General features: G+C 34.3%; 55 protein-coding genes, 1 tRNA gene, 2 pseudogenes and 1 riboswitch (1 of these 59 running past the window's edge). Of the genes and pseudogenes, 39 read left to right on the forward strand and 19 right to left on the reverse strand.

Annotated features, from left to right (window positions below):
- Positions 1 to 90: 90 nt before the first annotated feature.
- Positions 91 to 1,053, forward strand: coding sequence for a hypothetical protein (locus tag AC23MB_RS11905; RefSeq protein ID WP_487787364.1), 963 nt, complete (start codon positions 91 to 93; stop codon positions 1,051 to 1,053).
- A gap of 113 nt (positions 1,054 to 1,166) precedes the next feature.
- Here the strand turns inward: AC23MB_RS11905 and AC23MB_RS11910 are convergent.
- Positions 1,167 to 1,523: pseudogene (locus AC23MB_RS11910) on the reverse strand (thermonuclease family protein); the annotation flags it as partial.
- Positions 1,524 to 2,031: 508 nt separating this feature from the next.
- Positions 2,032 to 2,811, reverse strand: coding sequence for a LexA family transcriptional regulator (locus tag AC23MB_RS11915; RefSeq protein ID WP_487787365.1), 780 nt, complete (start codon positions 2,809 to 2,811; stop codon positions 2,032 to 2,034).
- A 282-nt stretch (positions 2,812 to 3,093) separates the two neighbouring features.
- Between AC23MB_RS11915 and AC23MB_RS11920 the strand changes: the two genes are divergently transcribed.
- From AC23MB_RS11920 to AC23MB_RS12000, 17 genes are all read left to right on the forward strand, one after another.
- Positions 3,094 to 3,246: a hypothetical protein gene (locus tag AC23MB_RS11920; RefSeq protein ID WP_487787366.1), complete on the forward strand. Its 153-nt coding sequence runs from the start codon at positions 3,094 to 3,096 to the stop codon at positions 3,244 to 3,246.
- 1 nt (position 3,247) lies between these two features.
- Positions 3,248 to 3,562: a hypothetical protein gene (locus AC23MB_RS11925; protein ID WP_487787367.1), complete on the forward strand. Its 315-nt coding sequence runs from the start codon at positions 3,248 to 3,250 to the stop codon at positions 3,560 to 3,562.
- Positions 3,563 to 3,701: 139 nt separating this feature from the next.
- Positions 3,702 to 5,726 (forward strand): hypothetical protein, encoded by a 2,025-nt coding sequence (locus AC23MB_RS11930; RefSeq protein WP_487787368.1) that lies wholly within the window; start codon positions 3,702 to 3,704, stop codon positions 5,724 to 5,726.
- A 4-nt stretch (positions 5,727 to 5,730) separates the two neighbouring features.
- Positions 5,731 to 6,651: an AAA family ATPase gene (locus AC23MB_RS11935; protein ID WP_487787369.1), complete on the forward strand. Its 921-nt coding sequence runs from the start codon at positions 5,731 to 5,733 to the stop codon at positions 6,649 to 6,651.
- A 5-nt stretch (positions 6,652 to 6,656) separates the two neighbouring features.
- The gene (locus tag AC23MB_RS11940) at positions 6,657 to 7,283 is read left to right on the forward strand and encodes a hypothetical protein (protein ID WP_487787370.1); all 627 of its coding nucleotides are present in this window, start codon (positions 6,657 to 6,659) and stop codon (positions 7,281 to 7,283) included.
- A 5-nt stretch (positions 7,284 to 7,288) separates the two neighbouring features.
- Positions 7,289 to 7,573, forward strand: a complete 285-nt coding sequence (locus AC23MB_RS11945) for a hypothetical protein (protein ID WP_487787371.1) — start codon at positions 7,289 to 7,291, stop codon at positions 7,571 to 7,573.
- Positions 7,566 to 7,739, forward strand: a complete 174-nt coding sequence (locus AC23MB_RS11950) for a hypothetical protein (RefSeq protein ID WP_487787372.1) — start codon at positions 7,566 to 7,568, stop codon at positions 7,737 to 7,739. The genes AC23MB_RS11945 and AC23MB_RS11950 overlap by 8 nt, the downstream gene beginning before the upstream one ends.
- Position 7,740: 1 nt before the next feature.
- Entirely contained in the window at positions 7,741 to 8,406 is a 666-nt protein-coding gene (locus tag AC23MB_RS11955) for a hypothetical protein (protein WP_487787373.1), read from the forward strand.
- Between the two features lie 149 nt (positions 8,407 to 8,555).
- A tRNA-Thr gene (locus tag AC23MB_RS11960) sits at positions 8,556 to 8,627 on the forward strand.
- Between the two features lie 17 nt (positions 8,628 to 8,644).
- On the forward strand, positions 8,645 to 9,100 hold the full coding sequence (locus AC23MB_RS11965) for a hypothetical protein (RefSeq protein ID WP_487787374.1): 456 nt from the start codon (positions 8,645 to 8,647) through the stop codon (positions 9,098 to 9,100).
- 133 nt (positions 9,101 to 9,233) lie between these two features.
- On the forward strand, positions 9,234 to 9,446 hold the full coding sequence (locus AC23MB_RS11970) for a hypothetical protein (RefSeq protein WP_487787375.1): 213 nt from the start codon (positions 9,234 to 9,236) through the stop codon (positions 9,444 to 9,446).
- Positions 9,446 to 9,811 (forward strand): hypothetical protein, encoded by a 366-nt coding sequence (locus tag AC23MB_RS11975; protein ID WP_487787376.1) that lies wholly within the window; start codon positions 9,446 to 9,448, stop codon positions 9,809 to 9,811. The genes AC23MB_RS11970 and AC23MB_RS11975 overlap by 1 nt, the downstream gene beginning before the upstream one ends.
- Complete coding sequence (locus tag AC23MB_RS11980; RefSeq protein WP_487787377.1) at positions 9,808 to 10,224, forward strand: hypothetical protein; 417 nt, start codon at positions 9,808 to 9,810, stop codon at positions 10,222 to 10,224. Before AC23MB_RS11975 ends, AC23MB_RS11980 begins: the two co-directional genes overlap by 4 nt.
- Positions 10,224 to 10,505, forward strand: coding sequence for a hypothetical protein (locus tag AC23MB_RS11985; RefSeq protein ID WP_487787378.1), 282 nt, complete (start codon positions 10,224 to 10,226; stop codon positions 10,503 to 10,505). The genes AC23MB_RS11980 and AC23MB_RS11985 overlap by 1 nt, the downstream gene beginning before the upstream one ends.
- Positions 10,506 to 10,545: 40 nt before the next feature.
- Entirely contained in the window at positions 10,546 to 11,892 is a 1,347-nt protein-coding gene (locus AC23MB_RS11990; protein ID WP_487787379.1) for an AbiH family protein, read from the forward strand.
- 888 nt (positions 11,893 to 12,780) lie between these two features.
- Entirely contained in the window at positions 12,781 to 13,359 is a 579-nt protein-coding gene (locus tag AC23MB_RS11995) for a hypothetical protein (protein ID WP_487787380.1), read from the forward strand.
- A 69-nt stretch (positions 13,360 to 13,428) separates the two neighbouring features.
- The gene (locus tag AC23MB_RS12000; RefSeq protein ID WP_487787381.1) at positions 13,429 to 13,755 is read left to right on the forward strand and encodes a hypothetical protein; all 327 of its coding nucleotides are present in this window, start codon (positions 13,429 to 13,431) and stop codon (positions 13,753 to 13,755) included.
- On the opposite strand, the gene AC23MB_RS12005 is transcribed toward AC23MB_RS12000, so the two are convergent.
- The 7 genes from AC23MB_RS12005 to AC23MB_RS12035 all read right to left on the reverse strand — a co-directional run bounded on the left by AC23MB_RS12005 (position 13,682) and on the right by AC23MB_RS12035 (position 19,703).
- On the reverse strand, positions 13,682 to 14,116 hold the full coding sequence (locus AC23MB_RS12005) for a hypothetical protein (protein WP_487787382.1): 435 nt from the start codon (positions 14,114 to 14,116) through the stop codon (positions 13,682 to 13,684). The genes AC23MB_RS12000 and AC23MB_RS12005 overlap by 74 nt on opposite strands.
- 2 nt (positions 14,117 to 14,118) lie before the next feature.
- Positions 14,119 to 14,658: a phage virion morphogenesis family protein gene (locus tag AC23MB_RS12010; RefSeq protein WP_487787383.1), complete on the reverse strand. Its 540-nt coding sequence runs from the start codon at positions 14,656 to 14,658 to the stop codon at positions 14,119 to 14,121.
- A 78-nt stretch (positions 14,659 to 14,736) separates the two neighbouring features.
- Positions 14,737 to 15,888 (reverse strand): minor capsid protein, encoded by a 1,152-nt coding sequence (locus AC23MB_RS12015; protein ID WP_487787384.1) that lies wholly within the window; start codon positions 15,886 to 15,888, stop codon positions 14,737 to 14,739.
- 128 nt (positions 15,889 to 16,016) lie between these two features.
- On the reverse strand, positions 16,017 to 17,300 hold the full coding sequence (locus tag AC23MB_RS12020; protein WP_487787385.1) for a phage portal protein family protein: 1,284 nt from the start codon (positions 17,298 to 17,300) through the stop codon (positions 16,017 to 16,019).
- The gene (locus AC23MB_RS12025; protein WP_487787386.1) at positions 17,300 to 17,716 is read right to left on the reverse strand and encodes a hypothetical protein; all 417 of its coding nucleotides are present in this window, start codon (positions 17,714 to 17,716) and stop codon (positions 17,300 to 17,302) included. Before AC23MB_RS12025 ends, AC23MB_RS12020 begins: the two co-directional genes overlap by 1 nt.
- 2 nt (positions 17,717 to 17,718) lie before the next feature.
- Positions 17,719 to 19,236, reverse strand: a complete 1,518-nt coding sequence (locus AC23MB_RS12030) for a hypothetical protein (RefSeq protein WP_487787387.1) — start codon at positions 19,234 to 19,236, stop codon at positions 17,719 to 17,721.
- Positions 19,236 to 19,703: a transcriptional regulator gene (locus AC23MB_RS12035; protein ID WP_487787388.1), complete on the reverse strand. Its 468-nt coding sequence runs from the start codon at positions 19,701 to 19,703 to the stop codon at positions 19,236 to 19,238. The genes AC23MB_RS12030 and AC23MB_RS12035 overlap by 1 nt, the downstream gene beginning before the upstream one ends.
- A 186-nt stretch (positions 19,704 to 19,889) precedes the next feature.
- Here AC23MB_RS12035 and AC23MB_RS12040 point away from each other — a divergent pair, with 186 nt between their 5' ends.
- The 14 genes from AC23MB_RS12040 to AC23MB_RS12105 all read left to right on the forward strand — a co-directional run bounded on the left by AC23MB_RS12040 (position 19,890) and on the right by AC23MB_RS12105 (position 36,331).
- Entirely contained in the window at positions 19,890 to 20,855 is a 966-nt protein-coding gene (locus AC23MB_RS12040) for an HK97 family phage prohead protease (protein ID WP_487787389.1), read from the forward strand.
- 64 nt (positions 20,856 to 20,919) lie between these two features.
- Positions 20,920 to 21,870 carry a hypothetical protein gene (locus AC23MB_RS12045; RefSeq protein ID WP_487787390.1) on the forward strand — a complete coding sequence of 317 codons (951 nt, stop codon included), beginning with the start codon at positions 20,920 to 20,922 and terminating at the stop codon, positions 21,868 to 21,870.
- 72 nt (positions 21,871 to 21,942) lie between these two features.
- On the forward strand, positions 21,943 to 22,365 hold the full coding sequence (locus AC23MB_RS12050; protein ID WP_487787391.1) for an N-acetylmuramoyl-L-alanine amidase: 423 nt from the start codon (positions 21,943 to 21,945) through the stop codon (positions 22,363 to 22,365).
- 3 nt (positions 22,366 to 22,368) lie between these two features.
- Positions 22,369 to 22,668, forward strand: a complete 300-nt coding sequence (locus tag AC23MB_RS12055; protein WP_487787392.1) for a hypothetical protein — start codon at positions 22,369 to 22,371, stop codon at positions 22,666 to 22,668.
- Positions 22,665 to 23,366 (forward strand): DUF6808 domain-containing protein, encoded by a 702-nt coding sequence (locus AC23MB_RS12060; RefSeq protein ID WP_487787393.1) that lies wholly within the window; start codon positions 22,665 to 22,667, stop codon positions 23,364 to 23,366. Before AC23MB_RS12055 ends, AC23MB_RS12060 begins: the two co-directional genes overlap by 4 nt.
- Before the next feature lie 10 nt (positions 23,367 to 23,376).
- Positions 23,377 to 23,757, forward strand: coding sequence for a hypothetical protein (locus tag AC23MB_RS12065; RefSeq protein WP_487787394.1), 381 nt, complete (start codon positions 23,377 to 23,379; stop codon positions 23,755 to 23,757).
- Positions 23,758 to 23,798: 41 nt separating this feature from the next.
- On the forward strand, positions 23,799 to 24,269 hold the full coding sequence (locus tag AC23MB_RS12070; protein WP_487787395.1) for a hypothetical protein: 471 nt from the start codon (positions 23,799 to 23,801) through the stop codon (positions 24,267 to 24,269).
- A gap of 2 nt (positions 24,270 to 24,271) precedes the next feature.
- Positions 24,272 to 24,748 carry a hypothetical protein gene (locus AC23MB_RS12075; RefSeq protein ID WP_487787396.1) on the forward strand — a complete coding sequence of 159 codons (477 nt, stop codon included), beginning with the start codon at positions 24,272 to 24,274 and terminating at the stop codon, positions 24,746 to 24,748.
- 38 nt (positions 24,749 to 24,786) lie between these two features.
- On the forward strand, positions 24,787 to 24,963 hold the full coding sequence (locus tag AC23MB_RS12080) for a hypothetical protein (protein ID WP_487787397.1): 177 nt from the start codon (positions 24,787 to 24,789) through the stop codon (positions 24,961 to 24,963).
- Between the two features lie 3 nt (positions 24,964 to 24,966).
- Positions 24,967 to 29,352 carry a hypothetical protein gene (locus tag AC23MB_RS12085; protein ID WP_487787398.1) on the forward strand — a complete coding sequence of 1,462 codons (4,386 nt, stop codon included), beginning with the start codon at positions 24,967 to 24,969 and terminating at the stop codon, positions 29,350 to 29,352.
- Between the two features lie 7 nt (positions 29,353 to 29,359).
- On the forward strand, positions 29,360 to 29,776 hold the full coding sequence (locus AC23MB_RS12090) for a hypothetical protein (RefSeq protein WP_487787399.1): 417 nt from the start codon (positions 29,360 to 29,362) through the stop codon (positions 29,774 to 29,776).
- A gap of 1 nt (position 29,777) precedes the next feature.
- Entirely contained in the window at positions 29,778 to 35,027 is a 5,250-nt protein-coding gene (locus tag AC23MB_RS12095; protein WP_487787400.1) for a phage tail family protein, read from the forward strand.
- A gap of 12 nt (positions 35,028 to 35,039) precedes the next feature.
- Positions 35,040 to 35,351, forward strand: coding sequence for a hypothetical protein (locus AC23MB_RS12100; protein WP_487787401.1), 312 nt, complete (start codon positions 35,040 to 35,042; stop codon positions 35,349 to 35,351).
- A gap of 152 nt (positions 35,352 to 35,503) precedes the next feature.
- The gene (locus AC23MB_RS12105) at positions 35,504 to 36,331 is read left to right on the forward strand and encodes a DNA adenine methylase (RefSeq protein ID WP_079665702.1); all 828 of its coding nucleotides are present in this window, start codon (positions 35,504 to 35,506) and stop codon (positions 36,329 to 36,331) included.
- An 88-nt stretch (positions 36,332 to 36,419) separates the two neighbouring features.
- On the opposite strand, the gene AC23MB_RS12110 is transcribed toward AC23MB_RS12105, so the two are convergent.
- Positions 36,420 to 36,626: a hypothetical protein gene (locus AC23MB_RS12110; protein ID WP_487787402.1), complete on the reverse strand. Its 207-nt coding sequence runs from the start codon at positions 36,624 to 36,626 to the stop codon at positions 36,420 to 36,422.
- A gap of 108 nt (positions 36,627 to 36,734) precedes the next feature.
- On the opposite strand from AC23MB_RS12110, the gene AC23MB_RS12115 reads away from it, so the two are divergent.
- From AC23MB_RS12115 to AC23MB_RS12130, 4 genes are read left to right on the forward strand one after another with little or no spacing between them, the layout of a single operon-like run.
- The gene (locus tag AC23MB_RS12115) at positions 36,735 to 37,538 is read left to right on the forward strand and encodes a hypothetical protein (RefSeq protein WP_419311458.1); all 804 of its coding nucleotides are present in this window, start codon (positions 36,735 to 36,737) and stop codon (positions 37,536 to 37,538) included.
- 57 nt (positions 37,539 to 37,595) lie between these two features.
- Complete coding sequence (locus tag AC23MB_RS12120; protein ID WP_409508842.1) at positions 37,596 to 38,048, forward strand: DUF5675 family protein; 453 nt, start codon at positions 37,596 to 37,598, stop codon at positions 38,046 to 38,048.
- A gap of 12 nt (positions 38,049 to 38,060) precedes the next feature.
- Positions 38,061 to 38,327 carry a hypothetical protein gene (locus tag AC23MB_RS12125; RefSeq protein WP_409508841.1) on the forward strand — a complete coding sequence of 89 codons (267 nt, stop codon included), beginning with the start codon at positions 38,061 to 38,063 and terminating at the stop codon, positions 38,325 to 38,327.
- Positions 38,314 to 38,607: a hypothetical protein gene (locus tag AC23MB_RS12130; protein WP_487787403.1), complete on the forward strand. Its 294-nt coding sequence runs from the start codon at positions 38,314 to 38,316 to the stop codon at positions 38,605 to 38,607. Before AC23MB_RS12125 ends, AC23MB_RS12130 begins: the two co-directional genes overlap by 14 nt.
- 184 nt (positions 38,608 to 38,791) lie before the next feature.
- On the opposite strand, the gene AC23MB_RS12135 is transcribed toward AC23MB_RS12130, so the two are convergent.
- Complete coding sequence (locus AC23MB_RS12135) at positions 38,792 to 39,217, reverse strand: DUF6943 family protein (RefSeq protein ID WP_487787404.1); 426 nt, start codon at positions 39,215 to 39,217, stop codon at positions 38,792 to 38,794.
- A 1,122-nt stretch (positions 39,218 to 40,339) separates the two neighbouring features.
- Positions 40,340 to 41,560, reverse strand: a complete 1,221-nt coding sequence (locus AC23MB_RS12140) for a hypothetical protein (RefSeq protein WP_487787405.1) — start codon at positions 41,558 to 41,560, stop codon at positions 40,340 to 40,342.
- 418 nt (positions 41,561 to 41,978) lie between these two features.
- Between AC23MB_RS12140 and AC23MB_RS12145 the strand changes: the two genes are divergently transcribed.
- On the forward strand, positions 41,979 to 43,619 hold the full coding sequence (locus AC23MB_RS12145; protein ID WP_487787406.1) for a reverse transcriptase domain-containing protein: 1,641 nt from the start codon (positions 41,979 to 41,981) through the stop codon (positions 43,617 to 43,619).
- Between the two features lie 132 nt (positions 43,620 to 43,751).
- Here the strand turns inward: AC23MB_RS12145 and AC23MB_RS12150 are convergent, their stop codons facing one another.
- The 6 genes and pseudogenes from AC23MB_RS12150 to AC23MB_RS12175 form a co-directional block, all read right to left on the reverse strand.
- A complete protein-coding gene (locus AC23MB_RS12150) occupies positions 43,752 to 45,332 on the reverse strand; it encodes an ATP-binding protein (RefSeq protein WP_487787407.1) in 1,581 nt (526 codons plus the stop codon).
- Between the two features lie 10 nt (positions 45,333 to 45,342).
- A complete protein-coding gene (locus tag AC23MB_RS12155; protein WP_487787408.1) occupies positions 45,343 to 47,331 on the reverse strand; it encodes an AAA family ATPase in 1,989 nt (662 codons plus the stop codon).
- 11 nt (positions 47,332 to 47,342) lie between these two features.
- On the reverse strand, positions 47,343 to 47,528 hold the full coding sequence (locus AC23MB_RS12160; protein ID WP_487787409.1) for a DNA modification system-associated small protein: 186 nt from the start codon (positions 47,526 to 47,528) through the stop codon (positions 47,343 to 47,345).
- Between the two features lie 69 nt (positions 47,529 to 47,597).
- On the reverse strand, positions 47,598 to 49,931 hold the full coding sequence (locus AC23MB_RS12165; protein WP_487787410.1) for a DEAD/DEAH box helicase: 2,334 nt from the start codon (positions 49,929 to 49,931) through the stop codon (positions 47,598 to 47,600).
- 5 nt (positions 49,932 to 49,936) lie between these two features.
- A pseudogene (locus tag AC23MB_RS12170) lies at positions 49,937 to 51,691 on the reverse strand (site-specific DNA-methyltransferase).
- A gap of 58 nt (positions 51,692 to 51,749) precedes the next feature.
- Positions 51,750 to 53,693 (reverse strand): DUF262 domain-containing protein, encoded by a 1,944-nt coding sequence (locus AC23MB_RS12175; protein ID WP_487787411.1) that lies wholly within the window; start codon positions 53,691 to 53,693, stop codon positions 51,750 to 51,752.
- A gap of 480 nt (positions 53,694 to 54,173) precedes the next feature.
- Positions 54,174 to 54,274, forward strand: a riboswitch (SAM-I-IV-variant riboswitch).
- Positions 54,275 to 54,332: 58 nt separating this feature from the next.
- Here AC23MB_RS12175 and AC23MB_RS12180 point away from each other — a divergent pair.
- Both AC23MB_RS12180 and AC23MB_RS12185 read left to right on the forward strand, forming a co-directional pair.
- Entirely contained in the window at positions 54,333 to 55,004 is a 672-nt protein-coding gene (locus AC23MB_RS12180) for a hypothetical protein (protein WP_487787412.1), read from the forward strand.
- 28 nt (positions 55,005 to 55,032) lie between these two features.
- Positions 55,033 to 55,665 carry a hypothetical protein gene (locus AC23MB_RS12185; protein ID WP_487787413.1) on the forward strand — a complete coding sequence of 211 codons (633 nt, stop codon included), beginning with the start codon at positions 55,033 to 55,035 and terminating at the stop codon, positions 55,663 to 55,665.
- A 46-nt stretch (positions 55,666 to 55,711) separates the two neighbouring features.
- On the opposite strand, the gene AC23MB_RS12190 is transcribed toward AC23MB_RS12185, so the two are convergent.
- Positions 55,712 to 57,671: the 3' portion of a virulence-associated E family protein gene (locus AC23MB_RS12190; RefSeq protein ID WP_487787414.1), read on the reverse strand. Its footprint extends 215 nt past the window's final position; the window shows 1,960 of its 2,175 coding nt (coding positions 216-2,175); its start codon lies beyond the right edge, outside the window; the stop codon is at positions 55,712 to 55,714.

Consider the following 57,671-nt stretch of genomic DNA (forward strand, 5'->3'; position numbering starts at 1 on the left):
TGCTACTTTCGGTTTTTGTTGAATTTTTAGGCTTCAAAAGTCCCGCACTTCGCCAATACTTTTTCCGTTATCTGCAACCTTATATCGCTTATGGAAAAACAATTTATAGATATTTTTAAAGAATTTTTATTATCAAAAGGTTATCCTGAAAATAGTCTATTGTTTGAATTCAAATCCTCTAAAATTCACCCAAAATTCAGACCTGATTTATTAGTTATTGATACAGAAAATGACAATTTTTTATGTTTATTTGAATTTAAATCTTCAACTTGGGAAAAAAGTGATTTAATTAATGAAATAAACTATTATCAAGATGATTTTCTATCAAATTTACAAGAAGATATACCTGTTTATTTAGTTTTAAGTTTTGGATTTGGAAAGGATTTTCAAATTTTCGAATTGACAGATGGGTCCCTAAAACTAATTCCAGATGATGAATTCCCAAGATATGAAACCCTTGTATCACAGCAAAAAACTGAAGAAAAAATTGAAAAAGAAAGAATCCAAAAATATAAAATTGGAGAATTAAAAGAAAGAAAAAAAAGAGTGTGGTTAAGCTCAATGCTTTCCATTTTAAGTCTTGTCGTTGGAATAATTACTGTGGTTTACTCACTAAATTTGAATAAAAAAACAAACAACTCCTCAACTTTTTCATCATCTTGCAAGTGTGATTCTATTAAAACTGAAATAAAAAATTTGAAAACATTAATAAATCAAATTGACAAAAAAACAAATCAAAATGTAAGTTCGTCCAAGAATAACCCTGTAAATTCGGATATAGCAGATTTAACAAATAGAATAGAAGTTATTGAAAAAGGAATTTCAGATAATCCTGAAAAAACACTTTCTTTACTTAATATGAATAACGACATTTCTCAATTAGAAAAAAGTGATGAATCTATAAGGGAAATCAACAAAACAGAAATAGAATCTTTAAAAAATGAAATGGAAAATCAAAACTCGTGGATATCAGGATTATTAATAACAATTTTTGGCCTTGTTTTAAGTTTTGCAGTTCCAAATCTTTTGGCAAATATTAAAGAAAATAAATAAAACTAAAAAGGCTGCAGATAACATAGTATTATATAAAGTCTATATAAGTTGTCCTTTATTCATGGTGTTTTCTTACGTTTGTATTAAAAAAAGTACAACATATGTACAACAAATCAGAAAACATCGATGAATAGGTAGATTCCACGCTTTTGTTGTTTGGCTTCAAAATTCATTGATTGATAAGATGCTAATTTTTCGCAGTAATAATCATGGCTTGCTTTAGCATAGCCATTTTTTATTAGCTCCTCGTTCAAGCATTTGCCATTCGGAAGGATGATATATGCCAATTGTCGTTTCCAGAAGTCTACACTATTTTTGGGTTCTGTTAAGATTGTGATTCTTGTACCGACAGGTGCAAGACTTAACACATAATCTAAACTCATCAGCCCAAATTGTAGAAGCATCGCGGCAGGAACATGGCTCTTGGCTTCATCGTCTTTCATTTTACGACTTATTCTAACTTCCGGTGCATCTACCCCCCACCAAACGAAATGTCCTAAACCAGCATTAACAAAAAAAGCCTAAAACAACGATAAACAAAAGGAAAAAGCCCAAAAAAGCCAAAATTTTGGACACGAAACAAAATGTCATTAAATACCATTTAATTACCATTTTAACCGATATTAAATACCATATAAACCCGCACATCTGCGGGTTTTATTATTTTATAGACTAATATCTGCCACACGCCCACCAAATGGGCGTTTTTGCTTTGTAGTACTAGCCATAAACCCACAAAAAAAACCAAAAAAATAAGAAAGTGTAGATTTTACAAATAATGCTTTGGGGTTAGGTTTGGGGTTAGGTTTGGGGTTAGGTTTTATTTGTAATTTATTATGAACTGAATCACATATAGATATCTAAAAACATATAAAAAGGCACTAAATAGATAAACTCACCCCCCTATTTTGCAAGTGTAAAAACAAGAAAAACACTGATTATCAGTGGTTTTTATAGTATTTCATTAAAATAAGGCTCTTATTTCGCTAAATGTCGTTTTAGTTCTTGTACATCAGCTTCCAGATCATTCATACGATCATAGACATCTGCTGGATCAGGAAGTTGGAAATTAAGATGTAGTTTGATCTCCCAAACTTCTTTTATTGTTGATGGTTCGATATTCTGATTAGGAAAGTTTCTCCTATTGTCAGATTTACAGATCAAATTGTTGTATTTTTCAATCCTGTTGATACAACGTTTAACAATACCATCTTCAATCTCATTGGATATGATAGCGTAGATTTGATTGTCTTTAATATCCTTCACCCAGTCTTCAACAAATTGACCAACGACATAACTTTTATTAGGGAGTGTCGGAAACATGGAATTACCTTCTATCTCAAACATTCGGAATATTCCGTTGTTGAGGCCTGGCATTCGATAAGTTGGTAAATCTTTGATGAATTTTGGATTATTATAGCCTTGAAGATAGCCTGCTTGTAGTTTCTGTGGAACTAGAACAATGTTGTCGTTGTTATGAGAATCAACCGTTATAACAACAGGTGGCTTAGAGTTTTTTCCATCAGATTTAGTCTCATAATTTTTCAACATAGGTTCTTTACCAGTTATTAAAAAGTTACCATCTATATCTTCACACTTTGTGTGTATTCTTTCATAATCTAGAGTATTTCTTGCATACCAATTCGATAAAGTATTTGGTTTAATTTCCAAAAATCTAGCAAAATCGGCATCACTTTTAAAATTATAGTGCGATTTTATTTTATTCAAAATCAGCACTTTATCTACAAATTCACTCATTTCGTGTATTTTATTTTGTTTTTATTCCCAAATTGTGTTTATATTTGTTCACACAATAGGAACAATTTTTAAAGATGAACAAAACTACACAAAAAAGAAATAGATACAATACTGATGTAATAAAAAAAATATCAGAAAAGTATTCAGTAACAACAAGATACATTCAGCATTGTTTGTTGGGTGACAGAACTGGGATATTTCCTGATAAAGTAAAACAGGAATATAATACTCTAAAGTCTCAAGTAGAAGAGGTTCTTAACAATTCACTAAATAAAGATTAATATGAAAAAAATCATTAAGATGCTTCATTTCATTTACAGAAAGGTAAAGCACAAGTCAAAGCCAGTAACAGATGTGACGACAAACAGAAAAGAAATAGCAATCGTAACCGAGATTTTCGGATTCGTAATCAAAACAACTTATAAAGCAATATAATATGGCTATACTTAATATCGAGGTACTTCCTGACTGCCAAATTCCGGATCATGTATATGATGAAGCTGTCGAATTATTTCAAAATCATTTAAAAAAATACGCTGAAGCGCAACTGTTGATAGATGGAAGTTCTTTGGTCCTTTGTGACAATCTAAAGAAAATCTATATAACGGATAGTCGCCCGATAGGTCCTTTAGGTCGATCGAGTATTGCATTGTATAAAAATTCAAGAGGTGTTCGTAATGTGATTTTAACGCCTGCACTTCAACAGAAGAGCATTCAACGTCGAAACGGATTGAAAAAAGTAAATTCTTAACATCAGCTTTCACGCTTTTCTTTAACATAACTAAATTTTTAAGTGACATTACAAATTTAGTAAAAATCCCACCACGGCTTTGCGAGGTTTCGACACCTCGGTGGGAACAATTTAAAGAACTTTTAAATCAAGTTTAAAAATGTATCAGTTTTATCAAAATACTTTAACGGTACCTGCTAGAGCTTTGTATGAGGATTTGGATGTGATGTCTGAATCTAACTATAAGTATTTATGTAGTAAGGGAAAAATTAACAGAGTGCGTACCGCTCGAGGTTTAGATAATACTGCATTAGTAGATTTTGAAAGTCTTCCTGAGCGTTTCAGAGTTGATGTTGTTAAAAAGTTAGGTTATCCACCACGTAAAACCGTGCAAAATCTTATTCTTAACTATTTCAAAGACGATTACGAGGCTGTTGATTTTTACGCCAGTTATAAGTTGGATGATTTTACAAGTTTAAAACCTGAAAAGCAGGATGAGTATGTTAAGAACGCTCAAATGCTTTGGGCGTTGGATTCTTACATTAAAGACATGAAGTCTTTCCGTAAAGCTCGTGGCGGCTCTATTACAAAGATTTGGCAAGATGCAGCGCAAGCATGTAAAGAGGTTAAAGATTATGTAGGTCACACATTACCTGGTACCGACAGAAGACTTCGTGAAAAACTAAGCGAATTTCTAGAGCAAGGTTACATCGTATTAGTTTCAGAAAAGTTTGGAAATAAAAACTCTGTTGCCGTGAAAGACAATCAACAAGAAGCTGTATTGCGTGAGCTTTTCCGTAAGTGGCAAGGCTTTGACAATGTACAAATCGCTGATCAATACAACCCAGTTGCGAAGGCTCTTGGTTGGGCTACACTTTCGCCAAACAGCGTAGGCAATTACCGTAAAAAATGGTCAACGAACACGATTAGTTTCTCTAAAGGTATTAAAGAGTTTGACAATAAAATAAAAATGCAGATCAAACGTAAAGCTCCCGAATTTGCCATGGCATATTGGACGCTCGATGGTTGGGTTGCAGAACTTCTATATCAAGACTTTGACGGTGTAACAACTTATCATCATCATTTGACGATTGTTGTTGTTTTAGATGCATCTTGCAAGTATCCTGTTGGTTATGCTATTGGCGAACAAGAATGTCCAGAACTTATTAAAGCAGCACTCCGTAATGCGGTTAATCATACAGAAGAATTATTTGGTTTTAAACACCAAGTTTACCAAGTACAAGCCGATAATTACAGTACAAAGGTAATGACACCGATCTATAGAGGTGTTGCAAAAAACTATATCCCAACAAAGGTTGGAAACGCAAAAGCGAAAGTTATTGAACCGTGGTTTGCTTTTTTTAATGAAAAATATTGCAAGCCACAAAGTAACTGGAGCGGTTATGGGGTTAAATCCAAAAAACAACCGAATCCTGATTGGTTACAAAAGAATAAAAAGAACTTTCCTACAAAAAAACAAGCTTATCAACAGCTAGAAGCTTTGATTGAACAGGCAAGGTTAGATGTCCGTGATAAGTATCTGGAAACTTACGCAAAATCGCCTGACGATCTTAAAACCGAGTTATCATATAATGATTATATACTGAATCTAGGTGTTAAGAAGTCTAAAACAACAAAGCACCGAGGCGAAGGTATTGAGTTTCGTGTCAATAACATCAAATACAGTTATGAGAGTTTCCAATTAGAATTTAGAAATCATCTGCATTTAGATTGGACGATCTTCTTTGATCCTCAGAACATGGAAAAAGTCTTGGCATACAATGAGGAATCAGCTTTGTCTTTTGAACTTGAAGAAAAATATATCCAACCAATGGATATCTACTCTCAAGAACGTGAAGACCGCGACGAAATGGGAAGAGTCAGAAAATTTAACAGGCAATTAGAAGCCCACGTTCTTGAAACCCGAGCGGATGATGCTAATGAAATTTTGAATTTAGTCTCTTCACAAAACAAATTAAATGATACACTGAAAAAAATTCTTATTACAGATTCAGTCGGACAGCATAAAGACCAATTGAATAAACAAATGGCTGCAACTGCTGAAAAGACCAAAGAAAAGCAAGAACGCAAGGTTAAGAGTCAGGAGCTGAAAGACCAAATTGTAAACGAAGATGAATATTATAAAAATAAAATTAACACCAATAAATATCTAGACAATGAATAATGACGTGAAAAAGATAATTGCCGAAAAGCTGGAAGATTATCTAACAAGAAATAGAATGACCGCTACTAAATTCTCATCGCTTTCGACAGTTCCCGAAAATTATATTTCAGGCATCAGAAACGGAAAAGACTTCGTAGTAGCTGGCGAAAAGAAAGTTGCCATTGCACCTAGATATTATAAGCTGATTGCGAAGCATATTGGTTACAAGCTTGAGAAAGATTATTGGAAGACCAAGCAAACGCCTCAGTTTTTCCAAATCCTATCTTATTTAGAAGATGCACAAGAGTACGGTTATACTTATGTTTTGATTGGTGAGACTGGATGCGGTAAGACTTATGTGTCAGATATGTTTGCGAAACACAATGTACAGGAAGTATTCAAAGTGACAGTTGGTTCTATGGATACAATCTCTGACCTACTTGATAAAATATGCGATGTTTTAAAAATTGAAACTGGTGTTTCTAAATCTCGCAAGATTCGTGAGATCATTGACAAGTTGGAAGATTTAAGATTGGATGGTTATAACCCAGTATTGATGTTTGACGAGTCAGAATATTTGAAACAAGCAACTCTTTGCAATATCAAAGAACTGACAGATCACCTCAAAGGAAAATGCGCCATCGTGATGATTGGTACCGACCAACTTGAAAAGAAAATCGACTTGCTTCGAACAAAAAACAAAGATGGAATTCCACAATTCTATAGTCGTATTAGATTAGGGATTCGTCACATCAGAGGTATTGACAGAAGTTATCCAGAGTTTGCGGACGAAGTTGCAGATAAAGAGCTTTTCAAATTTTTACAAAGTTTCTGTAATGACTACAGACAAATACATGACTTGCTTGTTCCTGCAATGCGTGAAGCTGACAGACTAAAAGTCCCATTAACTCTAGAACTCGTAAAAAGATTCCATAACCTAGGATAAAAAATATGAAGAAAGCGTGGTCATCAACCGATCTTCTAGCAACTAAATATGATGAGATTAACTGGTCAGGCGAATGGTTTGACAATTTTGAAAACCCCGAATCGAGAGGTGTTTGGTCAATAAGTGGACGAAGCGGCAATGGTAAGACAGCCTTTCTTCTACAGCTTGCTAAGGAACTTTCAAAAAAAGGAAAAGTACTTTATAACTCACTAGAGGAAGGCAATTCAAAAACAATGCAGAATGCTTGGAGAATGCACGGTTTAGCCGAATGTGGAAGAAAGATACAGTTGATTAAAGAAGATATCGAAACTCTAATAATTAGACTTAAAAAAAGACAATCGCCTAACATCGTTTTTATAGACAGTTTTCAATACACCGATTTATCATGGAAAAGTTACTTGGATTTAAAAAATCTATTTCACACGAAGCTCTTCATCTTCAATCATCAAATGAAAGGCAACAAAATCCGTGGTGAAGTTGGAGATCAAGTCAACTTTGATGCAGACCTTAAAATTTGGGTAGAAGGTTTCAAAGCCTTTTCTAAAGGTCGATATCTAGGTAAGCATTGGGAGAAAGGTTATACAATTTGGGAAGAAGGTGCTGAGAAGTACTGGGGCAATAATAAGAACTAAAATTTATGAAAAACAACATACTAAAAAAGATTTTACAACTTGATAGCATCTTTCATTTTCTATCATGGGATGACAGGATTCGGATTCATTTGTATATGCTAGAAAGGTTTCAGTCGACAACACCGCATATCCTAACAGCTTACGAATGGATTAGCAATAACCAATGGGAATCGCCAGCAATGCGCTACGGACAAGACCGACTACTCTATTTTGAAATTAAGGAAGATCAATGGGAACCAGTCGAGAATTATCAATGTGAAAATATCAATCAATTAATAAAAAATGAATAACGAAGAATTTTTCCCACCTACAGAAGAAGAGTTGCAAGACATGATCAGCACGATAAAAAAGCAACTCGAAAATTGCGACGATAACGAGGAAGGTGATAGACTTTTGCTCGAACTACACAAAAGAGAACGACAACTTAAAAAATTACAACAAAACACCGAAAATTAAAATGTCAAACGTAGAAATACCAACATTAAGTCCAGAACAGGAAGAAGCTTTGAAAGCAAAATTCCAAGCGGACGAAAAAGCAAAATTAGAAGCAAAAGCTAGTAATAAAAAGCTTCTTAAAAGTATGGAGAACGAGGTCGTTCTTGGTCAAATAGACTTCTTCATTGATAAGAGAGAAGATATCGCAAATCGCATTATTAATCTTTTTGAAAACATTGAGCCTATCATCGAACTGCGTGCTGAATGCTTCAGCAATAAAAAAAGAGAACAGGACTCGCACACCTTTACGCTTGATGATGGTTCTGCCAGTATTAAAGTTGGCTGGAACGTTCGTCCAAGTTTCAACGGAACCGAAGCCGAAGGTATTGTTAAGATTCGTGAGTATATGGCATCCTTAGCAGTAGAAAGCGATAATGAAAAAGTACTGATGGATATGATTCAAATCTTTTTGAAAACTGACTCTCAAGGCAATTATGATCCAAAGAAAGTACGTGAGCTTAATAGTATGCGTGACCGTGCCAACAACGAATTATTTAATGAAGGTATGGATATCATCAACGAAGCGATGATTGACATTCGAACATCACGCTATGCTAGAGGTTATAAGATGGTTGACTTCGGAGACGGCATTATCAAACGTGTCAACTTTAACTTCTCAATTGACTAGCTATGGACGATTCATTATTAGCAGGAATCATTGGTGTAAGCTTCATCATTGGTTTTGCAATCGGAATTATGCTGAGCGCATCTGCTAGAAGATAAGCTAATCAGCTTATAAGTAGACAATATAAGCTAAATAAGTAATAATTGTTTAACAGCCTTATAGCTCAGTGGTAGAGCGCTTCCTTGGTAAGGAAAAGGTCGCAGGTTCGAATCCTGTTAAGGCACAAAAAACATTAATTGATATGACAGCATTAGAAGAATTAGAAAACCTAATGAGTCTTCGTGAACCGCACGAAGTTGCAATAATGGTTGACGGCTTTACAAGTCATCGTACAACATTATTGGAAGAGCTCACAGAATCTGAAGTTAATATTTTACTTCAGATTTACAGACCACGTACAATACAACAACGAGAAAATGATCTGATTGAAGAATTGAAATTAAAAGAATGGCGTTCCAACATTCTTGCACTTGCAGAAAAGGTAGGTATCAAAAAGCCACAAAGCTTCCATGAGTTTAACAATTGGATGTTGACGAATAGTAAGTTTAAAAAGCATTTAAACGCTCATCGACTAGAAGAATTGCAACTACTCTACCGACAATTACAAGGTGTTAAACAGAATAATCAAAGAAGTGCTTATCGCCCCATGACAAAAGCTTGGTGGGATAAAGGACAGAAACTTAAAAATTACAACTAATGGCACTAAAAAAACGAAAATCATCATTAGATCAACTATTCCCCGAACGGGAATCTTTGAGAATAAAACCAATTTCAAATAAAAGCTTATCTAATAATAACCAACTGAATCAACAACGAGTAAGTAAGAAAAAATGATAACAATTTCACAAATAAAGATTGGGCAAATCGTCCAAATTGGAAGGCATCCTTTTGAATATAAAGGACAGAGAACCGAAAAGAAGAAAGGTATTAAAACCTCTGTTTATTGGTTTTATGGAACAATGACAGCAGAAATAAAAAGTTTTAATGTGACCAAACCGCCAACGTTCGCAATTGTAGGAGGTGGTATTTATAAGATGAACTAATGAAAACCACCAAAATCGACAAAGCAAGATTAGAAGGCAAGATTATCATGTATCTTAATAATGATAAACTTCTTGTCGTCAACAATTGTATGAGTGGACTAGACCAGTTGCAAATCAATAGCGTTCCTAAGCCTCAAAAATCAATTGTTTCAATTTGCTTTGAGCTTCGCACAGAACTTTTGCAAAAGGCGGTGAAAACAAGGTTAAATGATAAACACTTTGCTTTTAAAATGTCATTTCATAAAGCTGAAGCTTTGCAAAAGTTCTTGACAGATTACGAGATTTATTTTCCTGATAGCTTCGGAACCTACGAGAATAACCTCATACTACAAATTAAAACAGAACTACATCAACAACTACTATGAGAACATTTATCGCAAAAAGTAATAAAACAGGACTCAAGATTACTTTTAATTATGATCATGCTGGTGTGTTACGAGAGCTTATTTTTGATGGCGATTGGAATTCAGAGTTAGTACAAAAGATTATTTCCAGAATACCAACCGATGTAAAAACAATGGAAACGGATATCAATAATCAAAAGCCGACTAATGCTTGGATGTTTTCGGAAGTGACTGATATTTCTTTTGAAGCTTTTTATAAAAGATATCCAAAGAAAGTTGGACGCAAAGAGCAAACCGAGAAAGCCTATAACAAGTTAAGTGATGCCGAAAAAATGGAGGCTATTCTGTTTGTAAGCGAATTGATAAAACTAAAAAGTGACGGTACTGCTTTTCCGTATCCAGCCACTTATCTCAACCAAAAGTATTGGAAATAATGATTAGTCTAACCGAACAAAAACCCGACCTCATCAAAATGGAAATTAAAATGCACATTCCGCAAATGGATGTTATCAACTTTCTACAAAAGAAAGGTTATGAATTAAAAGCTTTTTCAATCGTTGTTCCTGCCTGTGAAGAGTTTTTAACAAGTGAGCCTGCATTTCTTTTTAACACCTTTACAGCAACAAAAGAAGGCGAATTACAAACCGAAAAGACTCTTTATTTAAAAGTATTTGAAAAAGAAATTATTAAAAAATTAAATGAAATTGAAAGCTAGCATTAAAGCTAGCTTTTTTTATATTTATAAAAAATATTGAATGAATAGAATTATACTTATTGGTAATGGCTTTGATATCGCACATGGCAAAGCAACCAGCTATAAAGATTTTATAAATAATTTTTGGAAGCAAGAGGTTTCAAATATGATTTCCTGCGTTGATGAGGTATACGAAAGTGATCATGTTACATTTGATAAAGGTAGAATAAATTTCAGTCAACATCAATTTCCAGAACATAGTTTTCTATTTTTTAAAGAACTTTCTAAAACTTACAAGTTACATTTCAATACGAAAAACAAATTCATAACATACATTACAAACAAGTTAACTGAGAAAAACTGGGTTGACATTGAAAATGAGTATTATCAAATATTACTCGATTTTATGCAAGTTGATAACTTCAGAAACTTCAACAATATTTATGAGGATATTTATGCATTTCACAAGGATTTTGATCAATTAAAAAAAGCTTTAGAAAATTATCTTGTTAAGATAGAAGAAACCTATTCTAAAAATAATTCTTTAGAGATACAAGAATATATTAAAGAAAAAATATATGAAGATTACTTTTATACTGATCTAGGGACAAGTACCATCAATCACATAATAAATGAAAATGAGATACTCATGGAAAAAAGTGATAATGGGATTCAAAACATAATTTATAAAAGAATTAAACAACTTAAAGAAGTAAAAAAATTAGGTAACAACTCGTCGGGATTTAAAGAAAGTAGAAGTGATGATAAGAAAAACAAAATAGACAGAATTCTTGCATTAAACTTTAACTATACAAATACCGATAGCTTGTATTTAAAGGAAAATACTGGTATCACATTACTAAACGCAAGACCGCAGCTATTAACAGATTTAAAGACAACAACTATGGACACAATTCACATACATGGTGAATTACAAAATGAAAATAATCCTATGATCTTTGGATTCGGAGATGAGCTAGATGATGATTATATAAAACTTGAAAAATATAATGATAATGAGTTTCTAAAAAATGTAAAATCTATTGAATATCTAAAAACAACCAATTACAAAATGTTGTTAAATTATATTGATTCTGACCTTTTTCAGATTTACGTTATGGGACATTCATGTGGTAACTCAGACAGAACTTTACTGAATACACTATTTGAGCATCCTAACTGTAGTACTATTAAAGTATTTTATCATCAAAAAGAAGACGGATCGGATAATTTCCAAGATATCGTAACTAACATTTCAAGAAACTTCAATAATAAGGCAAGATTAAGAGAAATTGTATTAGATAAATCTCTATGTTCTCCTTTGGTTCCGATAGAGATACAAAAAGAACAAATCAGAAAAAATAACGAACTAGCAGCCAAAGATCAACAACTCTTAGATTTGTTATAGATTTGTTAAAACCATTGTTTAAAACACTACAATATTGCATAACTTTTTTATTAATTTTTATATTTTTTTATTTTGAGTACTTTTTTTAGTGAAAAAAACATATAAAAAATATGTAAAATGACTATAAAAAGACTATAAAATGATTTAATATTGCTTAATGTGGATAAGTTGTAATTATTGTCAAACGTTGTGTTAGAAAGTGTTAGAAAACATTAGGAAACGTTAGAGCCCGGAAACGAAACAATTTTATGTACAATTGTTTGTTTATATATACAAATTATATAAATTAGCTATATAACAAAATGGCACCCATTTATATGGATGCCTGTTAAAAAGTTAAACAAAAAATTGGTCATTGAGAAACCTGGTAATTTCCACAATGATTAAAATAGCTGAATATAGATCAGCTAAATCTACTTCGGATTTAAAATCCAACTTAAAATGAATTTTCAAATTCATAAATGCTAGAAAGCTGAATGTTCTGATTAATATTCAGCTTTCTTGATTAACAAAGATAAGAATGACTCATCGAAAAAGAAAATTATGAAACACCTAAATCGTTGATTTTCTTGTTAATATTGTAAAAAGTTTTCCACAGAATTCGCCAAGCTTTGATTATTAGATAGTTAGTAATTTTTTAACATTAAGTTATCCACAATAGTCCATTATAATATTAAACTTTTATCGACAATACACTGTCCGTCAACATTTTAGAGTTAAACAAAAATGTCATCATCTAGATATTTCGATTAAATATTAGTACATTCTTATTTATATATTAAGTCTTAAAATCAGTAAAATAGCTATCAATATTGTAATTTATATATGCGATTTTGTCTGTAATAAATTTGATATTGTCTAACTTTGACAACAATTTACTTCCAACCTATGAAAAAATTATCTTTTTTAATCACTCTATTCTACGCTACATTTATGTTCTCTCAAAAATTTGAGCTGACAATGAATAATCTTGTAAATGCAGACGACTCATCAAAAAACTATGTAGTTTTAGAATTTCCTGATAAAACACAAGCTGAATTATTTAAAGCTTCAAAATTATATTTCAACACTCGCTATAACAACCCAAAATTTGTTACAAGTGAAGTTGAAAATGAACAGATTGTAATAAATGCATCGGCACCAAGTTCCGCAAAAATTAGAGCTGGAATTTCTTTTGATATTAATTATAATGCTGCCATTAGTTTTAAAGATGGCAAAATAAAAATAGACTTATCTATTAAAGATTTTGAAAGATATATTCCTATTACAAAATATGGTGGTGGACGTGAAAGAGATGGTATAATAGGTTTTGACCTTGGTCTGTCTAAATCTGGTATATTTTCTCAGAAAGGAAAACTGATTAGTGAAAAAGGCAAAGAAACAACTGAGAATTTTGCAAATAATTTTATCTCAGATTTGAGAGCAGGAATTGAAAAAAATGCTAGCTCGAACAATTCGGATTGGTAAATTACAAAACCCTAAATAACAAAAAACGCCAACTTGCTTTAAGTCAGGCGTTTTTTTATTTTTGTAGGAATGCAACAAACAAATACTTTCAAAGGGCGTTCTTCCATCCACATCAACAGACGAAACCATCGTCTGTCGGCACGTTTCTATTGGTACAATTGCATTATAGGTCTTAAATTTTCTAAATGCTTGGCGTTGCTAGATGAAGAGTTCGACATTACAGAATCTACCATTTGCGATTTACTTTCTGAAAATGCCGACCTCATCTCTCATCTAGAGCGCAACAATGTTACAGATAAACAATTGTCGCAGCGTTATCCTTTTATGAACTGGAAGTATCTTCACGCCAGCTCGTCTCAAAAATCTGTACAGCTGTCTTTAGACCTTTTCTCATAGCAACATCACGGATGCTATTTCGCTTAAAAGCATCAAAGCCGTTCGCTTCAAAACCTTGCAATTTTCGGTATATTTTTTCAGATAAGTCTAAATATGCAAGTGCTCGGTCTTGCGCTTCTTTTGGTGCGTTTCCGTTACTTTCTCCCGCCATTTTGTAAATGACAGTCAGCTCCATTGTACTTGATAATATTTGGAAAATATCCTGTACATCATCAAGAGTTTGAGAGCTTAGGTTGACTAGAACCGCAGGATATGAGATTGGCGGTTTTTCTTCCTGAAGTTGTCCGTAATTAAGATCAACATATTGTATTTCGGGAATCTCCGAAAGCAGTTCTAACAACTGCAAGTATAGTTTTTTCATAGTTAAATAGTTTTCATTCGACTTCTAATGTATGCTAAAGTTTCTCTTCTTATTTTGGCTCGCAGATAAGGCGATTCGGATTCATGTCCAATAAATTTTCGTTTAGGGATATTCTGCTGAATAGTTCTTTCAAACTCAGATACACCAACGGTTTTTCCGTCTTTCATTTTTCGGGTGTGCGGTTTAACCTGTTGTTTAACTTCTCCACGAAAACCTTCATTGTGTACTCTCGCATACGGAACATCCGTACCACCCGCTTGGATGTAAACTGCATTGTCAACAATCCTCGAAATCCTGATACTTCTTTTAAGTTTTGCTGTTTTTACCAAAATAGCTCTGTCGGTTTCGTCTCGTTTGCCCCACTTGGTTGGATTCTTTCTTTTTTGCCAAGGCTCTGTATTATCACCCAACCACGCTTGACGTTCGAAATTATCAAGTGTAAAGTTAACCGCAGCTTCACCAATAACTGGAGGCAGCTCCCGAAGTGTGGCAGCGACTTTTTCCTGTATTTTGCGCAAAGCCTCTTCTGTGGATTTAAACATTATTTAATTGATATTTAAAAAGTTTTGTATATTTGTAACGCAGGGAACGAGATAAGCAATTATCCCCCTGTTTATTAATCAGAATTGATGAATGTCAGTTCTGATTATTTTTTTACCATTGATTACAATTAATTTTGGTAATATCCCATCATAAAGCTTTAAGGCTTCTTGTAGTAGGCTTTCTGCATTCTCTTTTGGAAAATATAATGTGCAAACATCAGCTCCTTTTTCAACCGCTTGTCTAATTCTTTTTGCTACTGTTATCGGACTGTTTCCTGTTAAAGACTTAATTTCATTTTTATAACCATTGATATAACCTTCTATATGTTTGGTGTCAAATCCTTTCTCGCTTTCCAGTGTTGATTCATATCCATTATCGAATAAAATATTGTGAGCTTCTTTCTCTAGATAACCTCTTTCTTTATCAAAAAGATGCTCAACATGAATAGCTTTAACACCTCCATTATCTCCAAACTCAACATCATAGTAATTGGAATCCGCTTGTAATCTCTGAAATTTTTCAAATCGTGCTGCAAGTTTGTCAGCTTCTTCTAAAACCTCATCAGGCGTATTCTCAATGTATTTATTTTTATCAGTAAATATTTGCCCAGTTACACCAACATTATTTTGAAAAGCTTCAGGGATTTTTGGAAGTACAAAATTTTCGCTTGGCTTTCCATAGCGTAATTTCTTCGCTGTGGTTCTACAGTTAAAATGATTCGGAGGAAAATAATACGCCAGTACAGGATCATCAACTTCAAAAATCAAATTATGCAACGGACTACATATCTCCGAGGTTCTTCCATCTTGTACAACTATCAACTGAACATAAGGGAAAATATGTTTGTCTCGTTGTATTTCCATCCACAGCCTAGACATTTGCGCACCTGCAACTATCGTATCGTATTCAGTTTTTAGATATCGATTCGATTCGCCAACCACAAACATTGCTTCTCTTTTGAACTCAGACCATGGGCGAAGACTACCATCAGGACGGAGAAGCAAGTTGTTAAGCCTCGCATTATCATTATGATTCTTTGCAACAGAGAACTTCCAAATATTTCGCTTGAGAAGCTCACGCATGACATGGTCGGGACTATCATAATCGATACCGACACCAAATTCCCTATCAATAGGTTTTATCAGTTCCTTTCCTAATTTGGTAACAAACGGTTTGCTTGGTGTGCCGTCATAGCCTTGGTTCTGATAGATGGATTTAACTTGATTCATCCATTCAGCGGCTAAGAGATCAGCCCAGTCTGGTTGTTTTTGATGCGATAAAAAATGCCCATGAGAACAAATACTTTCGTATTCGTTATCTAGTCGCTGCCAATCCAGCTCCGCATATAGATAAAAATCTACTGCGGAGCGTGGTCGAAAAAATCTTTTAACTTGTCAAAAAATGAAAGCTCTTTTGCCTTTACTTTCTCTTTTGTTTTTTTTGTTGGCTTTTCTTTAGCTGGATTTGGTTCTTCTGTATCTGTTGTCGGTTGTTCTTCAGAAGAAGCTTCTCTTTTCTTTTTAGATCGTGGAAGTCCTGAAGCTTCGAACCACCAATCTTCGTCCACGCCATCTTCTGTATTAGCATCCACTTTTTCGGCTATCTCCATTTTTTCCTTTAAAGACATCGAATCTTTTTTAGGATATAGAAACCAACCGCTTCCAACTGGAAAACCTCGTTTCTCTATTCGTGGCAAAAATTGATGATTAAGAACCTCAATAATATATTCTCTATCATCTTCAAAAATTGTGGCTTCTGTATCTGCGTGAACTTCGCCCTGTGCTCTCGATGAACCTTCCTTGGTTGTCATGGTTTGACCAGCAAGACCAATCAATATTTGTTCATCAAGCCACTCTAAAAATTCTTTATGTACAGCCCCGTTTGATTGTGATGATATACTTTTAATATCTGAGTTTTTACTTGCAACGATAGAACCACCCGCACCACGGCTTTCCATTGTGCCTTCCATTTCTTCACGTCCGTTTTCGTCTTCAGGATCATAAAGTGCTGCTAAAATCGGGATGCCCCACAACTCACAAAACTCCGCATAGTCACTTCCTCCGTTTCTTTTAAAAATGGCATACGGTGCCGCTTCCATGAGTAAGCCTAGATCATCATCTTCACCAACATTTAGTAAGAAGTCTTCATTCTCATAACTCCAACCTGTTTCGTCCGAAAGGTCTTTTAAAATAATCTTCTTGGCGGTGTCAAGATTTTTTCGGGCAATTTTTTCAACTTTAAAACCGTCAGCAAAATCAAGCTCAAGAATAGTTTTACCAAAGAATCGTGTGAGTAAAATCTCACGCAACATAATTCTAAAGGCTGGCGACTTTATTAAATCCGTCATCTCATCAACTTCCTGATTATCCTTTGCAAACTGCAAACCTCCTAAAGTCACATTACGAATCCTTTTTCTGATAGCTTCTCCAATGACAGGGTCTTTGATAATGTTTTCATAAACATCATAGAGTTTCGCACGTTTTCCACGATCCGCAGACTTAACGCCCGAGATGTGAGTGCTGATATCCATTGCATCTCTCTTTGGTGGTTGGACAACCATTACTTGAGATATTTTTACACCTTGTGATTCTTGCTTTTTTAGGGATGCGGTTCTGAATCCCATTTGTCTTTTCGTTTTCATTAGTAGCGATTTTCTCTTTTGGTGTTGGACTTAAAGCTGAAAGAAGCACTTTTGTTGGCTTCAAGTTCTCTCTTTGGTAGATTGGTTGGCATTCCTTTGAAGACCGATTTTAACCAAGCGTTTGCGGTGTTGAATCGCTTTTCTTTGTCGTCATAATCGATACTTGGATTGGCTAATCCGATAAGCTTCCAAATAGCAATATCTTTGATGAATTCAACTAACAAAGTACTTCGGGCTTCACCAGTTTTAGCAAAGATTACTTCGGTATCATATTGTTTTAAAAGAAAGGATTCGGCGTATTCTATTGCCATATCAATGGCGGCGACTGCAATGGTTTCGTCACTTCGGATAATGCCAGCAATCTCTTCGTCATAGGCGTGAGTCTTTAACTCCGCTACACTTATGAATTGGCTCATATTTAATATCGGTTTTTAGTTTTTATTATGTTGAAAATTCTTGGCTTTGTCGGTTCTCCAAAGTTTTTAGTATCAATAATTGTCACACCACCTTCTACACAGTCAGGCGCATCATCATGAGCTCGGCTTTTGGGAGATAATGCGAGAAACTGAAACTCCACTTCCTTCATGTCCTCAGTATCTTTTAATTCTTCATTAAAGATTAGTTTGCCCGCAGTATTGAGTGGTTCCAGCTTGGCTTCGATACGGTAGATTTTCTCAGGCTTTTGACGAGGGTCAGCTTTAAGATTTAAAGTAATGTTATGACGCTTGTTGGCTTTTTTTATTTCCATTTTTAAGGCATCATCAATCCAAGGATATTCGATATATAGATAAAGTGCAGATTTATTATCAACAAACTTTAAAGCCTCAAATTGCCAATCCACCATATCACGTACGGAAGTCTTTCGACACCTAATCCAAATAACATGATATTCATCTTTCCATTTTCCTATTAAAGCAGTTACTTTAAAATCTCCATTCTTCTTGTAACTGGGGTCGGTGTATAAGACTAAATATTTGTATTTGTGAAGCGGCTGAACCTTGCCATACTTCAGCTTTTTAAATATTTTACCTAAAACAATCGGATTGTTGAAGTATTCTTTTTGTGCTGAAGCTGCCGAAATTTTAGATAGAACACGATCGATCATTTCTTCCGTGTTCTTTGAAAGCCATGTTGATTTTCCGTTCTTATCTCTAATGTTTACAATCTCATAGAAATCGGCAATCTCCATTGCTTTTTTAATACAACAGTAATCGGCAATGATGTTACCATTAAAGATTACAAGTAATGGATTTGAGATTGAACGTGTACCATAAACAGCCTGTTCAAACCATTCCCATTTCTTATCAATGATATCAGGATTACGGCAATCTTCATCTGTGTCAAAATCATCCATAACAACAGAGTCAGGTCGAAATTCTTCATTTCTTGCACCCCTTGGTGCTTGTCCTGCTCCCACTGCAATAAACATGGAACCTGAACGAGTTACAAATTCATCCTCCGCCCAATTACCATAATTAACTTGTGATCCATAATCATTGATTAGTCTCGGATTCTTTTCAAAAGCCAATTTGTAAGGCTTTAACAATCTTACAGCTGCATCTTTGTTGGCAGAAATCATCAATGTAAACTTCTTTTTACCTGTGCAATGCAGGTACAAAAGTTCCATCATGGTTCGACCTGACTTTGATAACTCCCTGGACCAAGGTCGGACCTCGTAAAATTCTGGATTGCTTAAAACCCTTTGAGTTGATCTTTTATGAAATCCTTCAGGTTCTGCGGTACAATACTTTTCAAAATAGTATTTAAACCACTTTTCAGGATCAGCTTCAAGTTGTTTAATCCGTTTCTCTTTTTCTTCCTCCGTTTCTGTGGTATCAACAATCTCTGTATTTTGGAGTGATTTGTAATACTCATCCCAAAAGCTAATTGCTTCTTTTTCCTCACGGGTATTTACAAGCTTTTTCTTGATAACCATTACCCACGGATTTTAGATTTAATAAATGAATCAGCGATATGTGAAACTTCTTTAGCGTTTTGTAAATCGTTTCTTCTAATGAACTTTACAAAAGCTGTCATTACTGAAATTACTTCAGGGATTCCCGAATCCATTTCTAAGGTTGCAATGTCTTTAAGAAGTGACCTACGAAGCTGTGCCTCCTTGAAATCGGCAAAACGTTGTCCTTCAGGTTTTCTTTTGATATGTTCTTTGAGCTCTGCTAGTTCATCATACCAAGAAGCTAATAGTTCATCCCTTGTTAAAGGAATGTTTCGTTTTAGTTTTCCCCAGCCTTCGTCTTCAATCCATTTTGAAATCGTTTTTGGAGTAACATTAGTTCTTAATGCTAGTTCATCTTGTGTAATTTCTTCTGTTAAATAAATAAGCTTGGCTAGTTCCTGTTTCTCTTTGAGTTCATCCTTTGTTAATCGTCCTTTTTTTGCCATTTTTTCGGTATTAGTTTTGGCAAAATTGCTTCTATATAAGGGCTTATCGAAGTTGACGATTTATGATACTCTATTTTTCAGGGTATCATACCCTAGAATCTCGGGTATGATACTTTGCCAACTTTTTCTCCGTGGTTTAATAGTGAAATTTTGCAACAGAAAAAGAAACAAAAAGCGAAAACAACCATGAGCAAAGCGCCTCTTTTTATTACCAATGATGAAGCTGTATTAAATTCTTACGGATTTGCAGTTTTGACTTCAGGAATAGATTTAAACCAACGATTTTCAGAAAATCCAGTGTGTCTAAACAATCATTCAAATGATACAAAAGATGTGCTTGGAAAATGGATAGATATTGAGATAAAAGAAGGTAAGTTATTTATGCGACCTGCTTTCGATACGGAAGCCCCCGAAGGAAAAGAAGTGGTTAGAAAGGTACTAGCTGGAACTATTAAAGGATGTTCTCTTGGGATAATGTTTGATCCAGCGGATTTAGTCAATGAAAATGGAAGGCTTATTCTCAAAAAATGTATCCTGTTTGAAGTATCCATTGTCGCAGTTCCTTCTAATGGAAACGCAATAGCTCTATTCAATATGGATGGAAATCCAATCACTGAACAGGAAATCCAATCGCTTTGTCTTTCTCTACAAACCGTAAATCCATTTAACAACGATAAAACAATGAAACTATTAATCGCACACCTTCAACTTGCCGAAGGTTCTACTGAAGAAGCTATTCTATTGGCCGTAAAAGCCGTAGAGCAAAAACTAACCGATTCTGAAAACAAGTACACAACTCTGAAAGCAAAGTTTGAGGCATTAGAAACTGCTAATGCCGATAGAAACAGAGCTGAATTAACCACTGAACTTGACTTAGCGGTCAAAGATGGTAGAATCGATGAAGCTGGCAAAACGCCAATTCTTGAGCTTTCACATGAAAGTGCAATGAAGCTTTTGAAGTCATTACCCAAACGTAAAAAATTGAAAGATGAAATGACGGATGAAGACGAAGCTTCTGCTGAATCTAAATACGGAAAACTAAGCTGGTCAGAACTTGACAAAGGCAATCACCTCGCAAAACTAAAAGCTGACTTCCCAGATTATTACGCCGAGCGTTTTGAACTGCAATTTGGAAGAAAGCCGAACAACTAAACTGTTGCAAAAAATGCAACAGTTCACAAACAAAAATTAATAACCATAAAAACTCATTAATACGATGGCTTTAGAAATCGAAGTATGGCACTCGACCATTCAAGAAAAACTACTAAAGGATAATGCCTTCCTTACACAGGTGTCTGATGTATCCGAAGATTATATTATCAACGGTACGATTGTTCATGTTCCACAAGCTGGAGAACCTTCGGCGGTTGTAAAAAATAGAAGCGTTTTCCCAGCGCCAATTGCAAGAAGAACAGATTCGGAAGTTCTTTACAAAATTGACGAATACACAACCAATCCGATTTGGATTCACGACGCTGAGAAAAAAGAGCTTTCTTATGATAAACGTATGAGCGTTTTGAGTCAAGATGTAAGCAACCTTTCTCAAAATGTTGCTGAAGGAATGTTAACCAACTTTGTTGTGTCTCCAGTTGGAACCAACAACACAATTCCTGCTGCAAAAATTTTGCAGACTTCGGGCGAAGCTGTTGTAACTGCTTTGGCAGGCACAGGTTCGACAGGAAACAGAAAGGCATATTCATTAAGAGATTTGCAAGTGTTAAAAACTGCGCACATTAAAGAAAACAGCTGGGAGGAAGGGAATATGAACGTGCTTTTAACAGCAGATGCATCAACACAAATGTTCCCTGTAGAATCCGCAATTACTGCGACCTACATGGCATCAGTATCAGAAGCTGAACGAAGATTAGGTGTGATGTTCAAAGCACAAGGCTTTAACATCTTTGTGAGATCAAGTGCCTACACAGTTGCAGGTGATAATACTATAAAAGCATTTGGAGCAGTAAACGTTGCAACGGATTCTGAGGCGATTATCAGTTGGAATAAAAATATGCTAGAGAAAGCTATCGGTAGAACTCAAGCATTCGAGGATTTAGGAAATCCAGTTTATTACGGTGACATCTATTCATTCCTTGCAAGAATGGGCGGACGTGCAAAACGTAAAGGTTTCGAAGGTGTATTCCTTTTGAAGCAAGCGGCATCAGCTTAATTTTTTCATATCAATTATACCAAATTGAATCTCCTTTTCGGAGGGGATTCAATTCTTTAAAAACTAATAACCGTGAGAACAATTAAGTATATCGTGCTCCATTGCACTGCAACGCCACAAAACACTACAATTGAAAGTATCAAAAATTATTGGCGAACAAAGTTAGGATGGAAGAACCCAGGTTATCATTACATGATTAAGGCTGATGGGGAAATAGTCCAAACTTTACCAATCGACAAAATTGCCAATGGCGTAGCAGGTTACAATACTCCGAGTATTCACATATCTTATTTGGGAGGTGTTGATTCAAAAAACCAACCATTAGACAACCGTACGCCAGCACAGAAAGCTTCACAAATAAAGTTGATGACTGAACTAAAAAAGAAGTTTCCTAATGCTGAAATCAAAGGACATAGAGATTTTTCAAAGGTAGCTAAGGATTGTCCATCATTTGATGTGAAAGCATGGTTAAGGGAAATTAATTTCAAACCATAGTTAATGAAACCAGAACTACCGCAACCTTTCGAACAGGAAGACATCAGAAAAGACCCAAAAGCGGTGGTAATAGGATTGTTAATCGGACTTCTATTATTGTGTTGTTCGGTTGTCGGAATCCTCTATCGTGAAAAGGAAAAACAACAGGAAAGATTATACAAAGTAATCTTGGACGAACGTAACCAACGCATCGAGAATTATGAGCAAATGATTTTTTACAAAACAAAATCAGACGCTCTCAAAGCTCAGGAAGTTGAAACAAAACAAAAAACAGAACCATTAGTTCAAAAAATACTCCCATGAAAAAGACAGTAACTATTACAGCTTTTATTCTTGTTTTTGTCTTACTTATCATTAGTATAGGTTTGAACATCCGTCAAGAATTTAAAAAAGTCGACAAAGAAAAAGAGTTTGCAGAATTGCTAGCTCAAGGCTCAAAAAACAATGTTGTCAATACGTACACACGTGACAGCATCACACACAAGGTTTTCACTGACCGAATTATTGATAATTCTAATTCTTCAAAAGTCGCAGCACTCGGAACATCGTATGCTGATAGTCTCCAGCAAGCGCTTAAAATTAGTTTAGATAAAATTGATCAGGTCACAAAAATTAACGGTAAACTAATCGCTCAACTGGCGTTACAAACCAAACAAACTGAAACAGGTCAAGCCATTAAAACGCATAAAGATAAATATCTCGATTTAGTTTATTTCCCTGATAACGACAGCCTACAACTAGCATACGATATCAACTTAAATGATGTAAGGACACACGATAAAAAGTGGCTATTTGGGAAAACTAACAATTACATCGATTTATTCAGCGATGATAAACGAGTCACCATTAACGGCGTTAAATCCTTCCGAATAAAAGAAACGCAACCGAAAAGGTTTGGCTTAGGATTGAACGCTGGCTATGGTCTCGGCAAAGAGGGAAATACCATTCGAGCTATTCCCTACATCGGAATCGGTCTTAATTACAATTTAATTGAATTTTAAAAACAATAACATGTCAAACATTACAAACAAATTTGCCTTAGCGGCCATTGCGATTTTTGCAGCACATAAAAACATCGACAAAGTATTTATTACGGCAGATGGACAAGGCTTCACGGACGAAGAGAAAGCCAAAGACAATGCCCGCTATCACAAAGACAACCGAGTAGAACCATTCGAGAGAGGTTTCGAGGATTCGTACACTGATCCTGATGCAGAACCTGTAAAGGACAAAAAAGTTGGAGAACCAACAGAACGCCAGTTGAACTTTTCTAAGTACGAGGAGCTTTTTGGAGTTAAACCAGCAAACAACATCAGCAACGAAAAACTAATTGTTGCTATTGCTGAAAAAGAGGCTAAGCTTGAGAAAGCAAACCAAAATCCTCAAGTCTAATTTAAAACATATTTAATAACCATTTAAATCAAAATAAAACAATGGCAGAAGTTGTATACGGCTGTAAAGCCCTAAAGTTTGGAGAAGCATCAGATACTAATGTGATGCCTGCACTTTTAACGAAGCTATTCGATACCTATAGAGATTCAGTTTCGTTTGTTGAAGACGATGCAGATGTACAGGACGAATATTCTGATCAGGACGACAATCCTTTTATTTCACTTTCTACAAAGGGAGCTAAAACATTAAAGGCATCGACCTTCGATTGGACACCTACGATTCTGAAAGAATTAAAAGGTGGTACTGTAGTCGATGGTATGTGGGTGGAACCAGTAACCGCACCTTTGATCACAAAGGCAATCGATTTGGAGACAGATTCAGGAACACACTTCCAATGTTCAAAGTGGCAAATCACTGCAAAATTGAACGCTGAAATTAAAAAGAAGAATGTTGCTCTTTTGGAGATTACTGCGAAGCCTTTGCTTCCTATTAAAATTGGTAAACCAGTTTAAATATGGAACAACAGGCGACAGAATCGAGAGCCGCAAAAGTATTATTAAAAAGAGGTGTCAAAGTGCCAGTCACGGCACCTCTTTTTTTACGTCTCTTAGGAAAAAAAACAATCAATCTTAATGTTCATGCACCGACGTCTAATACTCTACTAGCCATTGCGGATAAGTATTTAGAAATGCGAATTGCAGACACAAAAGATATTACGCTGGCAGATGCTTTTGCATTCTATAAAAAGCACGGAAAGACAATGACTGAAATTGTTGCATTGTGTATCCTCAATCAACCCCAAAAATTTTGGAGACATAAAATTTTAGCTCGCTTTATAGACAAAAAATTACAACAGGACGAAATCTCTTATTTATTTCATCTCATCATTGTCTATGGTGGTGTTGAGGATTTTATAAACTCTATCAGATTAATGGAGACGATCAGGATAACGAAACCGATGAATCTGAGTCCGAAGGAAAAGACGAGTTAAAAAGTGAAAGCTTTCATAGCGTCTTTGGTTTTGTCTTTATGATAGCTGAAAAGACTGGTTGGACAAAACAACAAATATTAAACGATTACAGCTTTGCGGAGCTGAATATGATGTTAGCCGACGCACCGAAGCTAACGAAAAAGAAAAAAGAAGTAAAAACACTAGAATCTGACGAAGAGCTTGCAGCTTGGTTGGGCGCTGAAACTGAAATATAAATCATGTCTGATAACTTAGAACCTATTGAATTAAAATTTGTATTGAACTCCCCAGAAGTGATGGCGGAGTTTCAAAAGATGATGGGCGCTGTCAAAAATTATGACGCATCTATTGACGCATCTAAAAAAGGCTTTTCTCAATTTGTTTCTGAGCAATTAAAAGCTATTAGTGTTTTAGACCAAAGTGCACAACTTACGGAAAAGCAAGCTCAAGCCATCAAACGACATGGTGAATCTTTGGAATGGTTGCAACAAAAACAAAAGGAAACCAATGATCCTACGCAATTAGCACTCTACACACAGCAATTGCATCAAGTTGAGTTAGCCATTCAGAAAATTGCTGAAGCTGCAAACAAAAATGTGCAATTAATGAATCCTGAAGAAATACAATTAGCTAATCAAAAACTTGAAGAAGCTATTGTATTGATGGATAAAATCTCAGACACACACATTTCTACAAGCTTCGCCTCTCCTGAAGAATTAGAAGTACTATCCAACGAAATCAACAAAACAGAGGATGGTTTTCAACAATTAGCAACTGTAATCGATTTTGTCCAAGCTAAGATGGCTGGAATGGATTCTTCCACCAATGAATTCAAACAGTTACAAGCTGATGTTAAAGCCGCTAATGATCTACTTGGTCGCACACCTCAATTGTATGATGCAACAGGTAACAGCATCAATCAAATGAATGATGCATTAAAGGTTTTTCAAACGCAATTAGCGGATGAAACCGACCCTGAATCCATAAAAATTTTAAATCAAAATATTGAAACTTTAGAACAAGGCATTCAACAAATTAAGAATGTTGGGAAAAGTGGTTTTGATGAATTTGGAAAAAAAATTGAAGAACAAAAAGAAAAATCAATACAACTTCAAACCGAACTTGAAGGACTTGTTAATAAGATGGCTAAACTAAGATTAGCCAATCAAGAAGGTTCTATACAATATGAAGAATTAAAAAATAAAGCAGTCGAAACGAGAACTGCTATCTTAGAAACCAATAAAGAAATTAATGCTGAGGTTTCACCCACTACTTCATTTGATAAATTAATCCAAATAACTTCAGGAATAACAGCAGGCTTTACATTAGCACAAGGTGCTACTGCCCTATTCGGAGCTGAACAGGAAGAAGCCGAAAAAGTTATTCAAAAAGTAACTGGAGCAATGGCGGTTCTCCAGTCGTTGCAGGAAATACAAATACAATTAAAAACAGCTGATACAACAGCCACAGGAGAACAAACCGCGGCCCAAGCATTATATACCACCGTGGTTGGTACATCCTCGGGCGCATTAAAGATATTTCGATTAGCATTAGCGGCAACAGGCATTGGTTTAATAATCATTCTATTGGCCGCACTTATTACTAATTGGGACAAAGTAACGGAAAGTGTAAAAAGATCATTTCCCGCGTTAAATGGTTTTGGAGATAAAATGGATAATCTGAAAGCTAACGTCATGGGCTTTCTCAAAGCATATTTATCATTATTCGAAACCGTATGGAAAACCCTTCAAAAGCTGAAAGATTTTAAGTTTAAAGAAGCATTAGATGAAGTTAAAAATGTCGGCGATAATGCCGTTAAGAGATTTAATGAAGGAAAGCAAAAGTCTTTAAACGATTCTGCTCAAGATAAAAAGAACACCAATTTGCAAAAGGCTATTGAGCAAGATCAGCACAATATTAATGTTATTGAAACCCTCACAGGACAAAAACAATTTGAGCGCAGAGAAAAAAACATTAAGGCGCAGATCTCTTTGGTTAAAAAAGGTTCCGATGAAGAAATAAAACTAAGACAAGATTTAGATATTCTCCTTGCAGATAAGGATAAACAGCGTAACGATGCTGCTAAAAAAGCTTCTGACAAGTCATTACGTGATCAAGAATCGGCGGCCAAAAAAGCGCAACAACTAGCGGAGAAAGCAGCCGAAGCCAGAAGAAGCCTTGAGGAAAAAGTCCAAGCTGAAATTAATAAGCTTAATAATAAAGAACTTGAAGGTGACGAAATTGCTCAGATCAAAGCTAAGTGGGAGAATCTTCGAAAAGAAGCTAATAAAGTTGGTGCGGGAAAAGCAGTCAAAATGAGTATTGATATCAACGAGAAAAAAGAAGTTGATATGAAAACTTATGAGCTTGAAACTAAAGATAAAGTTAAACAACTTAATCAACAAAAAGAGCTTTATGCAGCTTATGAAACTTTCAAAACGACCATCGCTCAGACTGAATTTGCAAAACGTAACAAAATAAACTTAGAAGAGTTCGGTACGTTCTCTCAAGTTATCGATGCTGAAATTAAAAAGCTAACCGACAAAGCCAATCTTACAGCTCAGGAAGCGGAAAGGTTAAAAGCTTTGCAAAATATAAAAATCGAAACTGATACCACAGCTTCACAAAATGATTTTCAAAAATTTGAAAAGGCAGCACAGGATACAATAACACATCGTGAGCAACTTGAAGCAATTGATAAACAATATAAGGATAGAGCCCTGCAACTTCAGAAAATTTCTGATGAGAACCTTCGTAATGAAAAACTTGCGGAAAATGAAAGACAGAAACAAGAAGCAATAAATGCGGCTAATGATGAGGCATTTCAAAAAAGTGATATTTTCAGACGACTATCTGAAAATCTTATTGATATTACAAAGGCACAACTTAAAGCCAGAATTGAAGCTTTAAAAACTGTCCTAACTGAAGAGAATAATTTAACTGAAACCCAACGAAAAGAATTTGAAAGAAAGTTAAAAGAAGCTGAAAGTGTTAAAGCCACTTCAACTATTCAACAAAAAATAAATGAACGAATTGCACATCGCAAAACTTTAGAAGAAGCAGCTGCTATTGCTGTAAAAAATAATCATGATTTATATGTAAAACTAAAGGAAGATATCGCAGCTGTTAATGACGAAATAAAATCATTAGAAGCTGAAAAATGGAAAGAAGCTGCTGACTGGGCACAGTTTATTTCTCAAACCTTCTCTGAACTAGCTTCAATTATTGGAGATTCAAATGAAGGTTTAGCGGATACATTGTCAACCGTAAGTCAAATTGCTGACATTGCAGGGAATCTGTCAAATTCAATTGGAGGAATCATTGAAGGCTTAGCTGATGGTTTTACAAAAGGCGGCGTAATCGGAATTGTACAGGGATTAGTTGGTGCAATTGGTGGATTGTTTTCGCTTGGTAAAAAAGCAAGAGAATCTGAACGTAAAGCACAAGAAGAGATGAAGAAATACCAAGATAGTATTTTTCAATCTCAATTAGATTATAACGCAGAGCTAAGAAAAAGAATCGCTGATGAGGTTAAGCTTAATGATCTTTATAAATCTCGTGTTGATAACATTAAAGAAGAAATTGAAGCCAATAAAAAGAATGCGGCGCAAATCATAAAAGACCAACAAGATGTTTTCAATAGGTTATTGAAAGCGCAGACTGTTGTTGGAATGCACACCGAAAAGTATGGCGGTTTCCTAGGCATTGGAAAGAAAACAAGAACTGTTGAAGATACCAAATCTATTGCAGAATTATTAGGTGTTGGCAAATGGGTTGAGAAAACAATAAAAGTTGGTTTTACAAATCTAAAAATTAAAGTTTTCGAACCTGGTCAAGTGGAACTCACAGATGACATCTTTGATAAGCTTGAAAAATTAAATGCTGAAAAACCATTAACAGGTGATGCGAAGCTTGCTTATGATCAATTAAAAAAACTCCGTGACGAATATGGTTCCATTGCCGAAGCTAATCGTCAATTAGAAATCCAGTTAAAAAATGCGATTACAGGAACAACCGCTCAAACTTTAGCTGATAGCATCCGTGAAGGTTTAAAAAGTGGTAAGAAGACTTTCGCAGATTTTGCCAATGATATTGAAGGTTTTTTGCGAGAAGCAATTTTGGCTGGTATATCAGCAAAAATGATTGAACCTAAGATTCAGGAGTTGCAGGACGCACTTGCCGAAATGATGGGCGATGGAATTTTATCAGCTGATGAGCGTGCCCAGTTCCAAGCCATGTATATGGCGATAGTATCTCAATCTCAAGAATACATGGATATTATCAATCAGGCAGGTGTTAACATTGGTACAGGAAGCTCAAATGCTAACTCTTTGCAAGGTGCGCTAAAAGGTGCATCTCAGGAAAGTATTGATATCCTATCGGGTCACACCGCCGCCATGAAATTAACGCAGTTTGAAACCAATACTATTTTAAAGTCAGGCTTTGCTCAACAATTAGAAAAGACAAGTCAGATCATAGAATTGCAGATTGATATTGAGAAAAACACTCGAAGAACGGCTGATAATACAGAAAAAATACACGATGTCAATGATAATGTTATTCGTGTTGCAGAAGGACAAGAAAAAAATTACAAGGCTTTACAATCAGCTGGAATTATTAAATAACGATTAAATGAACTTTCAAGATACTTTAAATACTAAAAATCTTCTTTCCGAGTTTGGTCTAATAATCCAAACAGGAACCGCTGAGCTTTTGGCATTTCCAGAAAGAAAAGCAACAATCGAAAATAATTGGGCAGAAGAAAACGGAACCGAATATGATCTGGCTTCCCCAAAATTTAAAGATAAAGAAGTAACACTACAATGTGCAATATTAGCGAACAATGACGCTCAATTCTGGCTGTTCTATAATGCGTTTTTTAATGAACTGAAAAAAGCAGGATGGCAGAACCTATTTATTTATGATCATTCAAAAACATATCAGGTTTATTACAAAAAATGTGGCACACCCAAAAAGACATTGAAGCGTCTTAAAAACGTACAAAAAGTCTTAGTCAAATTCCCTTTAACATTACAAGTCAATTACTAAAATGAGATACAGCATATACAGAGGAGAACAGATTGTCTTGGCTAATTTTCGTCCTGAAGGTACGGTTACAGAACGTGTTATGGGCGAAGAAACAGCAAGTTTGTCATTTACACTTTCGCGCTATATAGATTTTCATATTGGAGACAGAATCTCGATTTATCGTAAAGATTATTTTTTATCAACTGAGCCTATTATCGTAAAAAAATCTACTCGTGAATTTCAATATAGCTTGATATTTTATTCATTAAAATATAAGTTAGCTGACTTTCAAATGTTCTTTTATGACAATAATAATGAGTTGACTCTACCCGATTTTTATATCATGGGTACTGCTGATACTTGTCTTGATGTTGTCTTAGCTAACGCCAACCGTGCTGATAGTGGCTGGACAAAAGGTCTAGTTGATTCAACAGAAGTTAAAAATGTAAATTTTTCTGATTGTAATTTATTAGAAGCTATTTCCAAGATAGCTGAAGAATTTAAACTTGAGTATTGGATTGATTCAGACAAAAGTATTCATTTTACAGAAAGAAAACCAGTTAGCGGATACTCTTTTGAATATGGAAAAGCAAAAGGACTTAAGAATATTACGAGAAGCGTTTTAGAAGGCGGAAATCTTGTGACAAGATTATACGTTAAAGGTTCTGATAAAAATCTTCCTAAAAATTACCGTGGCGGACAAAAGAATCTTAGAATTGATGTGCCTTGTCTTGAGAAAAATATTAGCATCTACGGACTGAAAGAACATACAGAAAAGTTTGAAGAAATATATCCAAAACGTGTAGGAACTGTAACCGCTATCGATGAGAATGATCCTAATAGATTTACTGATGCCGATTTAGATTTTGATCTTAATGCTTATAATGAGTACGGAACAACTGTTTTAATGAATGGTGTCGCTGTTAAAGTGATTTTCCAAACTGGGCAACTGGCTGGATATCGACTAGAACTGATTGAAGCTGGAGGATTTAACTCCGCTACAAAAACTTATTATCTCAACCCAAATAAAGACGAAAAAGACTTGCAAATTCCATCGGCTTTGATGCGTCCTGCTGTCGGTGATAAATATATTCTAGAAGACCTAATGATGCCCGAAGCTTATGTTTTGCTCGCTGAGTCGGAATTAAAAACAAAAGGTCAAGAATATTTGGAGCAAAATAGCAAAGACAGATTTCAATATGCTGCTGAAAGTGATATTATTTTATTCAAAAATCTAAATATCAATATCCAACTTGGAGCAACAGTACATTTTATTGATGTAGACTTTGCTCTAGATGATGATATCAGGATTACAGGACTTCAAAAAAACATTCAAAATCCTTATGATGTTAAATTTGATTTGTCTGAAGTAACCTCTGTTAGTTCTATCGTGCAAAGCTATTATGACCAGCAGGAACAACAAAATACAATCATTAATCAAATAAAATATAATGCAGAATTAGCTCGTAGAAACTATCTATTTGGTAGAGAATTTCACGAAAAAGTATTTGATGGCGAAGGCTATTTTGATGCCGAAAATATAAAACCTTTATCCATTGAGACAAAGATGTTATCGTTAGGTTCTAGGCTACAACAGTTCGGGTTGCCAGGCGTTAATTTTCAAATACAAAATAATAATGCGCTGAGCAATACGGCTGGTAAGATTGCACACCAAACGATTAATCCAACTGGCATTCGAGAATGGACTATTCCTGCTAATACAGCTATTGGAATAACACCAGCATTCAATTACATCTATATCAAATGTCAGAAAGTCGGCACAAATGCGTCTTTTGTTGTTACAGAAGCTCAAATCAAAGTTGAGCAAGATCCCGATTTTTATCATTTTGAAGTTGGTTATTTGTCGAGTGTTATTGATGGCTATAGAAAAATTAAAACAACCTACGGATTTGCGCAGCTTAATCCTGCCGAACTATCTATTGGTAAAATATCAGACCCAACAGGTAATAATTACATAGAACTTCTGCAAGATAAAATAAACATAAAAGCAAAAGTTGAATTTACAGGTGATAGTCCTGCTTTTGATCAGGTTAATAATTCTATTCAAATTGGTGGAAGAAATTTGGCTATTAATAGCACAGGTTTAATAAATTCAAATGCTTATTGGTTAAGAGATTTTAACTTGTCAGAAAGTTTGGAGGTTGGTCAAAAGTATACCATTACTATCTGGACAAAAGCACCAAATCAAAATACTTCATCTTATTTTAGAATTGGAGACCAAATCGGAACTCTTAGTGATGTTAAATTAGTTTCACCTAATAAATTCCAAGTCACTTTTACTGCGTCTCGAGCTTCAAGTAAAATTATTCTATTCCATGAGCCAAATGACTCAACTTGGTATCAGTTCGAAAAGCTTAAGCTAGAAAAAGGCACAAAAGGAACAGATTGGACACCAGCAACAGAGGATATTCAAGAACAAGTAGATGACGCAATTAATCAATCGCAAACAGCCAATAACATACTTGCTGATATTGCTAATGACAATAAACTAACTCCACAAGAAAAGCAACAAGTAAAACAACAAGTTGATGCAATAGTAGCGGAAAAACCTCAGTTAATAGCTCAAGCACAAAAATACGCCGTTAGTACTTCTAACCTTCAGAATAATTATGATTTGTTACTAGTATATATAAATCCTTTGTTGGTCAATTTAAATACTACTTCAGATATTGATGGCAATGTTTTAAGAGATAAATTTAACAACTACTACTCTGCAAAAGTTTTGCTTCTTAAAACAATTACAGACACCGTTAGTAGTGACCTATCTGGGATTAGAAATAATATACAACAATTACATGATGACTTACAACAAGACATAAGTGACGTATCCTCCTCCGTTGGAGAGTTAAACAGTTATGTTGACGGTGCTTTTTCAGACGGAATTATCGATGCAGCTGAAGCTATTGCAATAGAAAAATATGTTAATCAAATTAACACGGAACAAAGTGATCTTTCTCAAAAATATCAAATAATTTATAATGATGTCAATTTAACAGGAAGCTTTAAGACTGAGCTGGCAACAGCGTGGGGCACTTCAGCAGCATCAGGAACTGGTTATCTCGGAGCACATAAAAAATTAATAATTTCCATAACTACAGCTATTGCTGACGGTAAAACTACTGTCACCGAAAAATTAGATGTTGACAATAAATTTAGAGATTATAAAGATGCACTATCCTTGTTATCTGCTAAGTTTCAAAATGCGCTAACAGCTATTGAAAATGAGCGTGTTAATGCAATCCAAATTGGTGGAAGAAATCTAGCAAAAAAAAGTACAGGTTTAATAGATTCAAATGCTTATTGGTTAAAGGATTTTGACTTATCAGAAAATCTAACTGTTGGTCAAAAATATACCATTACTATTTGGACAAAAGCGCCGAATCAAAATACATCATCTTATTTTAGAATTGGAGACCAAATCGGAACGCTTAGTGATGTTAAATTAGTTTCACCGAATAAATTTCAAGTCACCTTTACTGCGTCTCGAGCTTCAAGTAAAATTATTCTATTCCATGAGCCAAATGACTCAACTTGGTATCAGTTCGAAAAGCTTAAGCTAGAAAAAGGAACAAAAGGTTCAGACTGGACACCTGCAACAGAGGATGTTCAAGAAAATATCGATAATGCTCAAAACGCAGCCAATAGTGCGCTCACGATTTTGACAGATATAGGTAGTGATAATAAATTAACCGCTTCAGAAAAACAAACGACTCAAAATGAGTGGAATCGTATCAAATCTGAATACACAAATAACTTCACACAGGCAAGTTCTTTACTATTATCAGTTACTGCTTACCAATCAGCATATAATGCATTGAATAATTATATTGCTCCCCTACTAATGGATCTTACATCTACCTCAAATATTAATGGTGATGTTTTCAGAAATACATTTAAGAATTATTATGATCAAAACATAGCAATTGTTACTACAATAGGCAATAAACTAATTGCCAATGTGCAGGTTGGTGGAAGGAATTTAGCACTGAAAAGTAAGGAGTTTATAAACTCTAATAATTATTTTGTAAAAGACTTTGAAACCTCTGAGATACTGAAGCAAGGTCATCAATATACTGTGACAGTCTGGACGAAAAACGTAAATCAAAATGTAGCTGCATATTTTTCTATTGGTGATCAAGTGGGAAATTTTGGGAATTTGATAAAGATTTCTGATACTGAATTTGTAGGCACGTTTATCTTGCCAAGGGATTCTGTTGGGAAGATTACATTATTCAGAGAGCCAGACGATGTCTCTTGGTATCAGTTTGAAAAGTTCCAAATCGAAAAAGGCAACAAATCAACCGATTGGACACCAGCTAATGAAGATATCGACTCAGCGATTAATGCGGCTAATCAACAATCAGCTAATGCCATTGCTCAAGCTCAAAATGCTATGAATACAGCTGCATTAGCTAATCAGGTGACTAGCTTTATAAATACAACCGTTAACCAAAACGTTGTTGCAACAGGAACTTTATTGGTTGGAGATGTTAACGGAGCCAATGCAATGATATCAGGCGTTACAGATCAACCGAATGGAGAAAGCATTCGCTTTGCAGCAGGAAAGCCTTATGGTCAGAAGTATCTTTCTCCATTCCAAGTCTTAGACAACGGCATGGTGAGATTTGTAAATCCTACTACGGGTCAAAAAACATTTGAACTTGGATTTAATAAAAATACTGGAAAAGTCGTCTTTGACATTTACAATGAAAGCGGTGTAAAAGTCGCAACCATAGGAAGTCAAGGAATTATGTTTACGGGCTATATTCCAGAAAGCTATACAAAAAGAAAATTTAGAAAACTAACAACAACATCTTTCACACCTAGTGCTATCAATGCGGAGTTAACGGAAACTGCTTTTCAAAAATTTGAAGTAGGTAGAGGTCAGACAAGTGGTGAAATTCTTGGGCAATGGATTGAGTATGATGTCGGTTTAAATTCTTCAATTCTCGCATATGAATACTACGAAGGGCGAAATTTTGAAAGTGCGGACAATTCGCAATATGTTGGCTTTTACACTACTGCAAATAAATTTGGAAGTAAAATAGATGATGGGATTTACGCAAAACAACAAATTATTGGTGCTTATTACAGCCCATCAGAAGGAAGTTACAATACTTCGTATGCGACTGATGCTTATCTTGTTGAAGATGGTAAAATAATCAGTAGTTACAGTTATCAAAAAATCTTATCAATAGCTACTATACCAGTAAGAGGAAATCAATTTCCACCAGAAGATTATGAACAATAAAAATTAATATATATGGCATTAGAAATCATTAGCACATCTATCACAGTGCAAGCAAAAGAAATAGTTAATGAAAATACAATTAACTACGCATGGAACTTTATTGAAGGCGGTTTGCCACAAGCTATCAACTTCAATGTACAAAGAGGGATTGTAGATGGGGATAATCCATTTACAGGAAACAATGTAATATCAGGTGCTTACTATCCTGAAAATGGTAAGTATGATGTTCAGAATAACAATTTTATAGACGGTGATCTTACTTTGTATCAAAGTATTTTAAACACTTGCCAAAGTATTGTAACTGATGCACAGAATAGAGGATAAAAACATCCTCCGCTTTTAAAAAGAATCTCACCCCTTTAAAAAATGAACCCGCAGGCTACGGAGGACTTATGTCTTCTGGAGCTTGCGGGTTTTTCATTTTGTGGGGTGAGAGAGGCAAAGATAATAATAAACAATTTTAAAAACTAATATTTATGAAACAGTACACACAGGCGCCTCTACCATTTCAGGGGCAAAAAAGAAATTTTTTAAAACATTTCAAAACAGCATTAAACGAGTTTTCGCCAACGGCAACTTATGTTGATCTTTTCGGAGGTTCTGGGTTACTCAGTCACACGGTCAAAAACTATTATCCCGATGCAAAAGTCGTTTATAATGATTTCGACAATTATTCGGAGCGTATTGCTAATGTCGGTAAAACAAACGCCTTATTAGCTGATTTGCGCCCAATTTGCGCCAAAAATCCCAATCGAAAAGAAAGATTAAACGATGATCTTCACGCTGAAATTATCGCCCGAATATCCAAAGAAAAAGGCTTTATCGATTGGGTAACAATTTCATCCAATTTACTTTTCTCAATGAACTATGCAACCAATTTTGAAGCATTTAAAAAGGAAAAATTTTATAATAAAATAAGACTTTCAGATTATAATGCTGATGGATATTTGGATGGTGTAGATAGAATAACAAAGGACTATAGAAACTTATTTGAGGAATATAAGAATCATCCAAATGTGGTTTTTTTAGTTGACCCACCCTACTTGTCTACTGATTGCTCTACATATAGCCGTCCCGATTATTGGAAGCTATCGGACTATCTTAATGTTTTGAAAACTATTGAGGATCAGTCGTATTTCTATTTTACATCAAATAAATCACAAATCATAGAACTCTGCGACTGGATGGAGAATCACTCCTATGCTCGCAATCCATTCGCAGATGCAACGATTAAGACTGTTGGCAATCAATTGACTTATAATGCTAGATATGAAGATATAATGATTTATCGGAATAATGATTAAACGTTGTTTAAACTAAATTTAAAAGCGTCCTATTTGGACGCTTTTTAGGACATTTCGTTGAAGTATTTTGGACATTTGGATTTGGCGATTATACATCTATTCCGTATAATCTTATTTCTTTGCTTATTTGCCCAAATTCTTGTCTTACTATCAAACTATCGCCGTCCAAAATTCTTTCAATTATCAAATGAGTTTCAATTTGAATGTCTTTGATGAGAAAGTAATTTTCTTGGTCTTGGTTGGAAACGCTGCCGTCTATTTCCATTTGATTTGGTGTGATTGCTTTGTATTTCATTGGTTTACAGTGTTTTATCTATTGTTTATTCAAAGATAATTTAAGAATTTTATATCTGTCTAGACAATAGTGTTTTTCAGTCTTTTTTAACTACAAAATTTAATTACAATGGCAAGACAAAAAGGTCTTATGAAATACGTCGGAACAATCGGCGATGTAAGACATTTCAAAATCAAAGGGCAAGAAGGTTTTTTCGCTGGTATGGTAGGCGGACCTACTGCCGAGCAAGTGAAATCTGCCCCAGAGTTCGAAAGAACTCGCGAAAACATGAACGAATTTGGCGGCTGTGCCAAAACAGGGAAGTCACTAAGAACGGCTTTATCTGCGTTAATGGGGAAATTTACTGATCCACAAGTTACAGGTCGTTTAACTTCGATTATGAAGAAAATCAATTTGGAAGATGGAACAGAAGCGAGAGGTTACCGAAAAGTAGAAGTTTCTACGCAACGTAAATATTTGGAGGGATTCGAATTTAACAAGAATCTTTCTATCAGTGGTGTTTTTAATGCACCATATGATGTGAATCATGAAGTTGCGCGTGATTCAGCCGATTTTATCATTTCTGAATTTAATCCTGTTGAATTAATTTCTGCACCTTCAGGTTCAACACACTTTCGTTTACTGAATGTTTTGGCGGTTTTATCCGATTTTTCATACAACCCTACGACAGGAACATATGAGCCTGATGATATGGCTAATAATGAATTAAGCGTAGTGGAATATTCTCCCTACATACCACTAGACGAGCTTTATTCTGGTGCCACTTTAACGGCTGCACTTCCTGGCGCACCCACGCTAAGCACTAATGTTTCGGTGGTTCAGTGTATTGGAATTGAGTTTTTCCAAGAAGTAAATGGTAGATATTATCCTTTTGCATCGGGGAACTGTCTCAAAATTGAGGAAGTTTTTTAATATTAGTTTAACAGAAGCCTTCTCAATTTGGGAAGGCTTTTTCAATTCAAAAATGTTATGAGAACAAAAATAGTTAGAGTTGCCGAAGGCAAACAATCCACACTTTCACACTTGTATATTGACGGAATTTTCCAGTGCTTTTTGTTGGAGGATAAAATTAGAGCGGTTAAGATTATGAAACAAACTGCCATCCCTACAGGTTCTTTTTATCTTACTCTAAATACTTGGGGCGGAAAGAATAAGGACTACGCCAACAAGTTTCCCGTTATGCATCGTGGCATGATTGAGATTGATGGTTTACCTACGTTTGATGCTGTGTATATCCATATCGGAAATACAATTACCCAAACGGCTGGCTGTCCGCTTTGCGGACTGAGTTACATCAAAAAAGATGGTGATTATCAAGTTTTGCAAAGTACCGATGCTTACAAAATGATTTATCCAAAGCTTTTGGCAGTTGCTCAAAGCAAAGAAAAAAGTATCATTATTGAAAACAATTTTCAATTCTAACATATGGAAATTATGGGAACAAGTTTAGATATCAATATTCTTTTTGGTTCGATTTCTAGTCTTTTATTGGCGGTTGTGGCTTATTTTATTAAGCAACTACACTCCGATTTTAAGAATATGGAAAAAGACATTTCCGAAGTCAAAACGATGGCTTTGCTTATTAAAACAGAATTCAAAAACTCTCAGGATTTGCTTAATCAAAAAGTAGAATATTTGGAGCAAAGAGTCAATAAGTTAGAGTTTAACCTTTCAAAAATTCAAGACAATGAAAACAAATAATTTTAATTTGGTTAGTCGGATTCAAGAACCCACTCCAAAATGGTTTAAAATCATACGTTCAACAGGTTTAATCCTTTCCGCTGTGGGTGGTGTTTTAGTTGCTGCTCCGGTGGCTTTGCCTAGTGTTTTAGTGAGTATTGGAGGCTATTTGCTTCTTGGTGGCACTATCGCCAGTGCAGTTTCACAAACGGCAATCAGCACCGAAGAATTCGGCAAAAATTCTGCTAAAAATCAAGAAAATCCGAAGGCAGATCAAGATTCACTCCAGGATTTAAGGTAAAAAAATATTGTTTAATCATTTATCAGCTCGGCAATTGGTCGGGCTTTTTTGATGCAATTCTATTGCTTTCGTCTGCTTGCAGTCGGTTATATAGAAGGGCGAAATATGTTGCACTTATCTACGTCTTAGGGTGGGTTTAAGATGCAGTCAATAGGAAAGTCCCCTAAGTGGGGACTTTTTGAGATTAGATTTTAAAATAATACTTTCGGACTAAGACAGAACGAAGTTCTGAAAGTTGCTGCAGTTGTTGTGAAAATTTTTGTTCTAATTGATAAACTGCTTTGATGTCTGAAAGGATTTTCTCATTTTGTTCCATCTTGCAAAGGCTCGGAATGATGAAATTCTGCATCACTTTTTTGAGTTCAAAAAGTCTAAGCATCAAGATAACACTTCCGCATAAATACGGATGAAAAAATCTGTTTTTCCAAAGGGTGTAAAAGGTCCAGTACAGGTTTTCGAGTTGGTTTTGATCCTTGCAATACAGGATAAAACAGTTTGGGTAAGGTTCAAACAGTGGCTTTCCTGCGTTTTGTCCTCTAGACAAAATAAACAAAGCATTTTTCGGAGTTTCTTTTGCTGGGTTGTACGTGCGTACTTTAAAATTTTCCATAGCATGGGATTTAAAATTTTATGCTCCGCTGAAAATTTTTCAAAAGAAAAAAAGAAAAAAAAGAAAGTGCTCCGACCGTGTGGAAGGAAAATGCGATGCAATATTTTTTCTGAAAAATTTTGGGGCTAAATTTTAGCGCCACAAAACTTTTTCTGAAAAACCGTTTACGGCTTGATATTGTCGGCGCATTTTCCTGACAACAGAACTTTACTTTCTTTTTTTTTTATTTTTTCTTATCCGAAATCTTCTATTTATGGGAATTTGAAATCTCGATATTGGCAGATATTTGCTTATTATGCAGACACTCAAAGCGGTGGGAAGAAAGGGAAAAGACAGCGGTATGGCGACAGGAATACCTGGACTGGCGAAATATTGCTGTGTGCGGTGACGGAAGTGTATAGACGGCAAGCCCTTCGACAGGCTCAGGATTCGGGCAGTGAATGCCGGCTATAGACTGGAGGAACATGGAAAAGCTTTGGCAAAACGGGGAAATAGACTCGCAGGAAAATGGATGGGTTCGACAGGCTCACCCACCGAAAATCTTTATTTGGATAACTGCCTGAAAAAGCGGCTGTAAAGACAGTGGTATGGAGGGCGGAAAGAAAATGCTTTGCATGGGAATTTTCAGCACGCGCCACAAACACACTACAAATGTTTGCCTATGAAACCGAAGTGTTTTTGGTGTGTGATGAAAATAATGGAATGGAAAATGCAATTTTCTTCAGTATGGAATACTACTGTGCGTGGTGACGAAAGCGACTGTATTGCCACTAAACTTATCCGCTGAAAAAAAGCAATACAGTGGCTGTAGGAACTGGATAAATCCCGAAATAGTCTGCACCATTTTTCTGCATCCTTGAATGGGTGGTTGGGGATTTGTAGGTTTTCGATTGGGGAACTGACCGTGTAAATTATAACTGCACGAGCGGCTGGAAGGCGGTGGCTCCTGAGGGCTTGCCCGAAGGAAAGGAAAGCATTTTACATAATCTCAAATTATAGGCACATATGATGCTGGTTTGCACGTAAGGGAGCCTGCGGACTGGAGGGCAACGTTGTAGCGGTTGGCAGGTGCGTATAATTTCGATTATGTAACTTGCTGTGGGAAGGCACGTTTATATACTATTATGAATTATCTGTTTCAATTCCATAAATTAACTCCTTTATAGAAAAAACACTATCTGAACTTATCCTAAAGTGCCTCAATTCATTATTACGCATTAAACAATTAGCCTCAATGAAATACTGATGAGTTGAATCAAGTTCATCCATTTTTGAACTCATTGCATTTTCATTTAGTTGATCTAATGAAGAGTTTAAGATTATAATTCTATTTACATAAATAACGCGCTCGGAAATCTTGCCCATTTTATTTTTATATACAATCTTGTAGACTTTACCTTTAGTAAAACTTCTTGGTGTTATTTTTTTAAATACACCTGCACTAACAAATCCTAATTTTTCTTCACTAAATATATTTTCTAGTTCAATTTCCTTTAAAACCTCAGAAGAATCAGATAAAATCTTCTTGCATAAAGAATCATTACTATAAATACTTCTTCCGCTTAATTCATAATAATAAGAATTGTAACAAATATCATCAGTAGTGATAATGTTCGGAAACTTGGAATTCCCTAATTCAATTTTAGAGTCCGGTATTACATAATATTTACCCTTCTTAAATGAGGTCAAAAGTGACTCATCATTTAAACTAGTTACGTCCCGCAAAACTATTGCATTTAATAAATCCTCAGAAAAGCACTGTTTTATAGGGTTATACCATTTAACCTTAAAAAGTATAGAAGAATTATTTTTAACTCCTGTTTTAGGATTGAATACTTTCTTATTTTCACTTTTTACAACATCAAGGACGAGCATAACAGGAGGTAAAAAATCAAGATGTGCAGTCAGTTTATTGGTATTTGTTAGTCGTTTTTCAAAACTAGATTTGGTTTTTCCCAATTCTATATCAACCGTTTGCAAAATAACTTTTGCATTTACAACCTTTTCAATATCCTCTAAGTACACACTTTCCTCTACTTTATCAGATAAGCTTTCATATGATTTAATCAACTTTAATTGTTGTTCTTTAAACCATTTACGTTCGAATAAACCTGTTTTAGTATTAAAAAAAATACAATGATATTGAATGTCTTTTAGACCAGTTTCTTCATTGTACAAATTAGAATTTTTAATTTCAAAAATTGAAAATATTGGACTCGTATATTCTGCGCGTGCCTTTAACGTAATATCGCCATTATTCTGTGTAAAAGGGTGTGTGGAAACTGTGACTAAATCACCTAGATTATACTTTGGAGCTACGGTATTACGTTCATTTGCATTCATATTATTAATTTTGAAGCAAATATATCATTATATTTGTGATGCTTATCTCTTCATAGAGATTATTTTACAACTAGAAAAGGATGGAAAAATTGAAATGTATATTAAGTACTGAAGATTTTACTTACCATAATAAGATGGATAAGGTTTAAGATTTAATAATCAAGGCTAATTCTGCCGTTAGAACACTTGGGAATATGCCCAGAGCATCTATGATTATAAATATAATGTCAGACCACAAAAGTAGTAATTTAAGATTTATTCTCAGCATTTCTGTTGGTTTAGATGTTACTATTTCAGTTAAGTTAAACATTAATTTAGGACAAAATAGCAATGACTCATTATGTGGGTACTCATCCGATAAATATGTAATGTAAATACCGAATCAATTATTGTAAAAATGTTGAGATAAGCTTTTTTTATGATTGAAAAAAAACCTGACTGGATAAAAGCGAAAGGGTATCTGCATCTTACCCCATCTTTATCTACAGATAAAGAATGGAAGAAATATTACGCCCAAATTACAAATGAGAAATTTATAGAGCAATATGCCTTCTTTCCACTGCTTCATTCTAATATAAAAGAACGAAAGTACAAAAAATTCAATCCAGATAAACACCTAAACACCAATAAAACCGGGAGATCTCATCGACATAAGATTGGATTGAATAATACTAAGCAAACTGTAAAGAAAAGACCTATACACTATGCTTCTCATTATGATGCTTTGATTTACAGTTACTATGGACATTTACTTAATGATCGATACAATACTATACTAAAACAAGACTCAGAACTTAATAAATGTGTAATCGCTTATAGAAAAATAACTGATGAAGCTACTGGAAAAGGCAAAAGCACCATACACTTTGCAAAGGAAGCTTTTGACGAAATCACACGAAGATCTGAGAATGAAACAGTAGCCGCGTTAACTTTTGATATTGAAAGTTTTTTTTCTGGATTAGATCATAAAATCCTATATCAAAAATGGTGTGAAGTAGTTGGTAATAATCAACTCCCAAAGCACCATTATAAAGTATACCGTGCTTGCACTAACTTCAGCTATGTGCTGAGAGATGATCTGAGAATTAAGCAAACTAAAGGTAAAAGACGAACGGGATTTGATGAAAAAAAACTTCATCAAATTAGAAGAACAAAAGGATATAACTGTTTTTTTTATGATGTTAAAGATTTTAGAAGCACTATTAAAGAAGGGAATTTAAAAATTTATAAAAATCCATTTTGTAAAAAATTAGAAAATGGTAAATCTGTAAAAATGGGCATACCTCAAGGTTTACCACTAAGCGCTGTATTGGCTAATCTTTATTTATTGGATTTTGACAGAAGTATTATCAAAAAAGTATGTAAGCAGTTTAACGGCTATTACAGAAGATATTCTGATGATTTATTAGTTGTATGTAATATCGGTAATGTAGAAGAAATAAAACAATATATAGTATCCGAAATTAAAAAATATCAATTAGAAATAAGTCTTCAGAAAACTGAAGAATTTACCTTTAGAAAACTGATTTATAATAAAAAAAATGATGAACGACTCACCTCTATTAAAATAGAAAATGGTGAAGAGAGAATTGCCAAGCCTTTGATTTATTTAGGTTTTGAATATAGGGGATATAATACTTCCATAAAAGCTACAAATATTGCAAAATACTATAGAAGACTCATCCAAATTGTAAAAAGACGAGCTAAGCGTGCATCAAGTTATTACAACAATAACCCCTATGGTAAAAAAGCAATATTTAAAAATCAAATAAAAAAACTTTATAATGCACCATTGAAAGTGATCGATCATGATGGGCAAGAGCTAAAGCAAAAGTATAGAACAAGATATAATCTGGTTGAGAACAGCTATGGTGAGTATGATTTGGTATTAAGATACCTCCCTGTCAAAAGACAGTCTAATTACATTACATACCTTAATCGATGTGATAAAATATTTGAAAATACCAAAGAGAAAAGTTTCAAAAAAAACATACGAAAAAGACACAACATACTAAATCATGCTGTTAGAAAACACTTGGATAGAAATATAAAGGAGTAATAAATATATAAACGAAATAACTTTAAAAATCATGAGCCGAATATATTGATTATTCGGCTCAAAATTTTTCAGAATAACTTTTCTACTTACACAGTTAGTAGGACACTACCTTAAAAAATGATATCGGCGGTATTAAATCAAGTGACGAACTTTGATTTTCTTAAACTTCTTGCCGATACCCATTAAAATAGCTTCATTATTTTTAATAATTAACTCCCCTTTTCCAAGAGCCGCAATGGCTTGTTTTAGTTCTAATAATTCAGAAGGACTTGTCCCATATAAATCTTTTAAAACACCATCATTAATAGATTGTTGTTTCATGATTAGAGGATATTGGGCATTCGCGTAAAAATCAAAATGCTTAGATTTAAAATGCTCCATGTTCTGAGTTGCTAGTACAACACTCATTCCTTTATTTCTACCAACAGCAATTAAGTTTCTTAATGGTTTATTATCAAAGTCTAGCATATAATGAGCCTCATCAATAATTGTAAAATGTCTCAATTGAACCTTTTCACCATCATTAGCTTGCTGTGATAAATTTTCATAAATAGAATTTAGTTTAGATATAATAAAGTAAACAATTGCTTTACCGACAGGACCATCACTCGCGTACTTATCCATTTTTACAATAAAACTATTGTTTATTAAATCAATTTTATCTTCCGTTTGAAATAGATTTGCCCTAATCAATTGATTTAAAACCGATTTAACGCTATCTACTTTTTCCTTGTCATTTTTAGGTTGCGCTTCTGTATAAGTTTCATAAATTAATTCAAATGATATTGGCAGACCTTTAGTTTGTACATAAGCTGCAATAATTGCTTCGGATAATCTATTGCTCATGTTTGCGCTGATTGAAGCTTTATCTATTGCACACAGAGCGTTTGCCATTTCAGTTGAATAAATATTAATTTCCTGCTGATTAGCATTTACAAAGTTTTTAAAAGGCGTAAAAGGCAGTGGTTCTATGATAGGATCTAAAATAGCTGTTCTATCTACAGAGAAATGATTTAACCAATCATTATTTGCCGCATCTGAAAACTCTCCTTTATAATCAAAAAATAAGAAATTTACTGGATAGCTTGTTTCCACAGAAAGAGACCTAATCTCATTCATTAAAACAGCTAATAAATTGGATTTACCCGAACCTGTAGTACCTGCAATTAATATTTGAGTATTGGTTACTGCCGTACTGTTCATATCAAGAAATGCAGGAATATCATCCGCATATTCTCCAATATTCAGATTTAGATGTGGAATTGCATTAGCAGAAGAGGATTTACTCCCAGTAAAAGATAACCATTCTAATAAGCTGTTCTCTTTTAATAGATAATCGGCTCCTTTTAAAATTTCTCCGCAGATCACTTTACTACGGGTGATACTATCCTCCCAATTTACATTAAGATGTGCATATCTGAAATGTAACAAAGTATTTAAATAATTAGATAAATTATGAACGGTAAATAAAGTTGGATGTATACTATTACTGGTCATTGATAATTCTTTAAACTCTTCCGTTCTTGCCTCATTAATAGACAAACCAGCAAGTAAAGAAATACGCATAAATTTAGCATTTCCTTTTACAGCAAATGGTTTATGATCAAAGTGATATTTCTCAAGATTTAATATCTCTTCTAATTTTATACGAAGTTCCTCCATTTTAGGATTAACCGCTTCTGCAATACGTAAATTGGTTTGTAATGTTAACATAGAGTAATAATTATGCGTTAAAGTATCCTTCTCTTACATTAGTTAATTGATTCACTTTATCTCTTTCAAGCGTATATTTTTTTGAAATAAATTCTTGAATTTTAATAAGATCTTTATCTGTTCTAATCTCACTATCGGTGCTTAACAGAATTGTTTGATGAGATAAAGTTGGAAAATAATTCTCCAACAATGAAGCTCTACTGTCCTCATCTAGGTAACCCATCACCGTGTCAATCATAACAGGCGGATTATAATCACCAAATTGATGTAATGCCTTTAGTAGAACTTGTACTATAATCTGTTTGGAAGCCGCATTTAATTCTTCTAAATAAATTTCATTGCCCGAATTATGAAAAATTTTAAATGTTAAATCTGATAGATTCTCAGAAAGTTCTACTTTACCAATTTGATCTGCATAGGCAACCAAAGTTGAATTAAGATCATTTTTCATCATCTCTTCAATACGGTGCTTTTTGGATTTTAATAAGGCAGTTGAAATTTTAGCAAATACAGGTTCAATTTTTTTAAGAATTTCTAATTTTGGATTAGGAATTTCTTCTTCAGAAATGTCAAACTTATTAATCTCCTTATTAATACGATTAATTTCTTCTTGAAGATTCGTGATATTATTTTTAAGATCCACTAATAATGCTTCATTAGATTCATATGAATCAATAATAGAATTATCTTCTGAAGACAAATGACTTTTCGCCTCTGCCAAATCCGCTTTAAGAATAGGAAGTTGCTTTAACTCTTTTTGTAAACTTTCTTTGGTGTGGTTTAAATAATTAAACGTATTAGCAGAAGACTGATTTAAAAGTAACTTAATAGAATTGATTTCATCATCTGAAAAATAACTAAAATCCTGAGCTGAATTATTATTTATTTGATCTTGCTTAATAAAATCTATTAAATCATCTGCAAAAGAGCTTTTATCAATACCCTCCAGTTTTTTAGCATCAAGGTAAGCTCCAATTCTTTGATACATATACTCTAGCTGATTCTGTGAAAAGCGACTAGAGTTAGCAGTATTTTCTGTTGAATTAATAATTAACTGCAACTCGTCTTTGATGGTGTCTACCAATTTTGGTAGAAAAGATTGCAACTCTATTTCCTCAGCATATTTAGACATCATATGTAAATACTCTGCCTCTTTATCTTTTAAATCATTGATACGAGATTCTAAAACTTTGATTTGGTCTTGAAACTCCTGTTGCAAATTTTTTCCGTCTTTGGCCTTTTTGTATAGTTCTTTTTTATCAATAGAATAGCCTAGTTTTATTTTCTGTTCTTCGTTAAGTCTTTTAATTTGGGCTTCAATATTAGATTTTTCATCCAAAAGCTTTTGATACTCCTCCCTTTCGGATTCAATCTCCAAAGAATCGGCTACATATTTTTCTTTTAACTTGTGTACAGCCTCTTCTAAATGAATGTACTTGTTGAAACCCATTACATTTTCAATATTTTCCTTGATAACGCGTGCTAAGTAATCTTCCTTTAGAAGATCCCCCGACTCCATAGCGTCAAAAAGAAAATATTTACTTAACTCTTTTGGCAGATTGGCTTTGATGATTTTATTAACTTCAGCCTCAAGTTTATTTCTTTGAGCAAAAGGCATCGCTGAACCATAAGTAAAAACATCACCATTAAAATTAAGAGTAACCGATTCTACAGGTTGTTCTTGATTATTAAGTGCATAAGTCCTTTTTATTTTATATAAAAAATCCTTCATTAAAACTTTACCTTTAAAATCAATTTCAAGTTCAATACGAACGTCGTTATTAAAAGGTGTAGCCGCAGAAACTAGCCTTTTAAAATGATCTTTATCTTTCACCTCTAAGCCATATAAAGCTGAATAAATAGCCTGAAAAAGCGTTGTTTTACCACCACCGTTCTGTCCACCTATGAGTACAATTGGTTGGTCTTGATTGACTGTTAAATCCAGATCGAGGTCTTTATATGTTTTGTAGTTTTTAGCTGCAATTTTTGTGATTATCATGTGCGTAATGATTATTTATTAGACAATGCTTTTTCTAGAATTTTCTGTAGTAACTTACTGTCAATCTCTTCATTTTTCATTTTTAGCTCATGATATTCCTTAAGAATATACTCCTTAAACCAATCAAAATCTATCTCTGCTTCTTCGCAAATATCTTTAATAATGTCCATGTCCTCCTTTCGGATTCCATAGTTCATGAACATAGCGTCTAAACCTTTATTCATATCTATCTTATGTTTTATAATTTTTTGGTGTTAGTTTTTAATCTATAATTTTGAGGCTATATCCATAAAGCCTGTTGTATTTTCTATGTATTGATTTTCAGGAAGGTTAAATTCAGAATAATAAAACTTCCAAATACCAGCCATTTCTACAGGAATTAGTATCCCACCAAAATAATGCTCCCCATTATTATCCATCCACTTACGCAAAGCATTATGCTTGTTAGCATCTACAATATCTCCTTTAAGTGTTTTGGTATCGAAAAGACCAATCTTGTTATCTTTAGTTACAATAATAAAATCTACATAAAAAAGTCTTTTTACGCCCATAGAATCTTCGTAGTCGATTGCAAAATGCTCTCTGCCACTATCTCCGTTTTTGTACCAATATTGTATTTTATCGGCGTTATCAATAAGAAATTGTTTGAACAATTTTTCTGGATTAGAAGCCCCATTTTGTTCGTAAAAAGGGAATAAGGCATGGTTTTCTACTTCCTCTTTAGTATGTTTTTCGCTGTAGTATCTTTCTTTAGGAATTTGCCAGTCCGAATATTCTACACGACGCCTGTCGTTACCAACGGCTTGTTGCCATGCGTCGAATTTCTCTAACGCCACTCTAATATCATCCAAAATAATGGCTTTATTATTAGGATATAGGTAGATTTTACGAGCATCGTATTCGAAAGATTGTAAATAATACTCAGCAAAATTAATTAAAGTCTCACGCATTTTACGCCAAGACTTTTCCTTAATAAGTCTGGTGATACTATCGTAGCAGAAACGGTCGAAGAATTGCCTAAACTCTTCGTTTGTTATGGCAAATTCTTTACGGTTATCGTTGGTAATTTGTATTGCCTCTACTTGGTATGGATCTACTTTTATATCTGTAGGAATTTTAATTTGATGCGCATCTATCTGGAACTCCCAACCTTTCTCGATCATTTTTTGCGTGTTTTCCATCTTTATCTTCATCACATCCTGGTCGTCTTCTGCCCTTGGTGTAAACAAATCGATATCAGGTAGCTGTTTTATTCCGTACTTATTCTCCATAACGTTGAAGAAAATCGTTTGAAAGGTAGAAGTTAATGTTGCACTCGTTTTACGGTCGTTGATCATTAGTGCGGTAGGCATCACTGCAAAATGCCAAGATTTATCATCTTGTCTCACTGCCAGAAGCTTATCGAAATAATCGGAATCTGACGGTACAAATTTTATTTGATTGGTTTGGATATTGGTGTATACATAGCCATGGTTGAGATCATCGTGTTGATAATGCTTGCGGTGTGGCATACGCAAAATACGCCCTACCGTTTGTATCCCGAAATCTTCTGACCTTACATTACGATAGCTGACTAAAATAGCGGCACGAGGGCAGTCCCAACCTTGTGCTATTGCTTGTTTAAAAATTAACACGTCTTGTAAACCGTTAAGATCTTCTAAGCCATCTTTATCTTTTTCCCCAGAAAGCCAAATTGCCAAACGTCCATTGTTTGAGGAAATCTGGTAATCTGATGCCAAAATCCCTTCCAAAATTTCTCGTATGGATTTGTCTTCTTCCGACATTGTTGTGGAATCTGAAGGCAACTGAATTAAAACTAAAGGATTTACAACCCCTACACCCACTTCTTCATCATACAGTTTTTGAAGTTCTGCTTTTTTCTCAAAAGCCTTTCTCAACAGATGAATGTGGACGTTATCTCCATTTTGCTGGGAAGGATCTAGACCAATATTCAAACGTACGGACTTTTTAATGAGTTCTTGTTCAATAACATCCTTACGTGATACTACTACATTTCTGTCTGGTATATGGCTAGGTGTAGCCGTAATTAAAATTTCTACATCTGCTGCGATAAGCTCTCTTACTGCTTTTGCTTGAGCTCCTGTAAAAGCTGACAAGTGTGCCTCATCTATTACTAGGATAATTTTGGTATCGTTGTTACGTGTATTTTCTATAAGAGACTCCAGATTGGTATTGGATTCATTTTCTTTTCGCCAAATATTGGTTGCTGAGCTTAAGCTGCTCCAATTGGCAAACAGCAAATCGCCAGGATTAAGCACAGGGTTTGCTGAAAGTTCGCTTAGATTGATGCAATTGAGACGTCTTTGCTCCTCATACAATAGATTAAGAGAATCATAGCTCTGTACATGCAGCGTATTGGGTGCAAACCAAATAAACGCCATATTGCTATCTAGACCAGGATGTAGATGTGCCTGATCTACTACACGCTCTATTAATGCTGCTGCCATTACTGTTTTACCAGCTCCAGTAGGTGCTTTAAGTAAAACAGGAGTTTGTTTTCTATGCTCTTCTATAGCCGAAATTACGTGTGCTTGTAACTGATTAACGGCTTTTTCTTGAAAGTCTAATAAAGTGTACATGGTGTTTAGATGTCTTGGTTTAGAGAATTTACAGCAGCAGGCTTATTGTTAAGTTTTAGGGTACGGAAAGTTGCACGATAGGCATTATAGATACTATCTGGCAATGGTACCGCTGCAATCTTGTCTGCCACTGCAAAGAAGTCTTCTTCTATGCTTTCTTTTTCTGGACTGAAGGCGTATAATTTTATTTTCTCTGTGGTTTCTAAATTTTGGATAAGTTCTGTAAGTTGAGCGATTACCTCTTCTTGGTTACGAGAGTGGTAGATGACTATCATATATTTGCCTAAGCCGTTGGTAAAAAGCTTGGCTTGCCTCTCTTTGATATTATAATTTTTGGTTACGTCTAGAAAACAATCTTCTTTGATGCATAATAGCTCTGTAGAACGCGCCGTTAAAAGTCTGCGGTTTATTTCAGTACGCTCACTAGGAACAAAGTCTGCCTGAAAATAGCGAAGGTTATTATTTACTAGCCCTTCTACTTGTTCTCCTTTGGCACTGGTATAGCCTTGGATGACACGCTTGTTGCGCTCATAGGTTACTTCTTCTGCAATTTTATTCTCATTATTGGTTACTAAAATGCATTGGCGATTTCCACCATCTTCTGCATTAAGCGCCATGGTAGCGTGTAAAGTAGTCCCAGAACCTGCGAAGAAATCTAGGATAATTGAACTCTTATTACTAGATAATCTTAAAACTCTATCTATTAATTTAACTGGTTTTACGGTATCAAATGGATTATTAGCTTCATGTAAAATAGTTTTTAATTCCTTTTTTCCATCTTGTGTATGACCAACTTCAGAATAAGGCCATAAAGACATTGCTACTATACCATCTTTTACCTCAGATAAAAATCTTTTAGTTGAAGGCACTGCATCTCCTTTATTACCAAACCAAATCCGATTATCATTTTTAAATTCTTCAAATCTTTCTATAGTCATAACCCAACTTCTACCTTTAGGAGGATATACAATTCTTCCACTTGGTAATTCTATTGGATAGATATTTTTTTCCACAGCTGGTCCAACAGAAAAATCACTAGATTTCCATTTTCCTCTAGGATCATTATCTGGATTTTTATATGCTGAATTTGCTTCGGCAGTTCTTGGAAGTTTATTTAATTCAAACTTTTCAAAATCTTGCTTACAATAGATTAATATAAAATCATGATTTTGTGAAATTGTTTTTTAAAGATTAATAGGAGCATAAGATCTTTGCCATACTACGTTTCCAACAAAATTCCCTGATCCAAATATTTCATCACACAATAATTTTAACTGTGCTTGTTCATAATCATCAATTGAAATAAAGATAACTCCTTTTTCAGACAATAATTTCTTTGCCAAACGTAAACGCTTGTCCATAAAGGATAACCATTTGCTGTGACGGTAGGTATCTTCTTTGTCTACATACGCATCATTGTAAATAAAATCTTTATTCCCTGTGTTATAAGGAGGATCGATATAGATGACATCAACTTTCCCTTCGTGTGTATACGAAAGGGCTGTTAATGCATGTAGGTTGTCGTCTTCGATTAAGATATGGTTGGGTGCCTCTGTATTTTCAGAAATTATCGCACGTTCTTTTACCTCTTTAAAAACAGGTAACATGCTACGCAATTGTTCTTCTACATCTTCTGGTTTGTCTTCCCATACTAAACCGTATTTCTTTTTGGTATTTACCAATTCTATAAGGTAGGCTTTTTCTTCTGAGGATATATCTTGTAATGATTTAATCTTACTGATGAGTTCTTGTTTATTCATGGGGTATTGTTCGCAAATTAATTTTTAAAAATACTACTAAAATAAGTATTGGGCAATACTAATTACCAAAGTAGACTTGCCAAAAATTTGCGGGTAAAGTAGGAAGTTGCCACTTATCTATCACAAAGTCTAAAATCTCTTTACTGCGCTGCTCGATATCTAGAGGTGTCCAATTTTTGTAATTAAGCAATTGTCTTTCAGACTCGTAGATAATGTTTTCTCTAGCGATTGCATTGCTAATACGGGTTTTATGCGCATCAAAATCTCTTGCTGCATGTTGGTTGTTGGACATAAAAAGATTTCCCAAGGCGTAGGAATATTTTCTCTTTTTCGCTACACCATAACGATTGATATCTTGATACAACACTCTAACAGAAAATTCATCATCTGGATATATTCTGTTGACGGTAATTTCTCTATCTACTATTTTGCCCGAAATAGACTCCTCGTACTCTCTAAGAATAAAAAAAATACCATCCCAAGATTGGAAATAATTGCCCATTTCTAGATTACGCATCACCGAATCCCAGTCGAAATGAGAAACTCTTTTTTCCAATAAAAGTTCTGTTAAGGTAACATTCGTAACGCCAGAATTACCTGTTTGAAAATACCTATTGATATCTCTAAATGTTGCTTCTTGATTGAAATTGGTTTTATTACCATTGAACAAAAAGCACATGATGTTATGTCTTTCTGCCGCCCAAAGGAACTTTTCTATTATCTCTACATTATTTTGTTGCGCAAGAGTTAAGTTTAAACCATCATCACATTTCGGCAACAAACGAACTAAAATAGCTAAAACTAAATTAAGCATATAACGTCCGTACCCAAATGGAAAACTATTGAGACGAAGTAAAGAACGTTGAATTTTTGGCGTGTAATAGTATTTGAATTCGGGATCATTTTCTACCTCGTATGGATTATTGATAAAGTACCAAAGGACTACAGATTGCCTCATGCACTTTAGCCACTTGGGTAAAATTTCTAAATTCATAAATCGATTACCATAGATGTTAAGAAGGCTAAAATCTTTTTCGAATAAGTTTTTTTGATAAGCTTTAAACTCTTTTGCTACCATGGTATCGTCTGAGAAATACAACAACCAAAATGCTTTTAGAAACGCATCATCATCCATTACTTTTTTAGGGTTCGGATTTCTACCTAACCATTTGTAAATTTCTAACCATGTATTGTTAACATCTTTTCTTCTTTTGGCAATATTGGAGGGGGTACTATTTTGCTTTGATAATAAATACAATACTCTATTTTTGAAACGTTCTAATCCAGAAAGCTGCTTCCCTCTAAAATTGAGGGTTTCAAATACCATCGAGATATCTAGATTATTGCCTGAAGCTTCACTAAGATTAAGGACAGAAAATAGTAATCGATCTGTAATTTTAGTGATGAGATCCTTGATATTATTTTGTGAATATCCAACAATTTTTTTATTAAAAAAATCCTTAGCAAAATCGAGATTGTGAGTATATAAAGTCTCGGTATCTTCGGCACTATAAGAATCGTCTTCGAAAATATCTCGAATCAAATAATGGTGTGAAGGCACATCTACATGATATCCAAAAAGATATTTATTTCCATTATCATACATAAAAAAATACTGCCTACTGAATTGCAGTCTTTCTGCCTCGTTTTTAATTTTTTTTATGAGTTGAGAAAGCAAAATAAGAATTGTTGTTAAGCGTTGTTGCCCATCTACTAGATTGTGGGAAACATATACTTCACCATTTATAGAAACCGTATTTTCTGCTCTGTTGATATTATCTCCGAATCCTTCACGCTCCAAACTATCATAATCTTGTTCTGAAAAATTATTAATTGTTAAAATACCCGTGAAGTGATAAGCATTATTTAACAAATGTATATTTGAGAGATCCGCCCAAAGATCTTCTAGTTGAGACTCTTCCCAAGAGTATCCCCTCTGATAATCTGGAATTCTGAATATTTTTTGTTTAAAAACCTCATTGAATGGTAGAATAGAAGCCATTAGTTTTTCAAGTTTAGTTTTGTGTTATTTATAAACAAGATTATTAGTTAAAATAAATTATTTAACCTATTTCATGTTTTTCATCTAAATATACAAAGAGCAAACGAAAGTAGAAAGAGGAAAACCGTAAATGCGTAAGAACGTAAGAGAAAATTCGCAAAAAGATATTTTTATTTTTCAGTAGTAAAAAAAACTATTTTAAACGAGGTAATTAAGGCAAAGAAATGAAGTGGTACTCGCCGTTTGCACTATTCTACTCTATTTCAGCATTTTTTTTTTTGGAGAAAAAAATAAAAAAGTGTTTTGTGAAAAATCACTTACGTTACTTACGTTGTTACTTTGAGGAAATTCAAAGAAAATGAATAAAGTAAATAGATCTATTGGAATACTGAGCATTATAGCATTGATGTGAAAGTTTTTGATACACAAAAAAAATCTAAAAATTTGGATTTTATTAAGAATAAACTGTAATATTGCAGAAGTAATCATCAAGAGTTTCTGATCTATCAGAATACCAACCGAGCTTTAACCTGCCACGGTGGTTTAGAATGAGGGCAAACCTGCCAAAATAATAAGGTTATCTCCCCAAAAAATTCTCTTGCGATGATTTGTAATTATTAACATTATAAATTTTGCAACATGGTACATCCACATTTCAGTACAGAAAAAGCTTTTGTACAACAAGAAGGTACAACTTACAAAGACGATTTCGGCATAGGCGACCTTTCTGATTTTCGAAAATTGGCGTTTATTGAATACGATCTGAACATCGGTGAAGCACCTATATTCTATTTTTATAGAATTACTAATGACGACTATATCCAATGGATTGATGTTTTCTTAGATGACGAAAATGATGAAAAATCTATTATTGAAGCATCAAAAAAACCTCAAAAAATTGTTTGTCAGTACAAATACGATTATGATTTTAGCTTTATTGATAATCTTCTCCTTGCGTTTACTGAATTTATTCACGCCAGAAGTATGTTTGACGGAAGGGTAATAAAATTTAAATCGGACCTCATTTCGGATATACAATTTCGTCAAATTCAAGAAAATATTGCAAATAGAAAAAAAGGCGCTGCAAAAAGTAAACTTCTGGATTTAATGAAAGTAAATGGTCTTTCTCCTAAAGTACATGACGCAAAAAAAGGTTTATACATAAGCCATTGCGTGAATTCAAACAATCATCATTTATACATTTCGATAAGCCCCGAAAAGGAAGAATGGGGGTGTGGATATTGTAGAAGAAAAGGAGGTTTGGAGGAATTAAAACAATGGATATTTGAGAAAAATACCATCAAAAACTAAGTAATAATCATTAAAAAAGCTAGAAAAAATGAGCACCAATATCAATACTAATTTCGAATACATCAACGAACTTTCAGATTTAGAGCTTGTTGAAATATTTAACAATTCAGTGGGAGTCAATGCGTGGGGAAATGCGCGTTCTCAATACATCAACAAAATTCATAATGAATTCCTTAAGCGAAATATAGATTCGAGTTTAATAATCAATAGGCATACAATGTCCCTCGCAAAACGCATAAAATTACAAGATGGTGTCATTGTATTTGATACCACAAAGGAAATTAAACATAAAACCAATACGGCTAAAGTTAATATTGGTTTACAAAAAAATTACGACAATACCTATTACGAAAAAAATGAATACATAGAGTATCTACAGAACTATCAATCCAATTTAATCAAAGAAAAAAAAATTCACCTAAGTGCTGCTGTACAGGAATTTGAGTTGGTTTATGGAAATTTAGTTGAAAAACATTTGGTTTTGAATTTTGTTAATTATCCAAAATTTCCATTAGAAATAAATATTTTCAAAAAAAACATTAACCTTCTTGGTAAAAAAATGATGGAAAAGTTTTATCAAAATAGGATTATGATTGAATATCCAGATGAAACTATTGTTTTCGAAATTGATCCAAAGATTGATCCTAAAATAAGTTCTTGAAATCTTTATAAAAACAAAAAAGACCGAAAAATCGGTCTTTTTTGTTTTAAAATCTAAAGGGTATTTTTTGCAGTTCTACAATTTCTGATTTTGGGTTTTCAAATTGCTTGTTATCCTTGTCTACTTCTTCGTATTCATGTAGGATTATTGGGTAAACATAGACTTTATTTTTAACTATTTTCTTGAAGGCATGTTTTTTTAACGCCATTCCTAATTTGCGAACTGTGGCTTCATTGATATTGATATTTGCACGTGTAGAAAGGATTTGTGCGATTTGAGTAGTATTGAAGAAATATTGAGCTTTGTCTTTTTCTGCAGGAGTGAACCACGTTAATAGTAACTCTTCCTCTGGGCTTCTGAGTTGATATTGTTCGTTATTTTGGTTAATTTCTTTTATTTCTTCTTGGTTGAACCAATGTCTAAATCCATCTTCTTTGAGTTGTACTGCTTGAGCATAGACTTTGTTAATATCTATATTGTGGGTGTATTCGATGTGTTCCACTTCAAAGCATAAGAAACGGCGTGAACCGGTTGTATCGTTTAAGAATTGTGAAGTATTTACACTTCCTGCAAAACTGGCTCGTCTTGGCATATTTTCATTGTTGTGCCCGTAGGCTTTTCGCATTCTGATATGAGTTTTGGTTATGATTTCTTTTAAGCTGCCAATTTCTGAACGGTTTAGATTTTCAAGTTCATCCAAATTGATTAACATACATTCGGCTAAATGGATTAAGGTGTCTTTATTGTTTGGATTTATGGTCCCGGAAAAGATATATTCTTTGAGCTGTTTAGGCATCAGTTTTTCCATCCAAGTTGTTTTTCCTAAACCTTGCTTTCCACTAAAAACAATTACTGTTTGATTGACTTGCTTTTCATCGAGTACGCAAGCCACCATAGCCACAAACCATTTCTTGAAACAGGTTCTCCAAAGTTCTTGTTTGGTAGTGGTTACTGTATCGGCTAGCATTGTAATATAATCAGTTTCATCTTCATATTTAGGAAGGTTCTCAAAGTACACCTCGAAAGGATCAAACATTTCACAATAGTCAGAATGAAGTAGGTTTCTAAGACTATTGATACTGCATTTTACTTTTGCTTTTAAGATTTCACGAAGGATTGAGTTTTCAGAAAAATCAGTCATGGGTTTCCATTTGGTTGCTTTTAGTGTTTTGAATTCCAATTTACCTAGAACAGTATTGTATCTAAAATTGTAACGGTTGTTGAGAAACATTTCCAGTTTATCAATATATGAGGGTGTTTCCTCTTCGTCATCGCTAAAATTTCCGTCTTCGGTTTTTGTCACGGACGATCCACCGGAATTTCTTCTATCGCTCGCAGATCGCGCAGGTTTCGCAGATTTTTCTTTTGGAACAAACTTATCTGTATTATGTTCAGTAGTATTTTGATAGGCGCTTTGAACGGCGGTTGTTACTTCTTTTGCGTCATAGCCGAAATCTGCTAAAATGTAGCCTAAAGCCATTGATTCAGATATACCTTTTCTGTTCAGATTGTTGGCCAAAGCAAAAACGAAGTTATTACGGTTGCCTTCTGTGAATTGGATTTTCTTTTCGGTGAAGCGGACTGCGTGCTCATACAAAACATCATAATCCGCTTGCGGATTATTTTGATGTTTTGAGTTTCCTCGCTTTGGCTCGGAATCACAAATTTCCTCTGGTGGGTTTTCTGAAAAAACTTGGGAATGTTCATTGATGAAAATTTCGGGATCGGAAGACATAAAGCAAAGTCTTGTGATATCCTTTCCGGATTTGTCGATTTCTACCGTCAATAATTCTTCAAAATATCGCTGCAATTTCAGAAAGGTTTCTTTGTGCTGTTCTTTGTCGGACGAAACTTTCACGAAAATTTTCAGACCGTTTCCTGAAGGACTGACAAACGAAGCAAAAACAAAATCATCCATTCTGATTTTGGTTTTGCACTGCTGCAGTTTTTCTTTTTCGAGTTTGTCGATATCCAACACCATTAAGGCATTGTAGTTGGTAAGAAAT

It is taken from the genome of Soonwooa sp. T0.1_25 (genome assembly GCF_057652215.1).

Coding starts and splice junctions, on each gene's coding strand:
- AC23MB_RS12130 (WP_487787403.1), top strand. CDS start 38,314: ATGAAAACAAATAATTTTAATTTGGTTAGTCGGATTCAAGAACCCACT.
- AC23MB_RS11980 (WP_487787377.1), top strand. CDS start 9,808: ATGAGAACATTTATCGCAAAAAGTAATAAAACAGGACTCAAGATTACT.
- AC23MB_RS12155 (WP_487787408.1), bottom strand. CDS start 47,331: ATGATAATCACAAAAATTGCAGCTAAAAACTACAAAACATATAAAGAC.
- AC23MB_RS12135 (WP_487787404.1), bottom strand. CDS start 39,217: ATGGAAAATTTTAAAGTACGCACGTACAACCCAGCAAAAGAAACTCCG.
- AC23MB_RS12055 (WP_487787392.1), top strand. CDS start 22,369: ATGAAACCAGAACTACCGCAACCTTTCGAACAGGAAGACATCAGAAAA.
- AC23MB_RS12115 (WP_419311458.1), top strand. CDS start 36,735: ATGGCAAGACAAAAAGGTCTTATGAAATACGTCGGAACAATCGGCGAT.
- AC23MB_RS12070 (WP_487787395.1), top strand. CDS start 23,799: ATGGCAGAAGTTGTATACGGCTGTAAAGCCCTAAAGTTTGGAGAAGCA.
- AC23MB_RS11975 (WP_487787376.1), top strand. CDS start 9,446: ATGAAAACCACCAAAATCGACAAAGCAAGATTAGAAGGCAAGATTATC.
- AC23MB_RS11990 (WP_487787379.1), top strand. CDS start 10,546: ATGAATAGAATTATACTTATTGGTAATGGCTTTGATATCGCACATGGC.
- AC23MB_RS11970 (WP_487787375.1), top strand. CDS start 9,234: ATGATAACAATTTCACAAATAAAGATTGGGCAAATCGTCCAAATTGGA.
- AC23MB_RS12015 (WP_487787384.1), bottom strand. CDS start 15,888: ATGAATCAAGTTAAATCCATCTATCAGAACCAAGGCTATGACGGCACA.
- AC23MB_RS11925 (WP_487787367.1), top strand. CDS start 3,248: ATGGCTATACTTAATATCGAGGTACTTCCTGACTGCCAAATTCCGGAT.
- AC23MB_RS12065 (WP_487787394.1), top strand. CDS start 23,377: ATGTCAAACATTACAAACAAATTTGCCTTAGCGGCCATTGCGATTTTT.
- AC23MB_RS12150 (WP_487787407.1), bottom strand. CDS start 45,332: ATGTTAACATTACAAACCAATTTACGTATTGCAGAAGCGGTTAATCCT.
- AC23MB_RS12085 (WP_487787398.1), top strand. CDS start 24,967: ATGTCTGATAACTTAGAACCTATTGAATTAAAATTTGTATTGAACTCC.
- AC23MB_RS12140 (WP_487787405.1), bottom strand. CDS start 41,560: ATGAATGCAAATGAACGTAATACCGTAGCTCCAAAGTATAATCTAGGT.
- AC23MB_RS12040 (WP_487787389.1), top strand. CDS start 19,890: ATGAGCAAAGCGCCTCTTTTTATTACCAATGATGAAGCTGTATTAAAT.
- AC23MB_RS11930 (WP_487787368.1), top strand. CDS start 3,702: ATGTATCAGTTTTATCAAAATACTTTAACGGTACCTGCTAGAGCTTTG.
- AC23MB_RS12045 (WP_487787390.1), top strand. CDS start 20,920: ATGGCTTTAGAAATCGAAGTATGGCACTCGACCATTCAAGAAAAACTA.
- AC23MB_RS12160 (WP_487787409.1), bottom strand. CDS start 47,528: ATGAACTATGGAATCCGAAAGGAGGACATGGACATTATTAAAGATATT.
- AC23MB_RS12145 (WP_487787406.1), top strand. CDS start 41,979: ATGATTGAAAAAAAACCTGACTGGATAAAAGCGAAAGGGTATCTGCAT.
- AC23MB_RS11945 (WP_487787371.1), top strand. CDS start 7,289: ATGAAAAACAACATACTAAAAAAGATTTTACAACTTGATAGCATCTTT.
- AC23MB_RS12005 (WP_487787382.1), bottom strand. CDS start 14,116: ATGAAAAAACTATACTTGCAGTTGTTAGAACTGCTTTCGGAGATTCCC.
- AC23MB_RS12175 (WP_487787411.1), bottom strand. CDS start 53,693: ATGGCTTCTATTCTACCATTCAATGAGGTTTTTAAACAAAAAATATTC.
- AC23MB_RS12185 (WP_487787413.1), top strand. CDS start 55,033: ATGAGCACCAATATCAATACTAATTTCGAATACATCAACGAACTTTCA.
- AC23MB_RS12075 (WP_487787396.1), top strand. CDS start 24,272: ATGGAACAACAGGCGACAGAATCGAGAGCCGCAAAAGTATTATTAAAA.
- AC23MB_RS12105 (WP_079665702.1), top strand. CDS start 35,504: ATGAAACAGTACACACAGGCGCCTCTACCATTTCAGGGGCAAAAAAGA.
- AC23MB_RS12125 (WP_409508841.1), top strand. CDS start 38,061: ATGGGAACAAGTTTAGATATCAATATTCTTTTTGGTTCGATTTCTAGT.
- AC23MB_RS12120 (WP_409508842.1), top strand. CDS start 37,596: ATGAGAACAAAAATAGTTAGAGTTGCCGAAGGCAAACAATCCACACTT.
- AC23MB_RS12110 (WP_487787402.1), bottom strand. CDS start 36,626: ATGAAATACAAAGCAATCACACCAAATCAAATGGAAATAGACGGCAGC.
- AC23MB_RS12080 (WP_487787397.1), top strand. CDS start 24,787: ATGATAGCTGAAAAGACTGGTTGGACAAAACAACAAATATTAAACGAT.
- AC23MB_RS11995 (WP_487787380.1), top strand. CDS start 12,781: ATGAAAAAATTATCTTTTTTAATCACTCTATTCTACGCTACATTTATG.
- AC23MB_RS12030 (WP_487787387.1), bottom strand. CDS start 19,236: ATGGTTATCAAGAAAAAGCTTGTAAATACCCGTGAGGAAAAAGAAGCA.
- AC23MB_RS11915 (WP_487787365.1), bottom strand. CDS start 2,811: ATGAGTGAATTTGTAGATAAAGTGCTGATTTTGAATAAAATAAAATCG.
- AC23MB_RS11955 (WP_487787373.1), top strand. CDS start 7,741: ATGTCAAACGTAGAAATACCAACATTAAGTCCAGAACAGGAAGAAGCT.
- AC23MB_RS12035 (WP_487787388.1), bottom strand. CDS start 19,703: ATGGCAAAAAAAGGACGATTAACAAAGGATGAACTCAAAGAGAAACAG.
- AC23MB_RS11905 (WP_487787364.1), top strand. CDS start 91: ATGGAAAAACAATTTATAGATATTTTTAAAGAATTTTTATTATCAAAA.
- AC23MB_RS12100 (WP_487787401.1), top strand. CDS start 35,040: ATGGCATTAGAAATCATTAGCACATCTATCACAGTGCAAGCAAAAGAA.
- AC23MB_RS11950 (WP_487787372.1), top strand. CDS start 7,566: ATGAATAACGAAGAATTTTTCCCACCTACAGAAGAAGAGTTGCAAGAC.
- AC23MB_RS12060 (WP_487787393.1), top strand. CDS start 22,665: ATGAAAAAGACAGTAACTATTACAGCTTTTATTCTTGTTTTTGTCTTA.
- AC23MB_RS12090 (WP_487787399.1), top strand. CDS start 29,360: ATGAACTTTCAAGATACTTTAAATACTAAAAATCTTCTTTCCGAGTTT.
- AC23MB_RS12095 (WP_487787400.1), top strand. CDS start 29,778: ATGAGATACAGCATATACAGAGGAGAACAGATTGTCTTGGCTAATTTT.
- AC23MB_RS12010 (WP_487787383.1), bottom strand. CDS start 14,658: ATGTTTAAATCCACAGAAGAGGCTTTGCGCAAAATACAGGAAAAAGTC.
- AC23MB_RS11985 (WP_487787378.1), top strand. CDS start 10,224: ATGATTAGTCTAACCGAACAAAAACCCGACCTCATCAAAATGGAAATT.
- AC23MB_RS11965 (WP_487787374.1), top strand. CDS start 8,645: ATGACAGCATTAGAAGAATTAGAAAACCTAATGAGTCTTCGTGAACCG.
- AC23MB_RS11920 (WP_487787366.1), top strand. CDS start 3,094: ATGAAAAAAATCATTAAGATGCTTCATTTCATTTACAGAAAGGTAAAG.
- AC23MB_RS11940 (WP_487787370.1), top strand. CDS start 6,657: ATGAAGAAAGCGTGGTCATCAACCGATCTTCTAGCAACTAAATATGAT.
- AC23MB_RS12000 (WP_487787381.1), top strand. CDS start 13,429: ATGCAACAAACAAATACTTTCAAAGGGCGTTCTTCCATCCACATCAAC.
- AC23MB_RS12165 (WP_487787410.1), bottom strand. CDS start 49,931: ATGTACACTTTATTAGACTTTCAAGAAAAAGCCGTTAATCAGTTACAA.
- AC23MB_RS12020 (WP_487787385.1), bottom strand. CDS start 17,300: ATGAAAACGAAAAGACAAATGGGATTCAGAACCGCATCCCTAAAAAAG.
- AC23MB_RS12025 (WP_487787386.1), bottom strand. CDS start 17,716: ATGAGCCAATTCATAAGTGTAGCGGAGTTAAAGACTCACGCCTATGAC.
- AC23MB_RS12180 (WP_487787412.1), top strand. CDS start 54,333: ATGGTACATCCACATTTCAGTACAGAAAAAGCTTTTGTACAACAAGAA.